Genomic DNA, 55898 nt, shown 5'->3' with positions numbered 1-55898 from the left:
AGGGGTGCGGCCAGGGGCCGGACGCCATCGTCGGCGGTGGGCTGGTCGAAGCCCTGACCGTGGCTGGCCATGATGTCGCCGTCGAAGATATCGGCAAGGTCGGAGACGAGCAGGGGCGCGAAATTGCAACCGGCTTCGCCGTCTGCAACGCCGTCGCGACCAAGGTTAACCTCGCCCGCGATGGAGGACGCTTCCCCATTATCCTTGCTGGAAATTGCCTGACCGCCGCCGGTGCGGTTGCCGGTGAAGCGGCGGATTCGATCATCTGGATCGACCAGCATGGCGATCTCAACACGCCGGAGACGTCGGCCTACGGCTTTCTCGACGGCATGGCGCTGGCGGCGACGCTCGGGCTCTGCTGGCATCCGATGGCGGCAGCAATTCCGGGGTTCCGGCCGATAGACCCGGCGCGCTGCATGCTGGTCGATGCCCGCGACCTCGATCCCGACGAAAAGCGACTGCTGGAAACTTTGCCGATCGTGCGCACCGAATGTGCCGGTGCACTCGATATGATCGGAAAGCTCACGGCGGCAGGGACTGTGCGGGCGCATCTGCATCTCGACCTGGATGTTCTCGATCCGGATGTGCTGCAGGTGAACCGCTACGCGCACCCGGGCGGCCCGAGTCCGGAACAGCTGCGGCAGCTTGCCTGCGGACTGGCCAGGTCAATCCCGATTGTCGGCGTGACGCTCTCGGCCTACGACCCGGCCTTTGATTCCCAGTCCGAAGTTCCGCCCGTCGTCGGCCAGCTGCTTGTCGACTTTCTTGCGGCGATCGAGAGGATCTGATGCTGAAAGCCCGCGTCATCCCCTGTCTCGACGTCAAGAACGGCCGTGTCGTCAAGGGCGTCAATTTCGTCGACCTGGTCGATGCCGGCGATCCCGTCGAAGCGGCAAAAGCCTATGACGCGGCCGGCGCCGACGAGCTCTGCTTTCTCGACATCACCGCCTCGTCGGAAAACCGCGAGACCATTTTCGATGTCATCGCCCGCACCGCCGAACAATGTTTCATGCCGCTGACCGTTGGCGGTGGCGTCCGTCAGGTCGCCGACATCAGGAAGCTGCTACTGGCCGGCGCCGACAAGGTGTCGATCAACACGGCGGCGGTGAAGACCCCAAATTTTGTCGCCGAGGCTGCCGACAAATTCGGCAACCAGTGCATCGTCGTCGCCATCGATGCCAAGAAAGTGTCCGCTGCGAGCGAGGCTGATCGCTGGGAGATATTCACCCATGGCGGCCGCGAGAAGACCGGCATCGACGCCGTCGAGTTCGCTCGGCGAGTGGTCGACCTCGGCGCCGGCGAGATCCTGCTGACATCGATGGACCGCGACGGCACCAAGGCCGGCTATGATATAGCCCTTACCCGCGCGGTCGCCGATGCCGTACGCGTGGCGGTCATCGCTTCCGGTGGCGTCGGCACGCTCGACCACCTTGTCGAAGGCATTCGCGACGGCCATGCCGGCGCGGTGCTGGCGGCGTCGATCTTCCATTTCGGCACCTACAGCATCGCCGAAGCCAAGCTGCACATGGCTCAGGCCGGACTGCCGATGCGGCTGGACTCGCCGGGTAATCGGTCCTAGAGCCTTTCCGGCTAAGAAGAGGCTGTAAACGCCGTCATGACCGAGTTCTCGCTCTCCGATCTGGAGAAGATTATTGGCGAACGCGCACGTTCCGGCGATCCGGATTCGTGGACGGCCAAGCTCTTTCAGCGTGGCATGAGCAAGGCAGCGCAGAAACTCGGCGAAGAGGCAGTCGAAACGGTGATCGCAGCCGTCAGCGCCGACCGGGACGCGCTTGTTTCGGAAAGCGCCGATCTCATCTATCATTGGCTTGTCGTTCTTGGCGTAGCGGGCATTCCGCTGAGCGATGTGCTCAACGAGCTTGAACGCCGCACCGGTCGTTCGGGCATCGCCGAAAAGGCGTCTCGGCTGGACCGGGGCTGATCGCTGCGGAGGAACTCGATGGACCAGCTCGCTCCTACCGAGAAGTATTCACCCTATCGTTTCTTCTCGGCCGAGCAATGGTCGCGGTTCCGCGCCGATACGCCGATGACGCTCACCGAGGACGAGGTCCGTCGTCTGCGGTCGCTGAACGATCCGGTCGATCTCCACGAGGTCGAGCGCATCTATCTTTCGATGTCGCGGCTGTTGTCGGCTCATGTCGAAGCCAGTCAACTCCTGTTCAGGCAGCGCCAGGCCTTCTTCAACGCGCTGGACGCGGCCAAGACACCGTTCATCATCGGCATTGCCGGTTCCGTCGCGGTCGGCAAATCGACCACGGCGCGCGTGCTGAAGGAGCTGCTGGCGCGCTGGCCGTCGAGTCCCAAGGTCGACCTGGTCACCACCGACGGTTTCCTGCTGCCGAACGAAGTCCTGCGCCGCAACAACCTGATGGAGCGCAAGGGCTTTCCGGACAGCTACGACGTCGGCGCGCTGCTGCGCTTCCTGTCCGGCATCAAATCGGCGCAGCGCAACGTCCGCGCGCCGGTCTATTCGCACCTGACCTATGACGTCATCCCGGGCGAGTTCCAGACCATCGACCGGCCGGACATCCTGATCTTCGAGGGCATCAACGTCCTGCAGCCGGGCAAGCTGCCGAAGGATGGCAAGATCGTGCCTTTCCTGTCGGATTTCTTCGACTTTGCCATCTACATCGATGCCGAGGAGGCGCTGATCCATCACTGGTATATCGCCCGCTTCATGCGGTTGCGCGAAACCGCCTTCCGCGACCCGGCCTCCTTCTTTCACCGCTATTCGCAACTTTCCGAGGATGCGGCCCGCGCCATCGCCGAGGGCCTGTGGACCAACATCAACCTGAAGAATCTGCGCGAGAATATATTGCCGACCCGCGCCCGAGCCGATCTCATCCTGCGCAAGGGCGCCAACCATCTGGTCGAGGAAGTGGCGCTCAGGAAACTGTGAAATCCCGGGACATTCCTTAAAGTCATCTTAACCCAGTCTTTCTATTGTCGGGCCTGATCTGCGGGCTCGGCAAACAAATGAATGCGCCATTCCTAAACATCGATCGGCCGGCAGCTGACCGCATCGCACGTCCAGGCAGCGGCGGCGCAACGATTGCCCTGATCGTGCCTGTCCACAATGAGGAAGGCGCAATTGCTCCATTCCTGAAGGCGGTATGCGAAAGCACCGCGCCGCTGAAGGACAAAGGCGTTGCCCTCGAGTTCATCTTCGTCAACGACGGCAGCAGCGATACGACGCTCGAAAAGCTGATCGAAGCCCAACAAACCGATCCACGCATCCACGTAATCGACCTTTCACGCAATTTCGGCAAGGAAGCCGCGATGACCGCGGGGCTCGACAGCTGCGATGCCGATGCAGCGATCCCGATGGATGTCGATATGCAGGATCCGCCGCATGTCATTCCGCTGCTTGTAGAAAAGTGGCGCGAGGGTTTTGAGGTTGTTCTGGCCAAGCGAGCCAATCGGTCGAGCGACAGCTTTCTCAAGCAGCGCTCCGCCTCGATGTTCTACCGCGTTCACAACTGGATCGCGCAGCAGAAGATCCCGCACGATGTCGGCGACTTCCGTTTGATCGACCGCCAGGTCATCCAGGCGCTGCGGTCTTTGCCCGAACGCCGTCGTTTCATGAAGGGCCTGTTCGCCTGGGTCGGGTTCCGTACCGCAAGCGTCGAATATGTCCGCGATCAGCGCATCGCCGGCCAGTCGAAATTCTCCGGCTGGAAGCTGTGGAACTTCGCGCTCGAAGGCATCACCAGCTTCTCCACCGCTCCGCTTGAAATCTGGACCTATGTCGGCGCGACGATTTCCGCGCTGTCGTTCCTCTACGGCCTGCTGATCGTCGCCAAGACAATGATCTTTGGCGTTGATGTGCCCGGCTACGCCTCCCTGCTGGTCAGTGTTCTTTTCCTTGGCGGCATCCAGTTACTCGGCATCGGCATCATCGGACAATACCTCGGCAGGGTCTACGCCGAGATCAAGCAGCGTCCGATCTACATCGTGCGCCGCAAATATGAGGGAATGAGCTGATGGAGATCGACGCCTACCGACAGATGGCCGCCACCGAAGACGAGCATTGGTGGTTCTGCGGGCGTCGCGCCATCGCCGAGGCGGTCATTCGCAGCATCGGCCTGCCTGAAAACGCGCGCATCGTCGAGATCGGCGCCGGCACCGGCGGCAACATCCGGATGCTGGAGCAGTTCGGCGCAGTGACGGCAGTCGAGATGAGCGATCTCGCGCGCAGGATTGCCTGGGAAAAGACCGGCCGCGACTTCCTCGCCGGACATCTGCCGGACAACATTCCTGTCGCGCCGCAAAGCTGCGACCTCGTCTGCCTGTTCGACGTGCTGGAACATGTCGTCGAAGACGAGGCGTCGCTTGCCGCGATCCGCCAGATGCTGAAGCCGGGCGGCGGCGTCGTCCTCACGGTGCCAGCACACCAATGGTTGTGGAGCACGCATGATGTTGGGCTGCATCACATGCGGCGCTATTCACGCAATCTGCTGCGTGAACGAATTGAAAAGGCTGGTTTCGCGATCGACCGGCTGAGCTACACAAATGCCGCGCTCTTCCCGGTAGCGGCGCTGGCACGACTGGTGGACAGGTTGCGCAGGCCGGCCTTGCCAGCCGGTCATGCCACGCCGCCGAAACCACTGAATGCAGCGATGAAGGCAGTGTTTTCGGCGGAAGGCCGCATCATACCAAATGCAAGCTTGCCCTTCGGGGTTTCGCTGCTGGCGGTATTCCGCAAGAACAGCGCCGTCGAAACCGCTCGCCCCGACGAGAAATTGGCAGCTTGACCGCGTCATGGGCACCGGCTCGTATCGTCGACTATCGCGCTTTGCGCTGATTGGCATCGCGTCGACGCTGATCTACGCCGTTTGCGCTTTTCTGCTGTCGCGTGGACAGGCAACGGCAGCCTTGCCGGGGGCGCTCACATCGTTTGCGGCCTACGCCGTCGCCGCGTTGTTCTCCTACACCGGGCATAAATATTTCACGTTCACCTCGGGCGGCAGTCACGCTATGGAATTGCCCCGCTTCCTCCTGCTCACCGCTTCCGGCCTCGCCGTCGCGATCGCCCTGCCGGGGCTTTTGACCCAGATGCTCGGCGTCCCTGCCGCAATCCCGATCCTGCTCACCTGCATTGCCGTGCCGGTCATCAACTATGTCGTCCTCGGGCGGTGGGTGTTTCGTGGTCTCTAGCGCGCGATCCCTCAGTGAACTGCTGCCCGGCGCCAACCGCTTCTCGCCCTTTGCGGGCGTAGCGGGTGCTCCGTTGCTGCTGGCCTGCCTGATCGTCACATACGCCGTCTGGCTATCCACCGTTGCAATCCCGACCAATGTCGACGTGTCATGGCTTCTGGTCGTCTGCGACCGCCTGCTTGGCGGAGAGCGGCTCAACACGGACATCGTGGAGACCAACCCACCTTTCTCGATCTGGCTCTACATGCCGTTCATGCTCCTGGAAAAGCTCACTGGCATGCGTGCGGAATTCTGGCTGACGCTTGGCGTCGTTTGCCTGAGCCTGGCCAGTCTTTCCGTTTCCGTCCGCATTCTCGCGCGCGATGAACCGGTCTACCGGCAGCCCCATGCGCTGTGGGCGGCAGCGGCGGCCCTGTTTTTGATCCTGTGTTTCATGCCGGATCAATTCGGCCAACGCGAGCACTTCGCATTGATTGCCATTCTGCCTTGGGTGGCGTTGCAATGCACACGTCAGCGGAACCTGGATTTCAGCGCGGGCTCGCGCCTGGAGCACATGGTCGCGGGTTTCGGCGCGGCGGTCGTGGTCATGGTCAAGCCGCCCTATTTTGTGCTGGCCTTCATGTTGCCGTCGCTCTGTCTTGCGCTTGAAAGGCGGTCGCTGAGACCGCTCTTCGTCGCAGAGAACCTGGTGGGCGCTGCGATCGTGGCCGCCTATATAGCGTCCATCGCGCTCTTCGACCGCGCTTACGTCAGCGACGTCCTGCCCTTGGTCAGGGAGGTCTATCTTCCGTTGAGGGCCTCTGCCGCCGATATGCTGGCAAACTGGCCGAAAGTGGTGCTGCTTCTGGCCGCCGCCACCGTGCTTGCGGCCGGCGGCCTGAGAAAGACGAACTGGGACGTCAGGATTCCGCTCCTGACCGCCCTGGGGTTCATTCCGGCCTTCATTGTCATGGGCAAGGGTTGGCCCAATCACGCGCTGCCGATGGTCGTTGTTGCGACACTTGCATTTGGCATCCAGCTTGTGCGGTTCGGCACATTCGGCAGTGCAGGCTTCGTTCGCAAGGCCGCCCTGATCTTCGGCTGCGTGCTGGTGCTGCAAATAGCGGTCAGGGCACAGTACGCGGCGCTGACGACGGATAACGGCCCGATCGCCCGGTCTGTCGCCGCGATCCGCGCAACGGTCGAAACCCCGGCCATCATGTCGATTGCCGACCAGATGCAGGTTGCCCATCCCCTCGCCAGGCTGGTCGGCGGCAGGTTCATATCACGCCATCCGAGCGCCTGGGCGGTCTCCAACGCGGACACGCTCGCCCGCGTCACCGGCGATCTCGAACGGAGACCGGAACTTGAAAGCATCCGCGATCGGGTGATCGGCGAAAACGCCGCCGAGATATCAGCGAAGAAGCCCGATATCGTGCTGTCAGGCTCGCCGGCGTGGACTGCCCTGATGCTGCAGGACAAGCGGATCCAGGTCGCCTTGGCCGGCTATCGTCTGCTGCACGCCGAGCCGGAAATCACTGTCTATCTGCGTTACACGGCGCCTGCGCCGCTCCAAACCGATTGAGCAGGAGCCCCCGGAAACCCATGACACGGCTGGATCCAATCGCTCCACTGGACGACATATGGCTCGATCTCGAGAGCCTCGGTGCAACAGCATGAGCGTCTCGAACGACATTGGCGGCTTGAGCCGCTGGCGCGACCGGGATATTGCGGCGTCGCTGCTTCCTAGCCGCAATGTCCTGGCCATTGCCGCAGTCACCGTCTTCTCGATCTTCTGGCAGCGACGTTGGGGGACTGTTCCCGACACTAGCTGGCTGATCACGGTCTGCGAGCGTATGCTGTCCGGTGAGCGGCTTTACTCGCAAATCTACGAGACCAATCCCCCATTCAGCGTCTGGCTCTATCTGCCGCCAGTGGCTGCAGCCAGATTGCTGGGCACCGCCCCGGAAATCCTGGTTGAGGCCTGGACATACCTTGCCGTGCTTATCGGACTTTCGCTCTCGGGCGTGATCGTCAAGCGTGCGGGTTTCACCGAAACTGCATCATTGTTTGCACTGGGGCCAGCGTTTTGCGCAATGTTGGTGGTCTTCCCCGGAAATGCCTTCAGCGAGCGGGAGCATATCGGCATGGCACTTTTCATGCCGCTGCTTGCGCTTCATGCCTGGCGCGCGCGCAGAGATGCAGCTGCCCAACCAGACCCCGGGCTCGCCGTACTCGCCGGCCTGTCGGGCAGCATTCTGCTGCTGGTCAAGCCCTACTATGCGATCATGGTGTTGGCGCCGGCGCTGGTCGTTGCAGTGCGCCGGCGCAGTCTGAAATCGATCTTCGCCCTGGAACACTGGGTCATTGGCGGCATCTGCGTTGTCTATCTCAGCACGGTCACGCTGATCCATCCGGAATTTGTGCGCGACATCTATCCCCTCTTGGCGGACGTTTATGCAAAGATCGGCATCTTTTGGCCGATTGTGATCGGCTACGGTTTCTCGTGGTGTTTCCTTGTCTTCCTGATCTGGTGGCTGTGGCCGGCCAGGCGGTTTCCAGAGCTGGCGGCGGTAGCGTTGGCGGCATCGATCGCCGGCATGTTTCCCCTGTTCTACCAAGCCAAAGGCTGGTCTTATCATGCCTATCCCGCGATCTTTTGCGCTGTGGCAGCCATTTTCTGCCTGTTGGCACTGCCCAGGATCGTGCAGCGGCCGTCGAAGCTGTTGACGTTCGTGACGGCTCCTTCGCGAGCTTGGGCATTGGCGGCGGTGGCAATCGCTTTCTTGCCGTACTGGAGCACCCAGAAACCAGGGCCGGCGCTGGTTGCTGCAATTCGCGCCGCCACCGATCGGCCGACCGTAGCGTTGGTCAGTTCGGATATTTCCTCGGGACATCCGTTGAACCGTATGATCGATGGGCAGTTCGTTTCGACCCACGTCAGCGATTGGCTTGGAGCGTTCGCACTTTCCCTGTCCCGGCAGGCATCTCTCTCGGGTGACACCGCCGAAGCCATGCGTTACCAAGCCATCATGGCGCGCTACGTCGAAAGCAAACGCGAAGAGTTCGTGCGTCTGCGCCCGGATATCGTCGTCTTCAAGAAAAACAACACGATGTGGACAAGCCAATTGATGGAGCGTTTTGGCTTTGACGCCATCCTGGCGCACTACCGCATTCTTATCGAGGACGAGACCGAGCGCATCTATCTGCGCGACGATTATGTCCGCCCGGGCCACCGGCCACCCGAACAGCCTATTTCGGCATCGTCACCCGTCGCAGCGTCAGATTGATGCGGCCGCCACTCCTGAGCAATGCCGAGGTCGACGGGTAGATACGGTCGACGCCGTGAAAGCAGAGCCGCCCTTCGCCGCCAAGCACGACGACGTCGCCGCTCCTCAGCCTGAACGATTTGGTGGCGCCGTCGCGCGTCGTCTGGCCGACCCGGAACAGGCAATCGTCGCCGAGCGACACCGAGACGACAGGCGCGGAGAAATCGCTCTCGTCGCGGTCCTGGTGAAGACCCATCTTGGCATCCTGCGAATAGAAATTGACCAGGCAGGCTTCCGGCAGGTGCGCATAGGCAGATACATCCCGCCACAGTTCGAGCAGCATCTCCGGGATCGGCGGCCAAGGCCTTCCGGTCACCGGGTGGGTCGGCTGGTAGCGATAGCCGTGCTCCTTGTCGGTGACCCAGCCCAGCGGACCGCAATTGGTCATGCGCACGCTCATCTCCTTGCCGGTACGCGGCATCGCCGGCACGAACAGCGGCGCCTTCTGCACGACCTGCCTGATATCTTCCACCAGCACTTCCTGCATGGCGCGCGACAGGTAGCCGGGCATATGGCGGACGCCTTTGGGCAGTACGAGCATCGCGTCGGTTAATCCGTTGGTCTGGAGAAATCAGAATGCCACCGTCAAATGAAAACGGCGACCCGAAAGCCGCCTCCGACGGTGGCTGCGCGCTTTAACCGGCGATCTGAGATCCGAAGCCGCTTCGGCTGTCACTCATCCCCGACCCGGCCGCGCAGTTTCTTGATCGAGCCGCGCCCGGCCTTGCTCTTGAGCCGTCTTTCGACCGCGCCTTTGGACGGCCTGGTCTTCTTGCGCGGCGGTGGTGGTGGTTCGGCGGCCTTGGCGACCAGTGCCGTCAGCCGCGCCCGGGCGTCCGCCCGGTTCTGCTCCTGGGTGCGGAAGCGTCCGGCTTCGATGACGATGACGCCGTCCTTGGTGGCGCGCTGGCCGGCAAGCTTGATGGTCCGTTCGCGCACCCGCTCCGACAGGCCAGCCGCATTGGCGGCATCGAAGCGCAATTGCACTGCCGTCGCCACCTTGTTGACGTTCTGGCCGCCCGGGCCGGACGAACGGATGAAGTCCTCGTGCAGGTCGCCCGGATTAATCACCGCATCGTCGGTAATGATGATCTTGTCGTCGGCGTTCATGCCGCACTCATGGCGCGGCAGGCGAAAAAAGAAAAGGCCCGATTGAAGCCGGGCCTTGAAGCATCACCAGGGGCGACGGCTATTCAGCCGCTACCTGCATGCGTGGTGCGGCGCCGAGCACGGTGGCGTCGACATGGGCTTCGAACTTTTCGAAATTGTCGACGAACATGCCGACCAGCCTTGCCGCCTGCCGGTCGTAGGCGGGCTTGTCGATCCAGGTCGATCTAGGGTCGAGAATGGCGCGGTCGACGCCGGCAACCGTCACCGGTACGTCGAAACCGAAATTGGCGTCGGTGCGGAAGTCGGCCGCTTTCAGCGAGCCGTCGAGCGCCGCCGCAAGCAGCGCCCGCGTTGCTTTGATCGGCATTCGCTTGCCGGTGCCGTAGGCGCCGCCGGTCCAGCCGGTGTTGACCAGCCAGCAATCGACGCCGTGGCGGGCGATGAGCTCGCGCAGCAGATTGCCGTATTCCGACGGATGCCGCGGCATGAACGGTGCGCCGAAGCATGTCGAAAATGTCGCTTCGGGTTCCGTAACGCCCTTCTCGGTCCCCGCCACCTTGGCGGTATAGCCGGAGAGGAAATGGTACATGGCCTGCGCCGGGGTCAACCGCGCGATCGGCGGCATCACACCGAATGCGTCGGCGGTCAGCATGATGATGTTCTTCGGGTGGCTGGCGCGCCCCGTCTTGCTGGCATTGGGGATGAAGTGGAGCGGGTAGGCGCAGCGTGTGTTTTCGGTCAGCCCGCCATCGTCGAAATCCGGCACGCGGCCTGCGTCGAGCGCCACATTCTCCAGCACCGTGCCGAAGCGCTGGGTGGTGGCGAAGATCTCCGGCTCGGCTTCGGCCGAAAGCTTGATCGTCTTGGCATAGCAGCCGCCCTCGAAATTGAAGATGCCGTGCGGTCCCCAGCCATGCTCGTCGTCGCCGACCAGCGTGCGCGACGGGTCGGCCGACAACGTCGTCTTGCCGGTCCCGGAAAGGCCGAAGAAAACGGCCGCGTCGCCGACGGGCCCTTCATTGGCCGAGCAGTGCATCGGCATCACACCCTTTGCCGGGAGCAGATAGTTGAGCACGGTGAACACCGACTTCTTCATCTCGCCGGCATACGAGGTACCGCCGATCAACACGATCATGTGCGAAAGATCGACGGCAATCACCGTTTCGCCGCGCGTGCCGTGGCGGGCGGGATCGGCGCGGAACGACGGCAGGTCGATGATCGTCAAATCGGGCAGGAAATGCTCGAGTTCGGCGGCGGCCGGTCGGATGAGCAGATTGCGGATGAACAAGGAGTGCCAGGCAAGCTCCGTGATCACCCTGGTCGGCAGCTTCAGTTCCTCGTCGGCGCCGCCGACCAGGTCCTGCACATAAAGGTCCTTTCCAGCCGCGTGGGCGCGAAAATCGGCAAGCAGCGTATCGAACTGGATCGGCGAAATCGCTTTGTTGTTGTCCCACCATATATGCGGCGCGGTGCTTTCGTCGCGCACCACGAATTTGTCCCTGGGCGAGCGGCCGGTGTGCTGCCCGGTCTCGGCGGCAAGCGCGCCATGCGCGGTGAGTCGGGCCTCGCCACGGCGGATTGCCTCCTCGTAGAGCGCGGCCGCGCTGAAATTATAGCGTACCACGCCCGTGGTTCTCAGGCCGATGCGATCGATTGCACATGCAGGATTGCGTTTGCCGGCTTCCGACATGGGTGTCCCTTCTTCGATTTACCGCGTCTTTACCGGCGAATTCCGGAACCCCCATTGCAGGAGCTAAAAACGTCAAAACCAGAAAAGGCGAATGATATCAAATCATTAATCGATTTAAATATTTTGAAAGTTGTTTAAATCGTTTATATGTGCAAAAACACTGATGGTTGCCCAAAGGATTGGCGATGTTCATTCGTCCCATCCATATCGAGGTACAATTGTAGCCGTCGACATGCCGCGCGTGACAGCGGATACAGCCTGTGCCACATTTTGTACCTAATTTGTCCTGCAAAAGCCCCTTCTCGACGAAAGAAGGGACAGCTCATGAGGGAGCCGCTTGAAATGGCAACAATCGCGCTTGTCGACGACGATCGCAACATTCTGACTTCGGTTTCGATCGCCCTCGAATCCGAGGGTTATCGGGTCGAAACCTACACGGATGGGGCATCGGCGCTGGAGGGACTGGCGGCGCGCCCGCCGAACCTCGCCATCCTTGACATCAAGATGCCGCGCATGGACGGCATGGAGTTGCTGCGCCGGATGCGTCAGAAATCCGACCTGCCAGTAATCTTCCTGACCTCCAAGGACGATGAGATCGATGAACTGTTCGGCCTCAAGATGGGCGCCGACGACTTCATCCGCAAACCCTTCTCGCAGCGTCTTCTGGTGGAGCGCGTCCGCGCCGTGCTGCGCCGCGCCAGCACCCGCGAGGCGGCGGCCAAGGCGCCCAACCAGCAGGCCCGGTCGCTTGAGCGCGGCCAGCTTGTCATGGACCAGGAGCGCCACACCTGCACCTGGAAGGGCGAGCCGGTGACGCTGACCGTCACCGAGTTCCTCATCCTGCATTCGCTGGCCCAGCGTCCGGGCGTTGTAAAAAGCCGTGATGCGCTGATGGATTCGGCTTATGATGAGCAGGTTTATGTCGATGACCGCACCATCGACAGTCACATCAAGCGGCTGCGCAAAAAGTTCAAGGCCGTTGATGATGACTTCGAAATGATCGAAACCCTTTACGGAGTCGGATATCGGTTCCGCGAAGCTTGAGTCGAGCGGGAGCTGCTATTCGATGGCAGTGCAAGTAGAGCGAGTGAGACGGTCGGGCGCCGCCAGGCGCCCGCCGCGGATTCTGCCCGCCTTCGTGTCGAAAATTACGGTGCCGATGCGCCGGTTTCTCGGCCATCACATCTTTTCCAGCCTGACGCGGCGTATCCTCTTTCTCAACCTTGCCGGCCTTGCCGTCCTGGTCACCGGCATTCTCTATCTCAATACCTTTCGCGACGGGCTGATCGACGCCCGTGTCGAGAGCCTGATGACTCAAGGCGAGATCATCGCCGGCGCGATTGCCGCCTCGGCGACGGTCGAGACCGATTCGATCAGCATCGATCCGGAGAAGCTGCTCGAGTTGCAGGCCGGCGAAAGCCTCGGCCCGGGCTCCGATCAGCTCGATAACCTCGATTTCCCGATCAATCCGGAGCGCGTGGCGCCGGTGCTCAGGCGGTTGATCTCGCCGACGCGGACCCGAGCCCGCATTTACGACCGCGACGCCAACCTGCTGCTCGATTCCCGCCATCTCTATTCGCGCGGCCAGATCCTTCGCTACGACCTGCCGCCGGTCGAAGAGGAACAGCCAGACCTTCTGGAGCGCATCCAGAAATTCGTCTTTGATTTCTTTCGCAACAAGCAGCTGCCTGTCTATCGCGAGCAGCCAGGTGGCAACGGCGCCGCGTTTCCGGAAGTGGTCAAGGCGCTTACCGGCAGTCCGTCGACGATCGTGCGGATCTCGGAGCAGGGCGAGCAGATCGTTTCAGTGGCGGTACCGATCCAGCGCTTCCGTGCCGTTCTCGGCGTGCTGATGCTGTCGACCGAAGGCGGCGACATCGACAAGATCGTCGCGGCCGAGCGCAAGGCGATCCTGCGCGTGTTCGGCATTGCCGCCCTGGTTACCGCCATCCTGTCGATGCTGCTGGCCTCCACCATCGCCAACCCGCTGCGCCGGCTTTCCGCGGCGGCGGTCAGGGTTCGCCGCGGCGTCAAGAACCGCGAGGAAATCCCCGACTTCTCCGACCGCCAGGACGAGATCGGCAATCTGTCGATCGCCGTGCGCGACATGACCAACGCGCTCTACGCCCGCATCGAGGCGATCGAAAGTTTTGCCGCGGATGTCTCGCACGAGTTGAAGAACCCGCTTACCTCGCTGCGCAGCGCGGTGGAGACATTGCCGCTGGCCAGGAACGACAATTCGCGCAGCCGGCTGATGGATATCATCCAGCACGATGTGAGGCGGCTTGACCGTCTCATCACCGATATTTCCGATGCCTCCCGTCTCGATGCCGAGCTGGCGCGGGAAGATGCAGGAACCGTCGACCTCAAGAAGTTCATCACCGATCTGGTCGCCGTCTCGCGCGAGGCCACGCGCAACAAGAAGGCGGTCGAGATCGAATTCAAGGTCGCCAAACTGCCGCAGGGCGTGAAAGGCTACTTCGTCGTCGGTCATGATCTGAGGATCGGCCAGGTGATCACCAACCTGATCGAGAATGCCCGCTCGTTCGTTCCCGAGGAACGTGGCCACATCACCATATCGCTGGCGCGCGCCGGCAAGTTCAACATCGTCACCATCGACGACAATGGACCCGGTATCCGGGCCGATAACATCGACCGCATTTTCGAGCGGTTCTATACCGATCGGCCGGCCGGCGAGGCGTTCGGTCAGAACTCGGGCCTTGGCCTGTCGATATCCAGGCAGATCGTTGAAGCTCATGGCGGCACGCTGAGCGCCGAGAACATCCCGGGCACCAAGCCTGGCGAGATCAAGGGCGCGCGCTTCGTGGTGACGCTGCCGGCGGAAGGCTGACGGATGAATTCCAATCACGCCTGGTCCTATTGTGCAGCCTGAAAATATTCACGGCACCGCGATCCTGATAGGTGATCGCGGCATTCTCATCACCGGACCGTCCGGCTTGGGCAAGACGACGCTGGGGCTCGCCTTGATCGATCATTGCAGCCAGCGTGGGCTGTTTTCCCGGCTGATCGGCGATGACCAGCTCTATGCTGCAGATTGCGACGGGCGGCTGGTCTGCCGCGCACCAGCCAGCATAGCCGGCCTCGTCGAGGTCCCGGGATTCGGCCCCAAACCGATACGGTTCGAGCCAAGCTGCGTGATCGACCTCATTATCCGGCTGGTGCCAGCCGGCAAAATGGCCCGCTTCCAGGAAGACTGCTGCGAACTCGTTGTCGGCGTACCAGTGCCGCGCATCGATCTTGCCGGGCGCAATGTAGCGGCGGCCTTGCCGGCAGTGATGTCGCGCCTGTCGATTGCGCCTTTCCTGTGATCCGATTTCGATTTTTTGCTGCAATGCGTCAAATTGGCTTGGGCCGGCGCAATTTTGGGCTTGTCAACGGGCCTTGCGTCGACAAGATAGCGCTCCCGCCACCTGGAACGGTCGGCGAGCATAAAATGCGCCTGTGAAGCGGCGATGACGGGAGCCACCAAAGAATGATCGGACTCGTGCTTGTAACGCACGGTCAACTGGCCGCCGAGTTCCGCAATGCCGTGGAACATGTCGTTGGGCCACAAGACAATTTCGAGACCGTGGCGATCGGTGCCGACGACGATATGGAACAGCGCCGCCGCGACATTATCGAGGCAGTCGGTCGCGTCGATACGGGATCAGGCGTCATCGTTTTGACCGACATGTTCGGCGGCACGCCCTCTAACCTCGCCATTTCCGTGATGGAATCCGGGCGTATCGAGGTCATTGCCGGCATGAACCTGCCGATGCTGATCAAGCTGTCCAGCGTTCGCAAGGGCGACAACATGACGGCCGCGCTGGATGAGGCGCAGGCTGCCGGCCGCAAATACATCAATGTCGCCAGTCAACTCCTGAGCAGCAAATGAGCGCGCTGTTGCCGGAAAAGGACAAGATCGTTCGCGACTTTCCAATCGTCAACCAGCGCGGCCTGCATGCGCGCGCCTCGGCCAAGTTCGTTCAAATCGCCAGCGGCTTCAACGCCACGGTCCAGGTCGAGAAGGACGGCGTCAAGGTCGGCGGCACCTCGATCATGGGCCTGATGATGCTGGCGGCGAGCCCCGGTTATTCGATACGCGTCACCGCCACCGGCCCGGAGGCCGAAGAGGTCATCGATGCGCTGGAGCAACTGGTTGCTTCCCGTTTCGGCGAGGAGTGCTGACGGCTTCGCCGACGGCACCTGCTACGGCATGTTCGGTGCAACCTTGCGGCGGTGAAGGAAATCGCATTTTTGCGCGACCGTCGCGTATTTTGTTCTTGCTTTGTGCCGGCAGCTATGCTACTAATTTCGCTATGGTGCCAATTGGCCCCGAAGACCCGCCCGCCGAGGCGGGTTTTTGTTTCCGGCTTTGAAAGTGTTGCCGATCTGAGGTCTGAGGGACGGCCACCTTGGACAGCACCCCTTCTGCGCGCTCTCATGGCCGCCGCCGCTGAAGACATGCACGGATAAAGATTTCTTTATATCCCATTGTCGTCCGACTCCCGATCTGCTAGTCAGGCCGGCACCTCGCGCCCTCCGACACGCTTTCGGGGCGGGCGCGTCCCGCAATCAATTCGCATCGGAGCACTGCCATGACGGGTAGCAAGGACTATGTGGTCGCAGACATCGCGCTTGCCGGCTGGGGCCGCAAGGAGATCGAGATCGCCGAAACCGAAATGCCGGGCCTGATGGCCTGCCGCGAAGAATTCGGCGACAAGAAGCCGCTCAAGGGCGCGCGCATCACCGGCTCGCTGCACATGACCATCCAGACGGCGGTGCTGATCGAAACGCTTAAGGCGCTCGGCGCCGATATCCGCTGGGCTTCCTGCAATATCTTCTCGACCCAGGACCACGCTGCCGCGGCCATTGCCGAGGCCGGAATTCCGGTGTTTGCCGTCAAGGGCGAGACGCTGGAGGATTATTGGGTCTACACCGACAAGATCTTCCAGTGGGCCGATGGCGGCACCTCCAACATGATCCTCGACGACGGTGGCGATGCCACCATGTACATCCTGATCGGCGCCCGCGCCGAGGCCGGCGAGGATGTGCTGTCCAATCCGGGCAGCGAAGAGGAAGAGATCCTGTTTGCCCAGATCAAGAAGCGCATGCAGGCATCGCCCGGCTTCTTCACCAAGCAGAAGGAAGCGATCCGCGGCGTTACCGAAGAGACGACGACCGGCGTCAACCGGCTCTATCAGTTGCAGAAAAAAGGCCTGCTGCCGTTCCCGGCGATCAACGTCAATGATTCCGTCACCAAGTCGAAATTCGACAACAAATATGGCTGCAAGGAATCGCTTGTCGACGGCATTCGCCGCGGCACCGACACGATGATGGCCGGCAAGGTCGCGGTTGTCTGCGGCTATGGCGACGTCGGCAAAGGCTCGTCGGCTTCGCTCAAGGGCGCCGGCGCCCGCGTCAAGGTCACCGAGGTCGATCCGATCTGCGCGCTGCAGGCGGCGATGGACGGTTTCGAGGTGGTCACGCTCGAAGACGCAGCGCCGACGGCCGACATCGTCATCACCACCACCGGCAACAAGGACGTCGTTACCCTCGACCACATGCGCCTGATGAAGGACATGGTGATCGTCGGCAACATCGGTCACTTCGACAACGAGATCCAGGTGGCGTCGCTGCGCAACCTGAAATGGACCAACATCAAGCCTCAGGTGGATATGATCACCTTCCCGGATGGCAAGCGGATGATCCTTTTGTCGGAAGGCCGCCTGCTCAACCTCGGCAACGCTACCGGCCACCCGAGCTTCGTCATGTCGGCGTCCTTCACCAACCAGGTGTTGGCCCAGATCGAGCTGTACACCAAGCCCGGCCAGTACGAGAACCAGGTCTACGTCCTGCCGAAGCATCTCGACGAAAAGGTCGCGCGCCTGCATCTCGACAAGCTCGGTGCCCGCTTGACCGAACTGTCCGGCGAACAGGCCGCCTATATCGGCGTCACTCCGCACGGACCGTTCAAGCCGGAACACTACCGCTATTAGCCACGGCGAAACTTGCCACTAGATATTGAAGCCGGGCGATTGACTTTTCGCCCGGCTTTATTTTTGCGCTGATTGATTCTTCACGCCGATTCGCGCAAGCGCTATGGTGCTGATTCGCGGTCCGGGGACGAGGCCCGGGCGCACGCATCAGGGCGGTCTTGCATTCAGGCGGCGAAGAGGACCAAGACATGCCGGGGGATAACCCGCCTTGCGCGGGACAGGCCGTTTCCGGCGGCCATAGCGATTCGATCACGGGCTCCGCTGCCAGAGGCGGCAGCCTTCTATGGCGCGCCGGCAGCCGTGTCGGGGTGCTGCTTGCTTCTTCCGCGCTGGTTGGTCCGCTGCTTGGCTTTACTGCACATGCCCAAACCCGCGTGGCGCAAAAGGCCGGGCTGTCGGTCAGCACGGTCGAGGTCATGCAACTCGCCATGTTCGTCGGCGTCATGGGGGCGGCATTGCTGTCGGCCATCTTTCTGATCCGCGAACGGGCGCGCACCGCGGCGGAAAATGCCGAGCTCAGGACCCGTATCGCCGACGTCAATGCCGCGCTGCAGCGCTCGGAGGCGCTGCTCCATTCCCGCGATCAGCGCGTGGTGGTATGGGCGGCCGAGAACAAGAAGCCCGAGCTTGTCGGGACATTGCCGATCGAGAGCGGCGCGCCGGAGGACCGGGCGGCCTTCCTGGCTTTCGGCCGCTGGCTGATGCCGCGTTCGGCGGCCGCACTCGAACATGCCGTCGCGGCACTGCGGGACAAGGCAAAGCCGTTCGATCTGGTCATCGAATCGCAGGCCGGCCAGCCGCTCGAGGTTCACGGCCGCAAGAGTGCGGCGCATGTGCTGGTTCGCTTCGTCTCGCTTTCGGAGACACAGCGAAGCCAGGCCAGGCTGAAGATCGAGAACCAGCGCTTAGCTGCCGACCATGAGACGCTGATCGGTCTTCTGGATGCGCTCAAGATGCCGTCATGGCTGCGTACTGTCGACGGGCGGCTGAAATGGGTCAACCGCGCGTATGCCGAAGCGGTCGAGGCCGAGAATGCCGAAGCGGCGGTCCGCGATGGCAAGGAATTCCTCGGCGGCCAGGCGCGCGACACGATCGCTGCGCAGCACAAGTCGCGCGCGGTCTTTGAACAGACGCTCTCCACGGTCATCGAAGGCGATCGCCGTATGTTTGCCGTGACCGATTTTGCCGGGGCGGATGGTTCGGCTGGTCTTGCCTGCGACATCAGCGCTATCGAGGCCATTCGCGCCGAATATGAGCGGACCATGCAGAGCCACGCCGACACGCTCGATCAGCTCAACACCGCCGTGGCGATTTTCGACACCGACGAGAAATTGCGGTTTTTCAATCAGGCGTTCCAGAAACTATGGGGCCTCGACAGCGGCTTCCTGCACAGCGCGCCGGACAACGCCTTGCTGCTCGATCGCCTGCGCAGCGAAGGCAAGATCGCCGAGCAGCCCGAATGGCGGCGCTGGAAAGAGAGCCTGCTCGGCGCTTACCGCGCGGTTGAATCGCAGGAGCATTGGTGGCATCTGCCGGACGGCAAGACCATTCGCGTCGTCGCCAATCCGCAGCCCAAGGGCGGCGTCACCTGGGTGTTCGAGAACCTGACCGAGAAGATGGACCTTGAAAGCCGCTACCAGACCGCCGTCCGGGTCCAGGGCGAGACGCTCGACAACCTCGCCGAAGGCGTCGCTGTGTTCGGCCCCGACGGCAGGCTGAGACTGTCGAACCCGGCGTTCGCGGCATTGTGGGGGCTGGATGCCGATGCCTCAAAACCCAACGTCCATGTCTCGACGATCCGCGACCTTTGCGACCGCCGTGCCGTCGACAGTCCGTGGGGCGGGTTCGTTGCCGCCATCACCGGCTTCGACGACGAGCGCCGCGACCGCCACGGCCAAACCGAATTGAACAACGGCACCGTTTTGCGCTACGCCGTCATCCCTTTGCCCAACGGCCAGGTGATGATGACCTTCGTCGACGTTACCGACAGCGTTAATGTCGAGCGGGCGCTGAAGGACAAGAATGAGGCGCTGCAAAAGTCCGACCAGATCAAGAACGAATTCGTGCAGCACGTCTCCTATGAGCTGCGCTCGCCACTCACCAACATCATCGGCTTTACCGAGCTTCTTTCACTGCCGTCGACTGGTCCGCTGAACCAGAAGCAACGCGAATATATCGGGCATGTCGGCTCGTCCTCCTCGGTCCTGCTCACCATCGTCAACGACATCCTCGACCTGGCGACGGTGGATGCCGGCATCATGGAACTCGACATTTCCGAAGTTCACATCGATCGAACCATTACGGCTGCCGCCGAACTGGTCGCCGACCGGCTGGAGGAACATGCAATCAAGCTCAGGATCGACGCGGCGGCCGCGCCGAAAACCTTCCACGGCGACGAGATCCGCGTCCGCCAGATCCTCTTCAATCTGCTCAGCAATGCCGCCAATTACGCGCCGGAGGCGAGCACCATAACGCTCGCCTGCCGCCAACTTGCCGACGGCGTGGAATTTTCCGTTCACGATGACGGCCCCGGCATGCCGCCGGACCTGCTTGACTCAGTGTTCCGGCGCTTCGAGCCGCGCACCAATGGCGGCCGCCGCCGTGGCGCCGGGCTCGGCCTGTCGATCGTCAAGAGCTTTGTCGAACTGCATGGCGGCAGCGTCCGCATCGAGACCGGCAGGGATAAGGGCACCACGGTTGTTTGCGCCTTTCCCGACACGCCGTCCGGCATCCGCGCGGCGGCCGAGTAGCGCGTTCGATGGCGGTATTGGTGCTGGAGCGTTTTCTCGCCGACGAGGCTGCGACGGCAAGGTTCGGCGAGGATCTCGCCATGTCGCTGCGCGTTGGCGACGTGCTCGCCCTCAAGGGCGATCTCGGCGCCGGCAAATCGACCTTGGCACGGGCGCTGATCAGGGCACTGGCCGACGATGCCGGGCTCGACGTGCCGAGCCCGACCTTCACGCTGGTCCAGAGCTACGACACGCGTGTGCCGGTTCATCATTTCGATCTCTACCGCTTGGGCACGGCATCCGAGCTGGACGAGCTGGGCTTCTACGAGGCGCTGACGCAAGGCGCCGCGCTGGTCGAATGGCCGGAGCGGGCAGAGGCATATCTGCCGAAAACCTCGGTGCTGGTCGAACTTCTCCAGCAGGGCGACGGCCGACTGGCGAGACTATCGGGAGAGGGCGCCGCCTTCGAGCGCGCGGCGCGATCGCTGGCAATGCGCGATTTTCTCGGGCAGGCCGGTTGGGGCGAAGCGCAGCGACGGTATTTCATCGGTGATGCCTCGGCTCGCTCCTACGAGATCGTCACGCTCGCCGGATTTCCGCCGCGCGTGCTGATGAACTCGCCAAGGCTGGTGCTCGGACCGCCAGTCCGCGACGGCAAACCCTATGCCGAGATCGCTCACACCGCGCAATCTGTTTCGGCGTTCGTCGCCATCGACCGGGCCTTGCGGGCCGGCGGCGTCAGCGTCCCGGAAATCCATGCCCAGGATCTCGAGCAGGGTTTTCTCCTGCTGGAGCATCTCGGTTCCCAAGGCTTCCTCGACAAGCGCGGCCAGCCGGTGGCTGCGCGTTATGCGGCGGCGGCCGAACTGCTTGCCATGATGCACGGCAAAACATGGCCGGCCTGCATGCAGGCCGGCCCCGGCGTCTTCCACGAGGTGCCGCCTTTCGACCGCGACGCCATGATGATCGAGGCCGAATTGCTGGTCGACTGGTATGCCCCGGCGATATCAGGCGCTCCGCCTAGCGAGGCGCTGCGCGCCGGTTACCGCGGCGAATGGAGTGCGGTGCTCGATCGGCTGGAGGGGCGCGAATACACGCTGATGCTGCGCGATTTCCATTCACCCAACCTGATCTGGCGCGCTGACCGTTCCGGTCACGATCGCCTCGGCGTCGTCGATGTCCAGGATGCGCTGATCGGTCCGTCAGCCTACGACGTCGCCTCGCTCGCCATGGACGCGCGCGTCACCATCTCACCTGAAATCGAAAAGCACACGCTCGCCGCCTACATCGCCGCGCGACGTGCTGCCGGTGCCTTCGATGAGAACGAATTCCGCGAAACCTATGCAATCATGGCCGCACAGCGCAATTCCAAGATCCTCGGCATCTTCGTGCGGCTCGAAAAACGCGACGGCAAGCCTTATTATCTGAAGCATCTGCCGCGCATCCGCGACTATCTTCGCCGGGCACTGGCGCATCCGGCGCTGGCCGGGCTGCAGGATTTCTACATCGCCCACGGCTTCCTGGAGGAACGCTCGATTTGACGGCTAAGGATTTGGGCCTGAAGGCGGCGGATGAGCAGCCGATGCCGACGACCGCCATGGTGCTCGCCGCCGGGCTCGGCAAGCGCATGCGGCCGATCACCGACACCATGCCGAAGCCGCTGGTCAAGGTCGCCGGCAAGACATTGCTCGACTGGGGGCTGGACTGCCTAGCCGGAGCCGGCGTCGCCAAGGCCGTCGTCAACGTCCATTACCTCCCGCAACAGATCGTGGACCATGTAGCCCGCCGCAGTGCGCCGAGAATCGTCATCTCGGATGAGAGTAGGGGCTTGCTTGACTCCGCCGGTGGTATCGTCAAGGCATTGCCCAGGTTAGGGGCGCCCTTCTATGTGCTCAACGCCGACACCTTCTGGATCGACAGCGGCGTTTCCAGTCTCAGGCGACTTGCCCTTGCATGGGAGGGCGCGACAATGGACATTCTGCTGATGCTTGCGGATCTCCAGTCGGCAACCGGACATAGCGGCGGCACCGATTTCCTGATGGCGCCGGACGGCGCCTTGCGGCGTGCGAACAACGATCCGGCCGGCCTGATCTATGCCGGCGCCGCAATCGTCCATCCGCGCATCTTCAAGGATGCGCCGGCCGGTCCACACTCTCTCAACGCCTATTTCGATGCGGCAATCGCCGCCGGCCGCCTGTTCGGCATGAAAATGCAGGGCCACTGGATTACTGTCGGCACACCTGACGCGATCCCGCGGGCGGAAGCAGCGGTCGCCGCCGCGCTTGCCGGCACGCCCAATGCTGTCGGTGAGGCACCCGGCGCTCTTACCGAGTCGAAATGAGCGGCTCCCGCCGCGTTTTCTCGATCCCGCCCGGAGCGCCGTTCCTGCCGACGCTGGCCGAGGCGCTGCTTGCGGGGCGCTTGGTTCCCGGCTTCGCCTATGACGGCGATCCGCTGGCGCTGGCCGATCTCACCATCTATGTGCCGACGCGCCGTGCGGCGCGGGCGCTTCGCGGCGTCTTCGTCGATGCTCTCTCGCGCTCGGGAAGCCGCTCGGCGATCCTGCCGGTCATCCGCCCGCTTGGTGAGTTCGATGAGGATGAAGCCGCCTTCGAGGCAGGAGGTTCGGTCGCCATCGACCTTGCGCCGCCGATCGCCGTGGTCGAGCGTCTTCTGCTGCTTGCGCCGCTGGTGCGGGCGTGGAAACGCCGCCTGCCGGCACATGTCGCGGCATTGTTCGACGAGGAGATCGTCATACCGGCCTCCGCCGCCGACGCCATCTGGCTGGCGCGCGACCTTGCACGCCTGATGGATGAGATCGACACCGAAGGCACGGATTGGGCAAGGCTCGCCGACCTTGTAACCGGCAATCTTGCAGGCTGGTGGCAGGTGACACTCGACTTCCTGACCATCGTGACGGAGAACTGGCCGAACCTGCTCGAGGAACGCCATCGTTCCAATCCGGCCGCGCATCGTAATGCCCTGATAAGGCTGGAGGCGGCGCGGCTGAAGCGTAATCCGCCAGCCGGACCGGTGATCGCCGCCGGGTCCACCGGCTCCATTCCCGCCACGGCCGAGCTGCTTGCCGTGATCGCCGGTCTGCCCAATGGCGCCGTTGTGCTGCCCGGGCTCGACCGGGCATTGGACGAGCCATCCTTTGCCGCGATCACCACACCGGGCGCGCGGCCAGCCGTGCTTGGCCACCCGCAATACGGCCTGGCAAAGTTGATCGGCAAGATCGGCGTGCCGCGCGCCGATGTCGAGGAGATTGCTGTTGCGCCGCGACCGCTTGCGCTGCGCGCCGCACTTGTCGGCGAAGCGCTGCGCCCGGCGGAGACCACCGAGCTCTGGGCCGAGACGCGCGCCCGCTTTAGGGCCGGCGATATTGCCGAGGCCTTCGCCGAGGTGACGCTTCTCGAAGCCGCCAGCGAACGCGACGAAGCCGTGGCGATCGCCGTCGCGCTCAAACAGGCTGTCGAACGGCCCGGCCAGCGCGCCGCACTCGTCACCGGCGACCGCGCTCTGGCGCGGCGCGTCTCAGTCGAGCTGCTGCGCTTCGGCGTTGCCGCCGACGATTCCGGCGGCACGCCGCTGATCAACACACCAGCCGCCAGCCTGCTCAGGCTGGCGCTTCAGGCAGCCTTCCGCCCGGGCGACCCCGTTGCCCTGCTGTCGCTGCTCAAGCATCCCCTGCTTGGCCTCGGCCTGGAGCGGGCAAGCGTGCGCCATGCGGCCGAAATCGTCGAACTTGTGGCGCTGCGCGGTGGCACAGGGCGTCCGGACGTGGCGTCGCTGCCGCAGCTCTTCGACACCCGGCTCCTCGAATTCGACGGCAGCGGCAATCGCCGCCCACCCTTCTGGTGGCCGCGGCTTTCGGTCAGGCGCATCGAACAGGCGCGCGACCTGCTGATCCGGCTAACGGCCGCGCTGGCGCCGCTGGTTGCTTTTCGCGGCGACGAGAATGCCGATCTTGCCACCCTTGTGCGCGCCAGCGTCGTTGCGCTCGAAAGTCTCGGCCGCGCCGCTGACGGCAGCCCGAGCGAACTCTATGCGGGCGATGCCGGCGAAAAGCTCGCCGAGCTCTTGCGCGAGCTGGTCGCGGCCTCGGTGTCGTTCTCCTTCGCCGCTGACGAATGGCCTGACGTGATGGAGGCGCTGATCGCGCCCGAGACGGTCAAGCCGGCGCAGGGCACCGACAGGAACATCGCCATCTGGGGTGTGCTGGAAGCGCGGCTTCAGGATGTCGACACGCTGGTCGTCGGCGGGCTCAACGAAGGCGTGTGGCCGCGCAAGCCGGAGAGCGACCGCTTCATGTCGCGGCTGATGAAGACCGGCATCGATCTTGAACCGCCCGAGCGGCGCATCGGCCTTGCCGCCCATGATTTCCAGATGGCCATGGGCGCCAAAAAAGTGGTGCTGGCTCGCTCCGGCCGCTCCGGCGATGCACCGTCGGTACCTTCGCGCTGGCTGCAGCGCATCCTTACATTCGTCGGCGAGGACCACGCTGCTGCACTTCGCCGGCGCGGCGACGAACTGCTTGCCTGGGCGCGTGTGCTCGATGCCGGCGAAAAGCAGGACTTTGCGCCGCGGCCGCAGCCGAAACCGCCGCTCGCCGCGCGGCCGCACCACTTCTCGGTCACCGAGATCGAAACGCTGCGCCGCGATCCCTATGCGGTCTATGCCAGAAGGATACTCGGCCTGATGCCGCTCGATCCGGTCATTCGCGATCCGGGCGCTGCCGAGCGTGGCACGCTGTTTCACGCAATTCTGCACCTCTTCTCGGCGAGGGTGGCCGACCCGCGCGCGCCGGAGGCGCTGGACGGGCTCATCGCCGCAGGCCGCTCCTGCTTTGCCGAGGCGGCGCTGCCGGCCGATGTCGAGGCGGTGTGGTGGCCACGCTTCGAAAAGCTTGCCGTCGGCATCATCGAATGGGAGCGCGGCCGGGCCGCAGCCGTGGCACGGCGGTACGCCGAGGAACGCGCCGAAAAGACCGGTGTGGGCCGATCCGGTGTGACCCTGTCCGGCTATGCCGATCGCATCGATCTGCTGGCCGGCGGCATGGCCGACATCCTCGATTACAAGACCGGCTCCTCGCCATCCAAAGCACAGGCGCACACGCTGCTCGCGCCGCAACTGGCACTCGAGGGCGCGCTGCTCAGGCGCGGCGCTTTCAAGGAGCTTGGCGCATGCGAGCCGTCGCAACTGGCCTTCGTGCGGCTGAGGCCGAATGGCGAAGTGTTCGAGGAATCCATCCTCGAATACAACCGCAAGCCGCGAACCGCCGCCGATCTCGCCGAAGAAGCGTGGGCGCGGCTGGAAAAACTGCTGATCCACTACGCCGACCCGGCGACCGGCTATCTGTCGCGGGCGCTGCCGTTCCGCGAGGGCGAGACCGACGGCGACTACGACCATCTCGCCCGCGTGCTCGAATGGTCCGCCGGCGGCGACGCCGATGACGAGGGAGGGGAGGCATGAAAAAGGCCTACCCCATTCCAAGCGACACTGCCGCGAGCCAGGCAAGCGCGTCCGACCCGCGCAATTCCGCCTGGGTGTCGGCCAATGCCGGATCGGGCAAGACCCATGTACTCGCCCAGCGCGTTATCCGGCTGTTGCTGCGCGGCACCGATCCGTCCAAGATCCTGTGCCTGACCTATACGCGTGCCGCCGCCGCCAACATGTCGAACCGGGTGTTTTCGACGCTGTCGCAATGGACGGCCCTGGGCGATGCCGAGCTCTCGACACGGATAGAGGCGCTGGACGGCCGCCAGCCCGACCGCGAAACCATGCGCCGGGCGCGGCGGTTGTTTGCCGAGGCGCTGGAAACACCGGGCGGGCTGAAGATCCAGACCATCCACGCCTTCTGCGAATCGGTGCTGCATCAGTTCCCGCTGGAAGCCAATATCCCTGCGCATTTCGAAATGCTCGATCCGCAAATGGAGGCTTCGCTGTTTGCCGCCGCCCGCCGCGACATGATTTCGGGCGGCGTTGCAGGCGATGCGGCATTGTCCGAGGCCTTCGCCACCGTGCTGGAGCGCGGCGGCGAGCATGGGCTCGACGCACTGCTGGCCGAGATCGTGCGCAAGCGCGATGGTTTGCGTGCGTTCATCGCCGCGGCCGGCGGCGATGGTTTTCAGGCGCTGTTCGACGAGTTCCATTTCCGCGCCGGCCAGACGGCCGAAGGTATAGCCGCCTCGGTCTGGCCGCTGCCCGGCTTCCTGCCGGATTATCTCGTCACCTTTTCACGGGCAGCCGAGGCCGCCGATGCGCGCATCGTGCTGAACAATCTGCTGCCATACGCCCGCCTTGCCTTTGCCGAGGAGGATCCGGTACGTCGCCTGAATTTGCTCTCCAAGGCTTTCCTGAGGGCCGACGGCGAGCCTTACGATCCGGCAAAGACGTTTAAGAGGGCATTGCTGGACCGGTTGCCCGATCTTGCTGAACGATATCTGGCGGCGGTCGACGCCATTCTCGAAATCTCCGACCGGCTGGCCTTGTTCAGGATGCTGGAAGGCACGCGTGCGGCGCTGACCATCGCCGACTGGCTGATCGCCCGCTACGAGCAATTGAAGCGCGCGCGCGGCTTCCTCGACTTCAACGACCTGATCACCCGCACGGTCCATCTACTGGCGCGGCCCGACGCCGGCCCATGGGTGCAGTACAAGCTCGACCAGGGCATCGACCACATCCTCCTCGACGAGGCGCAGGACACCAGTCCCGACCAGTGGGAGGTAGTCAAGCGGCTGGCGGAGGAGTTCTTTGCCGGGCTCGGCGCACGCGACGCCGTCCACCGCACCATCTTTGCGGTCGGCGACGAAAAGCAGTCGATCTATTCCTTCCAGGGAGCCGCCCCGGACTCCTTTGCCGACAGCCGGCTTTTGTTTGCCGGCAAAGTCAGATCCGCCGCCGCCGCCTTCGCCGATCTCAAGCTAACCTGGTCGTTTCGCTCGACCGACGACGTGCTTGCGGCGGTGGATCGTGTCTTTGCTGACCCGAACGTGCGGCGCGGCATCAGCCACGATCCCGATCCGCTCGACCACAAGGCGATCCGCAACGATGCGCCGGGCTATGTCGACGTCTGGCCCTCGCTCGGCGCCGACATCGTCGACGAACCGGACGACTGGACGCAAGCGGTGGATCACGCCCACGCACCGGCGGTGCGCGTTGCCGAAAACGTTGCAGCGACCATTGCCGGCTGGATCGGCGGCGGCGAGGTCATCGAAGGGCGTGGCAAGAAACTCCGGCCCGGCGACGTGCTGGTGCTGGTGCGCAAGCGCGACCGCTTCGTCCATGCGCTGACACGGGCGTTGAAGCGCCGCCACATCCCGGTGGCCGGCGCCGACCGGCTCAGCCTGCCTGGCCATATCGCGGTGAAGGACCTGATCGCACTCGGTCACTTTCTCATCCAGCCCGAGGACGATCTGTCGCTGGCCGCCGTGCTGCGCAGCCCGATCTTCGATGTCTCGGAAGAGCAGCTTTTCGCGCTTGCTGCGGAGAGGCCATCGAGCGTCTCGCTGATCGCCTCGCTGCGCCGGCATGCCGGCGAAAGCGAGGCGTTGGCCGCCGTCGTCAGCCGGCTCGGCACATGGTCGAACGAGGCCGCATTCAAGCCGGTGTTCGAATTCTATGCTGCAGCTCTCGCCCGCGACGGCCTGCGCAAGAAGATGATCGCGCGGCTCGGGCCGGAGGCCGGCGACGTCCTCGACGAATTCCTGAATTTCTGCCTGGCCGAGGAGCGGACCGGCCTGCCGGGACTGGAATCCTTCCTGTCGACTTTGGAAAACGCCGGCCCCGAGATCAAGCGCGAAATGGACCAGACCCGCGACGAGGTTCGCGTCATGACCGTGCATGCCGCCAAAGGCCTGGAGGCGCCGGTGGTATTCCTTGTTGATGGCGGCTCCGCGCCGTTCAGCGACCAGCATCTGCCGAGATTGATGCCGTTCGAAGGCTCGGGCGACTGCTGGGAGGGCAAGGGCTATCTCTGGCGTTCGGCCAGCGATGTCGCAAATGGGTTTTCACGCGCCGCATCGGCCCGCGCCCGCGAGCTCGCCGACGACGAATACCGCCGGCTGCTCTATGTCGGCATGACCCGCGCCGAGGATCGGCTGATCGTCTGCGGCTACCATGGCAAACGGGCGCCGAATACCGGTACCTGGCATTCGATCGTCAGCCGCGCACTGGTCGGTGCCGCGGAGAGCGAAGAACGCCGGCATCCCGCCACTGGCGAGACCGTGCATCGTTTCCAGGTGACGAAACTGCCGCCCATGCCACTGGCGGCAGTGAATGAGGCACGACAGGCGGAACGCTTTGCGCCATTGCCGGAAACCCTGTTCCGGCCTCTGCCGCCCTTCGAGGAATTGCCGCGGCCGCTCTCGCCGTCCGGCGCCTCGGTGCTGATCGACGAGGCGCGGCAAGCGGTGGCCGACACGCGTTCGCCGGTGCTGGATGCCGACGCCGAGCCCGGTTTTGCCGTCATGCGCGGGCTGGCGCTGCACAAATTGCTGCAGATGCTGCCCGGCATCGCCGAGGGAAAACGCCGGGATGCCGCCGAACGCTATCTGGCAAGAGCCGGCGCGGCATGGCCCGACGACAAGCACGACAAGGCCTTGGCTGGCGTTTTCAGAATTCTTGCCGACAGCCGCTTCGCGCCGCTGTTTGCGCCAAACTCGCGCGCCGAAGTCGCCATCATGGGCAGCCTGGAGGTAAGGGGCAAACTGCGCTCGATTTCCGGCAAGATCGACCGGTTGGCAGTAACGCCGGACAAGGTTTCGATCGTCGACTACAAGACCAATCGGCCAGCGCCAGCTACGCTCGCCGAAGTGCCGCAAGCCTATGTTCTGCAGCTCGCACTCTATCGCGCGCTGCTTCAGCCGCTCTATCCGGGACGCGAGGTCTCGGCGGCGCTGCTGTTCACCGAGGTGCCGCGGCTGATCGAGCTGCCGGCAGCGGCCATGGACGACGCGCTTGCTAGACTCACGGGAGCGTGACACAACACTTGCTTGAAGACGGACACGATCACCACCACATTTGGTGGGACGAATAAATCGAAAGGATCTCAGCATGGCCACCGTCAAGGTCGACAAGAGCAATTTCCAGGCCGACGTGCTCAACGCCAAGGAGCCGGTCGTGGTCGATTTCTGGGCGGAATGGTGCGGCCCGTGCAAGATGATCGCCCCGGCGCTCGAGGACATCGCCATCGAACTCGGCAGCAAGATAAAGATCGCCAAGCTCAACATAGACGAGAATCCTGAGCTGGCCGCGCAGTTCGGCGTGCGCTCGATCCCGACGCTGATGATCTTCAAGGGCGGCGAAGTCGCCGACATGAAGGTCGGTGCTGCGCCGAAAACGGCATTGTCGCACTGGATCAACGGCAGCCTCGCCTGATCCGATCAAAATTTTGCAGAAAAGCCCGGCCTCGCGCCGGGCTTTCTTGTGGCGTCACCGATCCGCAGATCTGGCACTCGCCACTTGCAGTCTCATGCTCTTGTCTGGCTTAAAGCAGGAGAAGCGATATGACCGGATCCGCCAAGGCCACCGTCTTCATCGACAATGAGCGCGTCATCGTCACCGAATACCGCTTCGCCCCGGGAGACAACACCGGCTGGCATCGCCATGGCCACGACTATGTGATCGTGCCGTTGACCGACGGCAAGGTGAAGCTCCTGACCAAGGATGGCGAATCCTTTGCCGAGATGAAGCAGGGCGCGCCGTATTTCCGCAATGAGGGCGTCGAACATGACGTCATCAGCGCAAACGATGGCGAATTCGCCTTCATCGAGGTCGAGCTGAAGTAGTCCACCAACCATCGGCTGCGCCGCTACAATTGTCCGGCGAGGCGCGATCACCAATCCGCGATACGATCGCCGCCGACGAATTGTGCGCTTTTCTCAGTATATTCGAACAGTTCTATCTTCACGCCGTTGGGGTCGCGGATCCAAGCCTGGTAGGTGTCATCGCACGCGCGTTTCTTGGAAGTGACATCAACCCCCTTTGACCTCAGATGGGCGATCGCGGCGTCGATGTTTTCCACTTCGAGGCAGAAGTGGTTGATCTGGTTCAAGTCGCCATAGCTGGCGCCGTCTTTCTGGAACACCTCGACATGGCTACGGCTGCCGCAATTGAGGTAGAAGCCGAAAATCTTCCCGTCGCGCAGGAAATTGAACTGGGTGTCCATGCCGAGGACGTCCCGATAGAAGCTTCGCGTCATCTCCAGGTCATTCGCGAAAATGCAAACGTGTGCGAGCTGCTTTACCTTGATCATGATTGGCTCCTCGCGGTGGTATGACAAGTTTGGCGTCACCGTGGCCCGGCTGAAGCACGCCTCAAACCGGCGGCGTGCCGTTTTCGGCCAACACCGCGCCGGCCAGGTAAAGTGACCCGCCGATCAGGATGCGCGGCGGCGGTCCGTCCCACGTGTCGCGCAGCAGCATCAGCGCATTGGCGACGGAACTGACCGGTTCGGCCGACAGGCCGGCCTCGATGGCGCGGGTCGCCAGCTCGTCGTTCGGCACGCCCGCGTCGCTCAGGCTCACCGGCACGGTGTAGACATGCCGGACCAGCCCTTTGAAGGCGCGGAAATAGCCGCTCTGGTCCTTGGTGTTGATCATGCCCGAGATCAGGAACAGCGGACGCGGGTTCTTTTCCTCCTGCTCGGCCAGCGCCTCGGCGACGACCACGCCAGCGCCGGGATTGTGGCCGCCGTCGAGCCAGATGTCGGCGCCCTTCGGCGCCAGTTCGCTCAGCCGTCCTTGCGGCAGCTTTTGCATGCGGCCCGGCCAGGCAACATTCGCCATCGCCTTCTCGGCAGCGCGGTGGCTGATCTCGAAGCCCGCCGCCTTGACCGCCGCGATCGCCGCCGCCGCATTGGCGAATTGATGGCGCCCCGGCAGGCGCGGCGGCGGCAGGTCCATCAATCCGTCTTCGTCCTGATAGACCATGCGGCCGTTTTCCTCATAGGCAAGGAAATCCTGGCCATAGACGAAGGCGGGGCAGTCGAGCCGCTCGGCGGTTTCGATGAGCACCTGCTGCGCCGTCTCGCTTTCCTGCGCGCCGATGACGACCGGGCATCCGCGCTTGATGATGCCGGCCTTTTCGGCGGCGATCAGCTCGACGCGGTCGCCGAGATAGGCTTCGTGGTCGAGCGACACCGGCATGATCACCGACACGGCCGGCTCGGCGATGACATTGGTGGCGTCGAAGCGGCCGCCAAGGCCAACCTCGAGGATGACGGCATCGGCCGGATGTTCGGAAAACAGCAGGAAGGTGACGGCGGTGAGGATTTCGAAGACGGTGATCTTCTGGCCTTGATTGGCTTTGGCGACGCAGGCGATGGCTTCGGCGAAGACCTTGTCGTCCACCAGCCTGCCGCCGCCATCTGCGGCCAGCCGGTAGCGCTCGTGCCAGTTCACAAGATGTGGCGAGGTGTGGACGTGGACGCGGTAGCCGGCGGCTTCGAGCAGCGCCCGTGAAAAAGCAGCACAGGAGCCCTTGCCGTTGGTGCCGGCGATGTGGATGACCGGCGGCAGCTGGTCCTGCGGATTGCCGAGCCGCTCGAGCAGCCGCGAAATGCGGTCGAGCGAAAGGTCGAAGCCCTTCGGGTGAAGCGCCATCAGGCTTTCGATTTCGCGGTCGGCGGCAAGCGTGGTCATGGCGAATCCTAGGCGCGCCACGGACGACGCGCAATCGCAGTTCGTGGCGAATGCGTCAGGCGTGCGGCCGGGCTTCGGCCGGAATCACCGACGGCGGCAAGATTTCCGGTTCCTGAGATTTTTGCTCCTCCGGCAGCTTGAGCAGCATTCTCAGCAGCCGTGCAATGGTCTGGCGCATCTCCAGCCGTGACACCACCATGTCGACCATGCCGTGTTCCATCAGATATTCGGCGCGCTGGAAGCCGTCAGGCAGCTTTTCGCGGATGGTCTGCTCGATGACGCGCGGGCCGGCAAAGCCGATCAGGGCGCCGGGCTCGGCAATATGCACGTCGCCCAGCATGGCATAGGAGGCGGTGACGCCGCCGGTCGTCGGGTTGGTCAGGACGACGATGTAGGGCAGGCCGGCCTCCTTCAGCCTGTCGACGCCGACCGTGGTCCGTGGCAACTGCATCAGCGACAGGATGCCTTCCTGCATACGGGCGCCGCCGGAGGCCGCAAACAGGATCAGCGGCCGCTTGCGCTGCAAGGCGACCTCGAAACCATGCACGATGGCGTCACCTGCCGCCATGCCGAGCGAGCCGCCCATGAAGGCAAAATCCTGCACCGTCACCACCACCGGCACGCCCTCGACCGTGCCCAGCGCATTGATGATGGCGTCTTCCATGCCGGTCTTGGCCTTGGCATCCCTAAGCCGGTCTACGTAGCGCTTCTCGTCGCGGAACTTGAGCGGATCCTGAACGACCTTGGGGTTTTCCAGCGTCTCGTATTTGCCGTCGTCGAGGAAGAATTTCAGCCGTTCCTTGGCTGATATCTTCATATGGTGGCCGGAGGACGGGATGACGAACTGGTTCTGCTCCAGATCCTTATGGAACACCATTTCGCCGGTCTCGGGATCCTTGATCCACAGGTTTTCCGGCATGTCGGTGCGGCGGCCGAGCATCGAATTGATCTTCGGGCGGACGTAATTGGTGATCCAGTTCATCGCTTCGGCTCCTGTCCTTACGAAGAGTTAGACCATGATCCCGAAAAGTGGAAACCGGTTTTCGCTGGAGATCATGGCCAACCAGAAGATCAAGATTATTCGGCGGCAGCAAGGCGAGCCGCGCGAACCCCTTGCGAAAGCCCGCTGACCAGCGTGGCGACGGCCTCGGCCGGATCGGCGGTCTTTTCGCCCTTCGGCCCCAGCACGTTGGCGACTGCATTGACAATCGCGGTGCCGACAACGACGCCGTCGGCCGACGCGCCGATGGTGCGCGCCTGCTCTGCGGTCTTGACGCCGAAGCCGACACAGACCGGCAGGTCGGTATGGCTCTTGATGCGCTTGACCGCTGCCGCCACCTTGCCGGTGTCGGCCAGCGCCGAACCGGTGATGCCGGTCATCGAGACGTAGTAGACGAAACCCGACGTGTTCTGCAGCACCTTGGGCAGGCGCTTGTCGTCGGTGGTCGGCGTCGCCAGCCGGATGAAATTGATGCCGGCCTTGAGTGCCGGGATGCAAAGCTCCTCGTCCATCTCAGGCGGCAGGTCGACGACGATCAGCCCGTCGATGCCGCTGGCCAGCGCGTCGCTCAGGAAGCGCTCGACGCCGTAGATGTAGATCGGATTGTAATAGCCCATCAAGACGATCGGCGTTTCACTGTCGCCGGCGCGGAATTCCGAGGCCATCTTCAGCGTCTTGACCAAAGTCTGGCCGCCCTTCAGCGCCCGCAGGCCGGCCGCCTGGATCGCCGGGCCGTCGGCCATTGGATCGGAAAACGGCATGCCTAACTCGATGATGTCGCTGCCGGCGCCGGGCAGCGCCTTCATGATCGACAGGGACGTGTCGTAGTCCGGATCGCCGCCCATGAAATAGGTGACGAGTGCCGGTCGCCCCTCGGCCTTCAGCTTTGCCATGCGGCGGTCGATACGGGTGGCCATGATCAGATCTCCATGCCCAGCATATTGGCCACCGTATGCACGTCCTTGTCGCCGCGGCCGGACAGGTTGACGATGACGATCTGGTCCTTGTCCATGTCAGGCACGATCTTCACCGCCTGTGCGATGGCATGGGCCGATTCCAGCGCCGGAATGATGCCCTCGACGCGTGTCGTCAGCTGAAACGCCTCCAGCGCCTCGTCGTCGAGGATCGGCACATAGTCGACGCGGCCGGAATCGCGCAGCCATGAGTGCTCGGGACCGACGCCCGGATAGTCGAGCCCGGCCGAGATCGAGTGGCCGTCCATGATCTGGCCGTCGGCGTTCTGCAAGAGGTAGGTGCGGTTGCCATGCAGCACGCCGGGCGCGCCGGCACTCATCGAGGCGCAATGCTCGATGCCGTCGAGGCCGCGGCCGCCGGCTTCGACGCCGATGATGCGCACCTCACTGTCATCCAGGAAGGGATGGAACAGGCCGATAGCGTTGGAACCGCCGCCGACACAAGCGATGATGGTGTCCGGCAGCCGGCCTTCCTGCTCGAGGATCTGGGCGCGCGCCTCGGTGCCGATCACCGACTGGAAGTCGCGCACCAGCTCCGGATAGGGGTGCGGGCCGGCGGCGGTGCCGATCAGGTAATAGGTATCCTCGACGTTGGTCACCCAGTCACGCAGGGCCTCGTTCATGGCGTCCTTCAGCGTGCCGTGGCCGGCCGTCACCGGCCGCACCTCGGCGCCCAGAAGCTTCATGCGAAAGACGTTGGGGCTTTGCCGGGCGACGTCGGTTGCACCCATATAGACGATACAAGGAAGCCCGAAGCGCGCCGCCACTGTAGCGGACGCGACGCCATGCTGGCCGGCACCGGTCTCTGCGATGATCCTCGTCTTGCCCATGCGCTTGGCGAGCAGGATCTGGCCGAGGCAGTTGTTGATCTTGTGCGAGCCGGTGTGGTTCAGGTCCTCGCGCTTGAAATAGACCTTTGCGCCGCCCCCGAGGCCCTTCGCCGAGGACACCTCACGAAGATGCCTGGTCAGGCCTTCGGCGAAATAGAGCTTCGACGGCCGCCCGGCGTAATGCGTCGAGAGATCGGTCAGTTCGGCCTTGAAATCCGGGTCGTTCTTGACCTCGTTCCAGTGCCGCTCCAGCTCGAGGATCAGCGGCATCAGCGTTTCGGCAACGAAACGACCGCCAAAAATGCCGAACATGCCCTGCTCGTCGGGGCCGGTGCGGAAGGAATTCGGTATCGCCGGCTTGTCCATCGCCGATCTCCTGGTCTGTGGTTTGAAGCGTGGTCAGGCGGCGCGGTTGTCGCGTGCTGCCCCGACGGCGCGGAAAAATTGTTCGATCAGCGCCGGTTCCTTGACGCCCGGCGCGCTCTCCACGCCCGAGGAAACATCTATTCCGGGCGGGTTCGCCAGCCGAAAGGCGTCGCCGATATTGCCGGCATTGAGCCCTCCGGAAAGCATGTAATCGACGCCGGCGTCAAGGCCAGCCAGAATGCGCCAGTCGAAGGCAAGACCGTTGCCGCCCGGCAATTCCGAACCCTTAGGCGGCTTGGCATCGAACAGGAAGCGGTCGGCAATGCCGATGAAGGGCTTGACTTGCCCGAGATCGGCGGCCTCGCTGACCGGCAGCGCCTTCATCACCGGCAAGCCGTAGCGGGCCTTCACCTCGGCCACCCGCTCGGGAGGCTCGGCGCCGTGAAGCTGCAGCATATCGGGCTGCATCTTTTCGACGATGTCATCCAGGAACGCATCGCTGGCGTCGACCGTCACGGCAACCGCCTTGGCCTTGCCGCGCGCCGCTTCGCGCAGGCGGCCGGCTTCCGCCGGCTCGACATAGCGCGGGCTTTTGGCAAAGAAAATGAAGCCGACATGGCTGGCGCCGCCGGCCAATGCCGCAGCCAGTGCCTTGTCGGTCTTCAACCCGCATATCTTGATGTCCATCGCCATGGCGCGGGATTGGCATGAAACGGCCAAAGAGTCGAGAAAAAGCATCCTGTTTGCCGCCAGCGCGGAACGCGCTACCTTGCTAATGTAAGAGCGGAACGCGCTACCTTGCTAATATAAGCGCAACGCTACTTGCTCAGGCACAGAGGCGGGAGAACAAAGATCATGCCGGAAAAGACCGTCGCGGAACTCAGGCAAAAGCTGGCGCAGGCCCATGAGGTCATCGCTCATTTGATGGACAAGGCAGCCTTCAACGGCGCCGAGGCGCACCGGGCGCTGGCTTATTTCAGCAACGAGACCTTCGAGAAGGATTTCCTGCCCTGGCCGCGCCATGTCGATGAGGGGTTGCGGCCGGAGGAGTTGAACGCGGCCAATGACGATTGATCGGCAGTGCAGAATCTATTGAGGCCGGCGCGAAGGATCGCTACAGTTTCCATTTCGTGCCCCTACAAGCATCCTACTCGAACGCGATCGCCTGCAGCGCGCCGCCATTGCGCTTGAGCCAGTCCTTGCAGCGCTCGGTATCCGGGCAAAGCTGCTCGCATAATTTCCAGAATTTCGGGCCGTGGTTCATCTCCTTGAGATGCGCCACCTCATGCGCGACGAGGTAGTTTATCACCGGCCGCGGCGCCATCATGATGCGCCAGGAAAACGACAGATTGCCGTCCGACGTGCACGATCCCCAGCGGCTCGACGTATCCTTGAAGCGGATCGCCTTGGCGCGCTTGCCGACCGCAGCACTGTGCTTGGTCACCAGCGCTTCGATCTCGCGCTTGGCTTCGCGCTTGAGGAAATCGGCGATGCGGCGCGGCAGATGCACGCGTTCGCCATGCACGATCATCAGCGGCCCGCGCTCGTCGCGCGACAGCGTGACGGTGCCGCGTTTCGACGGTTCATGGACGATGCGATGCGGCACGCCGCGCACCGGCACCTTGATGCCGGGCCGCACCTGCGGCCGATTGGGCACTTTGGCCAGCCTTTGCTCCAGCCAGTCCTGATGGCGGTCGAGAAATTTTTCCACCTCGCCGCGGCGCAGCCCCGGCGGCACGGTGATGCGCAGACCACGGCCGCCGGAATCGATGCGCAGCGTCAGGCGCCGCGCCCGGTCGTTCTCGACGATCTTGAGCGGCAGCGTGCGGCCGGCAACGCAATGCTCGCGCTCCACGACGGGCGTGGGCTTGGGTTTCGTCGGGGTGCGGAAGAAGCCGAAGGACATTCCGGGACGATACGTGATTCGAGGGAAACGACTAGAACAAAAAAGAAACGGCGCCGCTGACGCGACGCCGTTGGATTATCTATCTGGGCACGGGACCTTACTCGTCGAGCAGGCCTGGCGTGGAGTTGCCGCCGCGTTTGTTGTTCGTCGTCGAGCCAGTTGACCCACCCGTCGTGGGCGACGTCGACTTGTTGCGGTTGGCCATGAAGCGATCGAACTCTTCCTGGTCCTTGGCGCGGCGCAATTCACGGGCATATTCATCGAACTCGCTCAGCATCTCGTCGAGCTTGCGGCGTTCCTCGGCAAGCCGCTCGAGTTCCTTTTCGCGCCAGTCGTCGAAAGCGACGTTGCCGGTGCGTGCAGAGCCATGGCCCCAGCGCGCGGCCCTGTCGGAACCGCGGCGGCAACCGGCGAAGATGCCGTCGGTGGCGCGGTTGACGTCGCGCTTGAAGCCCTCGAGCCGATCGCCCCAGATGATGTAGGCGAGCATGGCGAAGCCGAGCGGCCAGAACACCATGAACCCGATCACCATCAACGCGATGGTCGCCGGCGTCCAGGCCGGACGGATCAATGCAGATGTGTTCATTTCTTCCAATCCTTCAGTTGGAGACAGCCAAATCCGGCTGCGTGGAATCGAAATGGGATGAAGAAAACGGCGATTCAAGACAGCAGCCGCCAAAACCGGACAAGCGGCTGAAATGATTATCGCTTTTTGAGCATTTCAAGGAAAAGAGCAGCCAGGCCCCGTAAGGGGGCAATGTCGTCGACGGTTCTGCAGTGAAAATCCAGCGCCGATCGCGTCTGCTGGCTGAGTGCCATGGTTTGACGCTTCGAAGCCGTCCGTTCAAAAATCCAGAGGCGCATTGTCGACGACCTCTTTCATCACGAAGAAGGTTCTCGTCTGGCGAACGCCGGGCAGTGCGATCAATTGGTCCCCGTGGATTCGGTTGAAATCCGCCATGTCACCAACCCTGATCTTCAGAAAATAATCGAAGTCGCCTGCCACCAGATGGCAGTCGAGGATGAATTTCAGTTTGGCGACGGCCTTTTCGAATTCCGCGAAACTCTCCGGGGTCGAACGGTCGAGTACGACGCCAACCATCACCAACGCGCCTCTGTCGACCTTCTGCGGGCTCACCATCGCCCTGACATGGCTGATGTAGCCTTCATCGAACAGGCGTTGCGTCCGGCGGTGGCACGTCGCCGGGCTAATAGCGACCGACTGCGCCAGCTCCGCGTTGGTCAGTCGCCCATTGCCTTGGAGCAGGCGCAACATTTTCAGGTCGATCCGGTCGAGCGCTGCGCGCATGAAAGATTCTTCCATTATTCGGATTAAGAATCGAATATATATGACATTTCAATGCTATGAAGCGATATTTTGGATATTGTGGGCTCGATCTTTGAGAGCACATTTCAAGGCAGAGCTGATAGTGTTCATCGCACCACACCGCAATGAATGGAACAAGCGAGGGCACTCTCATGCTCGAGAAATTCGAACGTTATCCGCTCACATTCGGGCCGACCCATATCGAGAAACTGGAGCGGCTTGGTGGTCATCTCGGCGGGAAGGTCGATCTCTATGCCAAGCGGGAGGATTGCAATTCCGGCCTTGCCTTCGGTGGCAATAAACTGCGCAAGCTCGAATACATCGTCCCGGACGCGATCGCCTCAAACGCCGATACGCTGGTGTCGATCGGTGGCGTCCAATCCAACCATACGCGCATGGTGGCGGCCGTCGCGGCGAAGATCGGCATGAAGTGCCGCCTCGTGCAGGAAAGCTGGGTGCCCCACGAGGACGCCGTCTACGATCGCGTCGGCAATATCCTTTTGAGCCGGATCATGGGCGCTGATGTCCAGATGGTCGATGAGGGTTTCGACATCGGGATTAGGGAAAGCTGGGAACAGGCAATCGCGGATGTGAAGGCCAAGGGTGGCAGACCCTATCCAATTCCGGCCGGGGCTTCGGTACACAAATATGGCGGCCTGGGCTATGTCGGCTTCGCCGAGGAGGTCCGCGCGCAGGAGAAGGAGCTCGGCTTTGCCTTCGACTACATCGTCGTTTGTACCGTCACCGGTTCGACTCACGCCGGCATGCTGGTCGGCTTCGCCAAGGACGGCCGCGAGCGCAAGGTGATCGGCATCGACGCATCCTGCACTCCGGCGCAGACCAAGGCGCAAGTGCTCAAGATCGCGCAGAGCACCGCGACGCTGGTCGAACTCGGCAAGGAGCTCGATGAGAACGATGTCGTCCTGATCGAAGATTATGCCTATCCGGTCTACGGCGTCCCCTCGCAGGAGACGAAGGAAGCAATCCGTCTCTGCGCGCGTCTTGAAGGCATGATCACGGATCCGGTCTATGAGGGAAAATCCATGCAGGGCATGATCGATCTCGTGAGCAAGGGTTATTTTCCCAAGGGATCGAAAGTGCTCTACGCCCACCTTGGCGGCGCTCCGGCCATCAACGGATATGCTTATACGTTCCGCAACGGCTGAATCTATCCCGCCTGCCGCACCATCGCGTCCACTGCCCGCACCAGCATGTCGAGATCTTGAGGCCGCGACAGGCGGTGGTCGCCGTCGGGGATGAGCGACAGCGTGACGTCGTCGGCCGGCAGCAGGCTGACCAGCTTCAACGCATGGTTCGACGGCACGTCGGGATCGGCAAGGCCTTGCAGGATGTGGACCGGACAGTGCGTGTCGATCGGCCCGGTCATCACCCGGTTGTTGCGGCCGTCCTCGATCAGTGCGTGCGTGTAGATGTACGGCTCGGCGGAATAGTCCGACGGCTCTTCGAAAAAGCCCTTTTTCCTGAGGTTGCGCTTCTGCGCTCGGGTCAGCACCGGCTCCACCAGTTCGAATGTGAAATCGGGCGCCGGCGCCAGCAACACAAGGCCGGCGACGCTGTTCTCGCCCGCCTTGCGCAACTCCTGCACCATGCGCAGCGCGATCCAGGCGCCCATCGACGAACCGACCAGGATTTGCCTGCCCTGGGTGAAACGGCGGAAAACCGCCAGGCTCTCGCCCAGCCATTTCGAGATGGTGCCGTCGGCAAAGGCGCCGCCCGATTCGCCGTGGCCGGAATAATCGTGGCGCAGGAAGGCGCGGCCTTCCCCGAGCGCCCATTCCGACAACGTTTCGGCCTTGGTGCCCAGCATGTCGGATTTGTAGCCGCCAAGCCAGACGATGCCGGGCTCGGCACCTGTCGCATGCCTGACGGCGATGCTCGTCCCGTCGACGTCCAGAAAGATCGGGGTGGTGGTCATGGTGTATTCCCTCACGCCGGTCTTTTGGCACAGCAAGGCATTCAACGAAAAGTGCTCCGCCACTTTCTTCGCTTGGTGCAGAGGAGCATTCCATCGAGCAGGTGATTTCCTGAGAATGCTGTGCTATTGACTCCGACCGCGCGCTCACCACATTGCGCGTTCGCAATTCTGAACTGAAGAACCCCTTAACGAAACGGCTCAAGGAGACCACGACCATTCGCAGACCTTTCAAAGCAGCGGCGCCCACCAAGGAAGGCCCGCGCTCCAACCGTGACATCCGGGTTCCCCGGGTCCAGCTAATCGACGCCGAAGGCCAGAACCGCGGCGATGTCTCCATCAACGACGCATTGCTGCTCGCCGAAGAGGCTGGGCTCGATCTGGTCGAGATATCGCCCAATGCAGTGCCGCCCGTCGTAAAGATCCTCGATCTCGGCAAGCTGAAATACGCCAACCAGAAGAAGGCGGCCGAGGCGCGCAAGAACCAGAAGGTCATCGAGATCAAGGAGATCAAGATGCGCCCGAACATCGACAGCCACGACTACGAGACCAAGATGAAGGCCGTCCGGCGCTTTTTCGAGGAAGGCGACAAGGTCAAGCTGACATTGCGCTTCCGCGGTCGCGAGATGGCGCATATGGAACTCGGCATGCAGCTTCTGAACAAGGTTCGCGAGGAAGTGGCGCCCATCGCCAAGGTCGAAGCCGAACCGAAGCTCGAAGGCCGCCAGATGATGATGGTGCTGGCGCCCCGCTAAAGCGCGTTGCGCTTTAGTTCTGTTTGTGCATGTCGTTGTCGCAAAACCGCAGCGCACTTTTGGGCGACGTGCATTAAATCCGCCTGAATCATGTTGCAAGGCGTCCCGGCGATCGGCGGGGCGCCTGTTCTTGGCCAGACGCTGCGATCGCCGGCGAGAGCAAAGACGCTCTGGTTCCCTCGACGATCGGATTCCCGACATGGTCAATGACGTCAAGCATTCGGAAGCCAAATATGGGCTGGGCAGCTACCAGCACACGCGCAGGATGGTGCTTGCCGTCGTCGTCGTCGTCCTTTTCGCGATGCTTTTGTTCGGGCAGTCGGTTTTTCCGCCCGATACGCCTGTGCATGAAACGATCGAAATGGTCGGCGTCCTGCTGATCTTTCTCGGCGTTGTCGGACGCTTGTGGTCGACGCTCTATATTGGTGGACGCAAATCCTCCGAAGTGGTGACCGGCGGACCCTATTCGATCACCCGCAACCCGCTCTATGTCTTCTCTACTTTAGCTGCCGCCGGTGTCGGCGCACAGATCGGCTCCATCACCGCCACGATCGGCTTTGGAGCGCTCTGCGCGGGTGCATTTTACATCGTTATCCTGCGCGAGGAGAAATTCCTCAGGCAGGTTCTTGGCGCGCCATACCAGGCCTACCTGTTGAAAGTGCCGCGCTTCTTCCCGAAACTGTCGCTGTATCAGGAAGGCGACACCGGCGGCTTCAAGCCGCGCCTGCTGCGAACCACGCTGCTCGACGGTCTGGTCTTCCTGGTTGCCTTGCCGGCTTTCGAACTGATCGACGGCGCCCAGCAGTCCGGCATATTGCCGGTGCTGTTCCGTTTCCCCTGAGTACGGTGTTGCTGAGTACAGTGTTGCTGGGCACGGGGTGTTGCGCGCGCCCCCGCTTTGACGTATAGGACCGCCGTTCCCAAAAAACCGCCCGGCAGGGCATGCCGTGGCGGTTTCATTTGCTTTTCGGGCTTTGGTCGGCCTGAAGCGAACATCGCATTGGTGCGCATATAAACGGAGTAGCAAAATGCCCAAGATGAAGACCAAATCGGCCGCCAAGAAGCGGTTCAAGATCACAGGTACGGGTAAAGTTCTGTCGGCTGCAGCCGGCAAGCGTCACGGCATGATCAAGCGGTCCAACAAGTTCATTCGAAATGCCCGCGGCACGATGGTTCTGGCTGAACCGGATGGCAAGAAGGTCATCAAGAATTTTCTGCCGAACGGCCTCTGAGCATTCGGTCTGGACAGCGTTAAGGAGATCATGACATGGCACGCGTAAAGAGAGGCGTCACCTCGCACGCCAAGCACAAGAAGGTCCTGAAAGCCGCCAAGGGTTTTTACGGCCGTCGCAAGAACACCATCCGCATCGCCAAGCAGGCGGTGGAAAAGTCGCTGCAGTACGCCTATCGCGACCGCAAGAACCGCAAGCGCTCGTTCCGCGCGCTGTGGATCCAGCGCATCAATGCGGCGACGCATGAGCATGGCCTGACCTATGGCCGTTTCATCGACGGTCTCAACAAGGCCGGAATCGAGATCGATCGCAAGATCCTGTCGGACATGGCCATCCACGAGCCGCAGGCCTTCGCCGCACTCGTGGCCAAGGCCAAAGTCGCGCTCGAATACCTGAAGAATACCACGCCGAATGCTTTTGAAAGCGCTGTCGCTTAAGACCAGCGCTTCCCAAGCTATTCGACACTTGATTTGGGAAACCCGCGCTGGCAGGGCTGGCGCGGGTTTTTCTTTGCTTCCAATCGGATCTGGAACATGAGTGACATGGAAACTCTCGAAAATTCCCTGATGGCCGAGATCGCCTCGGCCGCCGACGAGCAGGCGATCGAGGCGGTGCGTGTCTCTGCCCTTGGCAAGAAGGGCTCGGTTTCCGAGATGCTGAAGACACTCGGCTCGATGAGCGCCGAGGAGCGACAGGTCAAAGGCCCGGCAATCAACGGCCTCAAGAACCGCGTCACCGAGGCACTTTCGGCGCGCCGCGCCGAGCTGAAAGATGTGGCGATCACAGCACGGCTTGCCGCAGAGAAGGTCGACGTCAGCTTGCCGGTCAGGCAATCGCCGGCCGAGCGCGGCCGCATCCATCCGATCAGCCAGGTTATCGACGAGATCGCGGCGATTTTCGGCGATCTCGGCTTTGCCATCGCCGAAGGTCCGGACATCGAGACCGACTATTACAATTTCACCTCGCTGAACTTCCCGGAAGGCCACCCGGCGCGCGAGATGCACGACACGTTCTTCTTCCAGCCGGACGAGCAGGGGGAGCGCAAGCTTTTGCGCACCCACACCTCGCCGGTGCAGATCCGCACCATGGAGATGCAGAAGCCGCCGATCCGCATCGTCATCCCCGGCAAGACCTACCGGCAGGATTCCGATGCCACCCACTCGCCGATGTTCCATCAGGTCGAGGGGCTGGTGATCGACAAATCGGCCAACGTCGCCAATATGAAATGGGTGCTGGAGGAGTTCTGCAAGGCCTTCTTCGAGGTGCCGAGCGTCAAGATGCGCTTCCGGCCGTCTTTCTTCCCGTTTACCGAGCCCAGCCTCGAGGTAGACATCCAGTGCGACCGTTCGCGGCCCGGCGAGGTGCGCTTCGGCGAAGGCTCCGACTGGATGGAGATTCTCGGCTGCGGCATGGTGCACCCCAATGTGCTCCGTTACGGCGGGCTCGATCCCGACGAATACCAGGGCTTCGCCTGGGGCATGGGCATCGACCGTATCGCCATGCTGAAATACGGCATGCCGGATCTGCGCGCCTTCTTCGACGCCGATGTGCGCTGGCTGTCGCATTACGGTTTTAGGCCGCTCGACATGCCGACGCTGTTCGGGGGCTTGAGCGCGTGACGACCGGGCCGCAGCAAATCCGCGGGCAGCTCGCCTTCCTGCACATGTCCGACGCGCGGCCGCATAGCTTCAAGTGCAGCGTGCCCAGACCAGACGGAACACAGTCATGAAACTCACCCTCTCCTGGCTCAAGGATCATCTCGAGACCGACGCCTCGCTGGCGGAAATCGTCGAGCGTCTCACCTCGATCGGCCTCGAGGTCGAGCATGTCGACGACCGGGCGAGCCTGGCCCCCTTCGTCATCGCCAAGGTGCTGACGGCGGTCCAGCATCCCGACGCCGACCGGCTTCGCGTGCTGACCGTCGACACCGGCGACGGCAAGCCGCCGGTGCAGGTCGTGTGTGGAGCGCCGAACGCCCGCGCGGGCCTGATCGGCGCCTTTGCAGCACCGGGCACCTATATTCCCGGCATCGACGTGACGCTGACCGTCGGCAAGATCCGCGGCGTTGAAAGCCATGGCATGATGTGCTCCGAGCGCGAGCTCGAATTGTCCGAGGAGCATGACGGCATCATCGACCTTCCGGCCGATGCGCCGGTCGGTACCAGCTTCGCCGCCTATGCCCATCTCGACGACCCGCTGATCGAGATCAATCTGACGCCGAACCGGCCGGATGCGACCAGTGTCCATGGCATCGCCCGCGATCTGGCGGCGAGCGGGCTCGGCACGCTGAAGAGCGCCCCGATAGAGCCGATCCCCGGCAAGGGCGAGACGCCGGTCAAGGTGACGATCGAAGCGCCGGAGCTCTGTCCCGGCTTTGCGCTGCGCCTGGTGCGCGGCGTCAAGAACGGATCGTCGCCGAAATGGCTGCAGCAAAGGCTTCTCGCCATCGGCTTGAGGCCGATCAGCGCGCTCGTCGATATCACCAATTACGTCACCTTCGACCGCGGCCGGCCGCTGCATGTCTTCGACGCTGCGAAGGTCACCGGCAATCTCGCCGTGCGCCGGGCGCGTGATGGCGAAAAGGTGCTGTCGCTCGACGGCCGCGAATACACGCTGACGCCGGAGATGTGCGTCATCGCCGACCAGGACGGCATCGAATCGATTGCCGGCATCATGGGCGGCGAGCATTCCGGCTGCGACGAGAACACCACCGACGTGCTGATCGAGTCGGCGCTTTGGGACCCGATCACCACCGCCCGCACCGGCCGCACGCTCGGCATCATCACCGACGCACGCTACCGCTTCGAGCGTGGCGTCGACCCGGAAATGATGATTCCCGGTGTGGAGCTGGCGACGAAGCTGGTGCTCGATTTCTGCGGCGGTACGCCGGCGCGAACCGAAGTCGTCGGCTATGCCGGCCATCAGCCGAAGATCGTCTCGTTCCCATTGTCGGAAGTGAAGCGGCTGACCGGCATCGAAGTGCCGCGCTCGACAAGCCTCGACATTCTTGCCCGCCTCGGCTTCAGGCCGGAGGGCACGGGCGATGTCGTCAATGTGGCGGTCCCGTCCTGGCGGCCGGATGTCGACGGCAAGGCCGACCTGGTCGAGGAGGTCATGCGCATCCACGGCGTCGACAACATCGCGCCGCAGCCGCTCGGTTCGCACGATGCGGTCAACGCCAAGATCCTGACTGTGCTGCAGATCCGCACCCGCGCTGCCAAGCGGGCACTTGCCGTGCGCGGCATGATGGAGGCCGTCACCTGGTCGTTCATTCCGGCAAAACACGCCGAATTGTTCGGCGGCGGCCAGCAGGCGCTGAAGCTTGCCAACCCGATCGCCGCCGATATGTCGGACATGCGGCCGTCGCTGCTGCCGGGGCTGATCGCGGCAGCACAGCGCAATGCCGACAGGGGCATCGGCGATGTCGCGCTGTTCGAAGTGTCGGGCACTTACGAGGGCGACGGCGCCGACCAGCAGCGGCGCGTTGCCGCCGGCGTGCGGCGCGGCACCGCCAGGCTCGAGGGCTCCGGCCGCCATTGGGCCGGCAATGCCGGCGCCGTCGGCGTCTTCGATGCCAAGGCCGATGCGATCGCCGCACTCGAAGCCTGCGGCGCGCCGGTCGAGCGGCTGCAGATTGAGGCCGGCGGTCCGGCCTGGTATCATCCCGGCCGCTCCGGCACGATCAAGCTCGGGCCGAAGGTAATCCTTGGCACGTTCGGCGAGTTCCACCCGAAGACGCTGGAGGGGCTTGACGTCTCCGGCCCGCTTTGCGGCTTCGAAGTGTTCATCGATACCGTGCCCGAGCCGAAGGCCAAGCCGACGCGAACAAAGCCGAGGCTTGATCTGTCCGCCTTCCAGGCGGTCAAGCGCGATTTCGCCTTCGTCGTCGACAAGGCGGTCGAAGCCGGCACACTCGTTCGCGCCGCCCTTGCCGCCGACCGAAAGCTGATTTCCGGCGTCTCGGTGTTCGATGTTTTCGAGGGTGCAGCGCTCGGCGCGGCGAAGAAATCGATCGCCATCGAAGTGTCGATCCAGCCGGTCGAAAAGACGCTGACCGACGAGGATTTCGAGGCGCTGGCCAAGCGCATCGTCGAGAATGTCGGCAAGCAGACCGGCGGCGTGCTGCGCGGCTGAGGGGTTGCGAGCGCCTGGCGAATCGCCGTCCAAAGGGCGATGGACCATTTGCGCTATTCAGGGCTGCCCTTCGAGGAACAGCGTGCAGTCTTTCTCGATATCGTCTCAGCCGATCCGCTGGTCAGTGAGACGCTGTCGCGGGTACGGGTGCTAGGCCTGCCGGACTGGCTGGTCGTCTCCGGCGCGCTTTACAACAGCGTCTGGAATCATCTGACCGGAAAGCCATCGGGGTACGGCATCCGGGATGTCGACCTGTTTTATTTCGATGAGAGCGATCTGTCCTATGAAGCCGAGGACACGGTCATCCGCCGTGCGGCGAGGCATTTCGAAGGGCTGAAGCTGCCGGTCGAGGTTCGCAATCAGGCACGGGTGCATCTGTGGTTTGAGGCGCGCTTTGGCGGTTCCTATCCCAGACTGTCGTCGTCCGCCGAGGCGCTGTCCTATTTCGCTTCGAAAACCCATGCGGTCGGCGTTAGATTCGGCACCGATGGGCAACTCGCGCTCGTGGCGCCGTTCGGGCTCGACGACATCTTCTCGTTTCGCGTTACCCCGAACCGTGCACTGGATAATCGGCAGACGCACGAGATGAAGGGCGCGCGTGCCAGGGAGAACTGGCCGGAGATCAGTGTCATGCCTTGGTAGGAAATGTCGGCGCGAGGCACCCCCCCTCTGCCCTGCCGGGCATCTCCCCCTCAAGGGGGGAGATCGGATGTCGCCTCGGCTTTCGCCAATCACCGGCGCCGGAAGGGCGGGCAGGGCGCGGGAACTGCCAATCTCCCCCCTTGAGGGGGAGATGTCCGGCAGGACAGAGGGGGGTGCCTCGCGCCGAGGTCTCACAACGCTTTGCATCGCACCGTATTAGTCAAAAGGGGTGCCCAAACGCCCCGTTTCGATTACGCCGTCGATTGCCGTTCACCCGTTAACCAGCGCCAGCAGCTCCTCGGTATAGCGCTTGCCGACCACCTTTTCCGGCGACAGGGCGTCGCCGATGGATGCCACCTCGGCCTGGCTCAGCACGATATCGGCTGCCGCCGTATTCTGCTCCAGATGGCGCATTTTTCGCGCACCAGGGATCGGGACAATGAAGTCGCCCTGATGCAGCACCCAGGCGAGCGCCAGCTGCGCCGGCGTCACGCCCTTCCCGGCGGCCATCTTTTCCAGCACGGCGACGACCGCCGCATTGGCCGCCATGGCGTCGGCCTGGAAGCGCGGCAACCCACGGCGCCAGTCGTCGGCGCCGAGAACATCGGGCTTGGCGATCGTGCCGGTGAGCAGGCCGCGGCCGAGCGGGCTATACGGGACAAAGCCGATGCCGAGCTCACGGCAGACAGCAAACACCTCCTCCTCCGGATCGCGGCTCCACAGTGAATACTCGCTCTGCACGGCGGCGATCGGGTGCACGGCATGCGCCCGACGAATGGTCGCCGCACTCGCCTCCGACAGGCCGAGCGCCCGCACCTTGCCCTCGCGCACCAACTCGGCCATGGCGCCGACCGTATCCTCGATCGGCACGTTGGGGTCGACGCGGTGCTGGTAATAGAGATCGATCACCTCCGTATCCAACCGCTTCAATGACGCTTCGGCCACGGCCTTGACATGCTCCGGGCGGCTATCGACACCGGCCATGCGCTCCATGCCGCTGCCTTCTTCGAGGATTTTGAAGCCGAATTTGGTTGCGATCGTCACCTTGTCACGCACCGGCTTCAGCGCCTTGCCGACCAGGATCTCGTTCTCGTAAGGGCCATAGACCTCGGCCGTGTCGAAGAAATTGACCCCGATCTCGACGGCATGGCGCAGCGTGGCAATCGCCTCCGCCTCCGGCTGGCCACCATAGGCAAAGCTCATCCCCATGCAGCCGAGGCCGACCGGGTAGACGTCAAGTTCATTGCCAAGCTTTCGGGTTTGCATCACGTGTCTCCTTGTTGTGATGGTTGTGATGCCGCAGAGATAGCGTCTTGCGCCGAGTTCGATAATCGGCTCTCAATTGCACGGGCTGTTCCAAGAAATAGATCAATGAAGCGAACCCATCTTTCACAGCTCGCGGTACTGGCAATGGTCGCCCAATGCGGCAGTTTTCGCGGCGCCGCCAAGGAACTGGCAATCGCGCCGTCGGCGGTCAGCCACGCGGTGTCCAGCCTCGAAGCGCGCCTCGGCGTGCGCCTTCTGGCGCGCAGCACGCGCAGCGTCGCTCCGACCGAGGAGGGCGCGCAACTGCTCGAGCGCCTCAGGCCGGCGCTGTCGGAAATCGACCTTGCGCTTGAATCGGCAATCGAGGCGCGCCACCGGCCGGCGGGCAATCTCAGGCTGACCGTGCCGCGCACCGCCGCCCACCTGACGCTGACGCCAAGGCTCGGCGCCTTTGCTGCTGCCTATCCCGACATCGTGCTGGAGATCGTCATCGAGGACCGCTTCACCGACGTGGTCAAGGGCGGCTTCGATGCCGGTGTGCGGCTGGGCGAGAGCCTGCAGCGCGACATGATCGCAGTGCGCATCGGACCAGACCTTCGCGGCGCGGTGGTCGGCACGCCATCCTACTTCGAGACCAGGTCCAAGCCGCAGCATCCGCGCGATCTCGCCGCTCACCGCTGCATCCGCTTCCGCTTCTCCAGCGGCATCATCTATCGCTGGGAATTCGAGAAAAACGGCGAGGAGATCGAAATCCCGGTGGAAGGGCCGCTGATCCTCGACGAGGACCATCTGATTGCCAATGCCGCGGTCGACGGCGCCGGGCTCGCCTTCGTGTTCGAGGACTATGTCCGCGACCCGCTCGCCGGGGGCAAGCTCGTTCGCGTGCTGGAGGACTGGTGCCCGCGCTTCGATGGTTTCTTCGTCTATTACCCCAGCCGCCGCCAGATGCGGCCGGCGCTCAGGGCCTTTGTCGATTTTTTCAAGGTCGGCGAGTAAGCCAACCCTCCCCACAAGGGAGAGGTGGAAGAAAGTCGACCTGGCATTCGTTCACCGACCATGTCAGCACTGCCCAAAAACCAGACGGCCGGCTACGGCTGGACGGCGATCATCCTTCACTGGCTGATCGCGGCGCTCTTTATTGGCCAGTTCGTGCTCGGCTTCGTCATGGTGCGGCTGTCCAGCCAGCGCACCGCCTTCGAGCTGATCCAGCTGCATAAATCCTTCGGCTTCCTGCTGCTTGGACTGGTCATCCTGCGCATCGCCTGGCGCCTGGGCAGACCGGCCCCGCCGCTGCCGCGCTCGGTCGGCCCTTTCGAGCGCCGGATGGCGCCGCTGGTCCATCTCGCGCTTTATGCGTTTCAGCTCGCTCTGCCGCTGTCCGGCTGGGCGCTGGTCTCGGTCTCGGTGCTGGAGATCCCGAGCGTGCCGTTCAATCTGTTCGTCATGCCCAATCTGCCGCTCGGTGAATCGGACACGGCAGAAAGCTTCTGGGCAGCGACGCACTGGTATCTCGCCTATGCCGGCATCGGACTTGTCGCTTTGCATCTCGCCGCAGCGCTGCGCCATCATTTCTGGCTGAGGGATACCGTGCTGACGCGCATGATCACGGCTTCGTCACATCACGACAGGGAATAGAGCGGACGGCTCATTCGTTGATGGGGCGAGGACGCAAGAAAGCGTTGCCTGCCAAGAGGACCATTTCCATGTACGCGCGCATCTTCGGATTTGCGGCAGCTGCCGCTTGTTTTGCCATGCCTGTTTTCGCCGCCGTTGCCCTTGGCGAGGCGGCCGGCAGCTACACGATCAGCCCGGGGAGTTCCAGCATCCATTTCTCCATCGCCAAGCTCGGCGGCGGCGGGCTCGACGGTGCCTTCTCCCGCTTCAAGGGCAGTATCCTCATCGACAACAGCGATGTCGGCCGGTCCCGGGTCAATTTCACCATCTTTCCCGAAAGCGTCGGTACCGGCCAAAGCCGCATCGATGCCTTTCTCCGCTCGGACGCTGTTTTCGACGCGGCCAACAATCCGGAGATCCAGTTCCGTTCGACCAGCGTCAAACGCACCGGCGACACGTCGGCCCTTGTCACCGGCCGGCTGACGGCGCGCGGCAAGACCTTTCAGGAAAAATTCACGGCCGAGCTCGGCGGGCTCAGGGCGGGCACGATAAAATTCCACGTCACCGGCAAGGTGCTGCGGTCGCGCTACGGCATGGATGTCGGCACGCCGATTTATTCCAACGTCGTCGATTTCGACATGACGCTGATGGGTAGAAGGGGATAGCCTTTGCAGGTTCCGCAGGGGGCAGCGCCGGCATCCGGACAAGCCGCAGATGATCGCCGTGTTCGCCGCCATGCTCCCGCATTGGCTTTTCTCCTGAATTAGGGCAAACCTCCAGGCCTGCAATCGAGAGGAGAAATCTGATGTTCCGATGGGGTGTTTTGTCGACGGCCAAGATCGGCCGCGAGCAGCTTTTGCCGGCAATCGTCGAGGCGGAGAACGGCGTGCTGTCCGCGATTGCCAGCCGCGATCTGTCGAAAGCGCGGGCGCTGGGCGAACGCTTCGGTGCGCGCCACGCGTTCGGCTCCTATGAGGAGCTGCTCGCCTCCAGCGACATCGACGGCGTCTACATTCCGCTGCCGACCTCGCAGCATGTCGAATGGACGGCCAAGGCGATCGAGGCCGGCAAGCATGTTCTGGTCGAAAAACCGCTGGCGCTCGATGCCAGGGACATTCCGCCGCTGATCAAGCTGCGCGATGCCAGGAAGGTGCTGGTGTGCGAAGCCTTCATGGTCGTCTACCATCCGCAATGGATCAAGGTGCGCGAGCTGATCGCCAACGGCGCCATCGGCCGGCTGCGCCATGTCCAGGGCGCGTTCTCCTATTACAATGTCGACCCCAACAACATGCGCAACAAGCTCGATCTCGGCGGCGGCGCGCTGCCCGACATCGGTGTCTACCCGACAGTGTCGACACGCTTTTCGACCGGCAAGGAGCCGCTGCGCGTCCAGGCGACGATCGAGCGCGACAAGACGTTCGGCACCGACATCTATTCCTCGATCCGCGCCGATTTCGGCGACTTCGAGCTGTCGTTTTACCTGTCGACGCAGATGGCGGCACGCCAGGTGATGATCTTCCACGGCGAGAAGGGCTTCATCGAGGTGTCCTCACCGTTCAACGCCGGGCTCTACGACCATCACCGCGTCGAGCTGCACAACCAGAACCACAGCGAGGCGCAGGTGTTCCGCTTTCCCGGCACGCAGCAATACCGGCTGGAAGTCGAGGCCTTCGCGCGGGCTGCGCAGGGCGGCAAGGACCGCGTCTTCACCCTGGAAGAATCGGTGCTCAACCAGAAGGTCATCGATGCCATCTTCCGCGCCGGCGAAAAGGAAGGCTGGGAAACAGTCTAGGCCGGCCGTGATCCCACAACGGGACCGGTTTTTGTACAAGATCATGGCCAAATAGATGTCCGACGATGCGGATGTGATCATTGTCGGCGCCGGCCTTGCCGGCCTTGTCGCGGCGGCCGAACTGACTGCGGCCGGCAAGAAGACCATCATCGTCGAGCAGGAGCCGGAACAGTCGCTTGGCGGCCAGGCATTCTGGTCGCTCGGCGGCATCTTCCTTGTCGATTCGCCCGAACAGCGGCGCATGCGCATCCGCGATTCGTATGAGCTGGCGCTCGAGGATTGGCTGGGCACCGCAGCCTTCGACCGCACGGAAGATCTCTGGCCGCGCCGCTGGGCCGAGGCCTATCTCGGCTTCGCCGCCGGCGAGAAGCGCTCCTGGCTCATGCAGCGCGGCCTGAAATTCTTTCCGGTGGTCGGCTGGGCCGAGCGCGGCGGCGGCAATGCCGTCGGCCACGGCAATTCGGTGCCGCGCTTCCACATCACCTGGGGCACCGGCCCTGGCGTGCTCGAACCGTTCGTGCAGCGCGTGCGCGAGGCCGAGAAACGCGGGCTGATCCGCTTCAAATTCCGTCACCGTGTAAACGAATTGACGCGGACGGGCGGCGTCGTCGACGGCGTGCGCGGCGACCTATTGGCGGCGAGCGATGCCGAGCGCGGCCGCAAGAGCTCGCGCGAGATCACCGGTGATTTCGAGCTGAAGGCGCAGGCCGTCATCGTCGCCTCCGGCGGCATCGGCGCCAATCACCGGCTGGTCCGGGAGAATTGGCCGAAGCGGATGGGCGCGCCGCCGAAACGCATGATCACTGGCGTTCCCGATCATGTCGACGGCCGCATGCTGGCGATCGCCGAAGCCGCCGGCGGCCGGCTGATCAACCGCGACCGCATGTGGCACTATGTCGAGGGCGTCAGGAACTGGGCACCGATCTGGACCGATCATGCGATCCGCATCCTGCCCGGCCCGTCATCGCTGTGGCTCGATGCGCGCGGCAAGCGCCTGCCGGTCCCGCTCTATCCCGGCTTCGACACGTTGGCCACGCTCAGCCACATCATGAGCACCGGCTTCGATCATTCCTGGTTCATCCTGACCAAAAAGATCATCCAGAAGGAGTTCGCGCTGTCGGGCTCCGAGCAGAACCCCGATCTGACGGGGAAGAGCTGGCGCCAGGTGCTCGGCCGCGCCACCAGCGGCGTGCCCGCGCCGGTCAAGGCGTTCATGGAGAAGGGCGAGGATTTCATCGTCGAGCCTGATTTGCCGGCGCTGGTCGCCCGCATGAACGCAGTGGCCGGCTGCGAGCCGCTGCTCGAACTGGCGCAGGTTGAGCGCGAAATCCGCGCCCGCGACCGGCAGCTCGACAATCCGTTCTCCAAGGACATGCAGATTACTGCGTTGCGCGGCGCGCGAGCCTATCTCGGCGACCGGCTGATCCGCACCGCAAGACCGCACAAGCTGCTCGATCCCGCCAATGGCCCGCTGATTGCCGTCAGGCTCAGCATCCTGACCCGCAAGACGCTCGGTGGGCTGGAGACTGACCTCGACAGCCGCGTGCTGGGCGCCGGCGGCCAACCAGTCGAGGGGCTGTACGCGGCGGGCGAGGCCGCCGGTTTCGGCGGCGGCGGCATGCACGGCTATGCAGCGCTCGAAGGCACGTTTCTCGGCGGCTGCATCTTTTCCGGCCGCAGTGCCGGACGGGCGGCGGCACACGCGGTGGGGTGAAACAAGGCCCGCCGGCGGCCGTTGCGCCAAGGTGGCGGGTCGCACCGAATGGCCAACTTCCCTTAGAGCATTTTGCAGCCGAATGGAATCATTTGGCGTCCGCATAAATGCGGCAAAACAGATAGTTAGAGCGGGTTACCGGTTCCAGGAGAACCGGAACCGGCTCTAGGTGAAGGGCTGCAAATTGACGTCTTGAAGCTTGGAACCGGCAAGCAAAGCCTCGAGCACCTGCTTCTTGAGAGACAGGCACTGCGAACGGGCAAGTTTGACGATGGCGGAAATCTCGCCTGCCTCACAGGCAAGGACCAGCTCCTTTTGCTGGGCGATGATCAACTGGGTGAAGTCGCGGGACTTGAAGCCGAGGTGGAGAACCCGCGCCGACTGGTCGAGTATCTGGTCCAGCAGATGCGCCAGTCGTAAATTTCCCGAGAGCTCCGCAAGGGCCAGACGAAACGCACGGTCGGCCGCAAGGAAGGCGACGTGGCTGCGTAGCGTCTCCGGCTTCAGCACTTTTTGCGCTGCCAGCCTGACATCCTCGAGCCCGCGCTCAGTCATGTTCGATGCCGCCACCCTGAACACTTCCGGCTCGATCAAGCTGCGGACATCGAAGATCTCGTTGACATCCCGCAGGCTGAGCGTAGCAACGACGTAGCCGCGGCGCGGCTCGCTCCTGACCAGTCCTTCCTGCATCAGTCGGGCCAGCGCCGCGCGGATGGTCGCCTTTTTGATCTGGTATCGATCACCGATCTGTTTCTCCGTCAGCGCCTCGCCGGGGCGCAGCACGCAGGCGATGATGTCGTTCCTCAGCTGCTCATATGCCTGTTCCCTGCGAAGGACGTCGGCGGCTGACAGTGCTGTCGCCTCGACCGTAGCCGGTCTTGCCGGTTCGGCGGTCAACTTCGTCGTTTTCATATTTTGTCCGTCTGGCTGTCCGATTGACGCTGGCCTCAGCATTCGCTAGCGTGATCATCTCAAATTGATAATCTGAGCATCTCAGGGAGGATAACTGATATGCCTTTAGCCGCCAACTCGCCCCTCTACGCTGTTGCTGATGATATCGTCAATGCCGCGAAGGGGCCAGATCCCCTCGAAGCGGTAAGGACGGTCCTGGGCGACTACACCAACCGCTTTCACGCATCGGGAACACTCGCTCACGAAGAAGACGACGACGAGGTGCTTCTGCATGCGAGTCCGAACCTGACGATCTATCACATCACTCTGTCGCCCGGCCTGCAGTACCCGCCTCACAACCACCTGATGGATGCCTTGATCGGCATCTACAAGGGCAGCGAGACGAACTTCATCTATCCCGTTGCCGGCAGCGAACTCGATGTTCCCGAAAGGCAGGACATCGCAGCGCCTGCCGTGGTGCACATGGCGTCAAATACCGTTCATGCGGTTGCGAATACGGGCGGTGCGCGATCGGGTGCGCTGCATGTCTACCTCGGCGATCTCACACGAACCCACCGGCAGCTGTGGAGTCCGGATAGCAACCAGGCCGAGCCGTTTGACAATGACCGCTATCTGGCCGGCGCTCGGCCCATTCAGCAGTCCGGGCACGAATGAGCGCAGGGGCGTCGCGGGCGGCGAAATTGGCCGTGATCAGCGGACCCGTCGGAATCGCGTCACACTTGTCACTCTCGCCAACCCGCTATCGCCCCTATCCTATCTGACGACCCAACACGTCGCGCCTGCGGCGACAAACCAGCAAGGAGATGCACAATGACGGCACATCAGAATGGCACAGGCGAGCAGACGAAGCGGCTCGCGATGAAGACACCACCGGTCGTTTCGTCTGACGCGTGGGAGGCCGCGCGCCAGCAACTGCTCGTGAAAGAGAAGACCGTGACCCGGGCTCGCGACGCACTGGCCGCCGAGCGCCGGCGGATGCCGTGGATGGCGGTGGAGAAGACCTATACGTTCGAAGGGCCTGATGGAAAGGTGAGCCTGCTCGACCTGTTCGAGGGCCGCCGTCAGCTGATCGTCTACCGCGCCTTCTTCGAGCCCGGCGTATTCGGCTGGCCCGACCACGCTTGCCGCGGCTGTTCGCTGGGGGCGGACCAGGTCGGCAATCTTGCCCATCTGAACGCCCGCGACACCACGCTTGCCTACGCCTCGCGCGCACCGCAGGCCGACATTGCGCGGCTGAAGGCGCGGATGGACTGGAAGATGCCCTGGTACACCATCACCGACAGCTTCGATGCCGATTTCGGCGTTGACGAATGGCACGGCCACAACGTGTTCATCCGCGACGGTGATCGCGTGTTCCGTACCTACTTCATCAACAACCGCGGCGACGAGGCGATGGGGACCGTATGGAGCTATCTCGACCTGTCGCCGCTCGGCCGCCAGGAGGTTTGGGAGGATTCGCCCGAGGGCTATCCGCAGACGCCGACGTACAAGTGGTGGAACTGGCACGACAATTACGGCGCCGAAGCCGTTCCCGACAAAAAGTGGGTCGAGGTGTCGGACGCCGGAGAGGCCGCGTTCCGGAACCGCACCGAATAGAACGTCTTTGGCGTCGCGCAAATGCGGCCAGGACAATTGGAGGAGCGGGATGCACGGTTCGACCGCATCCCGCTCGCTATGTGGGACTACGGACATGAGCGAGATTCATGCAGGCGGATCCACCGGCGATGCGAGCCCGGCCGGCCATAGTGCAGCCGATTAGTTGTGTGCGTCAAGTTCTGCAAAATGGCGTGGCATTGCGTTGACGTCGGCGTGTCCGCCGCGCAGCCCCCGTGTTTAGCGGAG

Annotated in this window: 53 protein-coding genes (1 of these 53 running past the window's edge); 38 read left to right on the top strand and 15 right to left on the bottom strand. The window is 63.1% G+C overall.

Annotated features, from left to right (window positions below):
• The 9 genes from NKI39_RS14995 to NKI39_RS14955 form a co-directional block, all read left to right on the top strand.
• Positions 1–788: the 3' portion of an arginase family protein gene (locus tag NKI39_RS14995; protein ID WP_352813970.1), read on the top strand. The gene continues 49 nt to the left of window position 1, outside the view; only the last 788 of its 837 coding nucleotides appear in the window; the start codon falls outside the window, past its left edge; its stop codon occupies positions 786–788.
• Positions 785–1579 carry an imidazole glycerol phosphate synthase subunit HisF gene (gene hisF / locus NKI39_RS14990; RefSeq protein ID WP_352814122.1) on the top strand — a complete coding sequence of 265 codons (795 nt, stop codon included), beginning with the start codon at positions 785–787 and terminating at the stop codon, positions 1577–1579. Before NKI39_RS14995 ends, hisF begins: the two co-directional genes overlap by 4 nt.
• A gap of 36 nt (positions 1580–1615) precedes the next feature.
• Positions 1616–1942 (top strand): phosphoribosyl-ATP diphosphatase, encoded by a 327-nt coding sequence (locus tag NKI39_RS14985; protein ID WP_352451663.1) that lies wholly within the window; start codon positions 1616–1618, stop codon positions 1940–1942.
• 18 nt (positions 1943–1960) lie between these two features.
• The gene (gene coaA / locus NKI39_RS14980; RefSeq protein WP_352451662.1) at positions 1961–2920 is read left to right on the top strand and encodes a type I pantothenate kinase; all 960 of its coding nucleotides are present in this window, start codon (positions 1961–1963) and stop codon (positions 2918–2920) included.
• Positions 2921–2997: 77 nt separating this feature from the next.
• Positions 2998–4005: a glycosyltransferase family 2 protein gene (locus NKI39_RS14975; protein ID WP_352454814.1), complete on the top strand. Its 1008-nt coding sequence runs from the start codon at positions 2998–3000 to the stop codon at positions 4003–4005.
• Entirely contained in the window at positions 4005–4775 is a 771-nt protein-coding gene (locus tag NKI39_RS14970) for a class I SAM-dependent methyltransferase (RefSeq protein WP_352832590.1), read from the top strand. The genes NKI39_RS14975 and NKI39_RS14970 overlap by 1 nt, the downstream gene beginning before the upstream one ends.
• 7 nt (positions 4776–4782) lie before the next feature.
• Positions 4783–5178 (top strand): GtrA family protein, encoded by a 396-nt coding sequence (locus NKI39_RS14965; protein WP_352832587.1) that lies wholly within the window; start codon positions 4783–4785, stop codon positions 5176–5178.
• Positions 5168–6742 carry a hypothetical protein gene (locus NKI39_RS14960; RefSeq protein WP_352832584.1) on the top strand — a complete coding sequence of 525 codons (1575 nt, stop codon included), beginning with the start codon at positions 5168–5170 and terminating at the stop codon, positions 6740–6742. The genes NKI39_RS14965 and NKI39_RS14960 overlap by 11 nt, the downstream gene beginning before the upstream one ends.
• Positions 6743–7013: 271 nt before the next feature.
• Positions 7014–8447 carry a hypothetical protein gene (locus NKI39_RS14955; RefSeq protein WP_352832581.1) on the top strand — a complete coding sequence of 478 codons (1434 nt, stop codon included), beginning with the start codon at positions 7014–7016 and terminating at the stop codon, positions 8445–8447.
• On the opposite strand, the gene NKI39_RS14950 is transcribed toward NKI39_RS14955, so the two are convergent.
• The 3 genes from NKI39_RS14950 to NKI39_RS14940 all read right to left on the bottom strand — a co-directional run bounded on the left by NKI39_RS14950 (position 8410) and on the right by NKI39_RS14940 (position 11286).
• Complete coding sequence (locus NKI39_RS14950) at positions 8410–9027, bottom strand: alpha-ketoglutarate-dependent dioxygenase AlkB family protein (RefSeq protein WP_352472574.1); 618 nt, start codon at positions 9025–9027, stop codon at positions 8410–8412. The genes NKI39_RS14955 and NKI39_RS14950 overlap by 38 nt on opposite strands.
• Positions 9028–9158: 131 nt before the next feature.
• Positions 9159–9596, bottom strand: coding sequence for an alternative ribosome rescue aminoacyl-tRNA hydrolase ArfB (gene arfB / locus NKI39_RS14945; protein ID WP_023677545.1), 438 nt, complete (start codon positions 9594–9596; stop codon positions 9159–9161).
• Positions 9597–9675: 79 nt separating this feature from the next.
• The gene (locus tag NKI39_RS14940; protein ID WP_352832579.1) at positions 9676–11286 is read right to left on the bottom strand and encodes a phosphoenolpyruvate carboxykinase; all 1611 of its coding nucleotides are present in this window, start codon (positions 11284–11286) and stop codon (positions 9676–9678) included.
• 342 nt (positions 11287–11628) lie between these two features.
• Here NKI39_RS14940 and NKI39_RS14935 point away from each other — a divergent pair, with 342 nt between their 5' ends.
• From NKI39_RS14935 to NKI39_RS14875, 13 genes are all read left to right on the top strand, one after another.
• Positions 11629–12330: a response regulator transcription factor gene (locus NKI39_RS14935; protein ID WP_023677547.1), complete on the top strand. Its 702-nt coding sequence runs from the start codon at positions 11629–11631 to the stop codon at positions 12328–12330.
• Between the two features lie 22 nt (positions 12331–12352).
• Positions 12353–14137: a sensor histidine kinase gene (locus NKI39_RS14930; RefSeq protein ID WP_023677548.1), complete on the top strand. Its 1785-nt coding sequence runs from the start codon at positions 12353–12355 to the stop codon at positions 14135–14137.
• Positions 14138–14168: 31 nt separating this feature from the next.
• Positions 14169–14615 carry an HPr kinase/phosphorylase gene (locus NKI39_RS14925; protein ID WP_352832576.1) on the top strand — a complete coding sequence of 149 codons (447 nt, stop codon included), beginning with the start codon at positions 14169–14171 and terminating at the stop codon, positions 14613–14615.
• Between the two features lie 164 nt (positions 14616–14779).
• The gene (locus tag NKI39_RS14920) at positions 14780–15181 is read left to right on the top strand and encodes a PTS sugar transporter subunit IIA (protein ID WP_023677550.1); all 402 of its coding nucleotides are present in this window, start codon (positions 14780–14782) and stop codon (positions 15179–15181) included.
• Positions 15178–15474 (top strand): HPr family phosphocarrier protein, encoded by a 297-nt coding sequence (locus tag NKI39_RS14915; RefSeq protein ID WP_023677551.1) that lies wholly within the window; start codon positions 15178–15180, stop codon positions 15472–15474. The genes NKI39_RS14920 and NKI39_RS14915 overlap by 4 nt, the downstream gene beginning before the upstream one ends.
• 410 nt (positions 15475–15884) lie before the next feature.
• Positions 15885–17285, top strand: coding sequence for an adenosylhomocysteinase (gene ahcY, locus NKI39_RS14910; protein WP_352832573.1), 1401 nt, complete (start codon positions 15885–15887; stop codon positions 17283–17285).
• A gap of 188 nt (positions 17286–17473) precedes the next feature.
• Positions 17474–20035, top strand: a complete 2562-nt coding sequence (locus tag NKI39_RS14905; protein ID WP_352832570.1) for a sensor histidine kinase — start codon at positions 17474–17476, stop codon at positions 20033–20035.
• Between the two features lie 8 nt (positions 20036–20043).
• Entirely contained in the window at positions 20044–21555 is a 1512-nt protein-coding gene (gene tsaE / locus NKI39_RS14900; protein ID WP_352832568.1) for a tRNA (adenosine(37)-N6)-threonylcarbamoyltransferase complex ATPase subunit type 1 TsaE, read from the top strand.
• Positions 21556–21611: 56 nt separating this feature from the next.
• Positions 21612–22355 carry a nucleotidyltransferase family protein gene (locus NKI39_RS14895; protein ID WP_352832664.1) on the top strand — a complete coding sequence of 248 codons (744 nt, stop codon included), beginning with the start codon at positions 21612–21614 and terminating at the stop codon, positions 22353–22355.
• Positions 22352–25489 (top strand): double-strand break repair protein AddB, encoded by a 3138-nt coding sequence (gene addB / locus NKI39_RS14890; protein WP_352832565.1) that lies wholly within the window; start codon positions 22352–22354, stop codon positions 25487–25489. The genes NKI39_RS14895 and addB overlap by 4 nt, the downstream gene beginning before the upstream one ends.
• Positions 25486–28998 (top strand): double-strand break repair helicase AddA, encoded by a 3513-nt coding sequence (gene addA, locus NKI39_RS14885; RefSeq protein WP_352832563.1) that lies wholly within the window; start codon positions 25486–25488, stop codon positions 28996–28998. The genes addB and addA overlap by 4 nt, the downstream gene beginning before the upstream one ends.
• Before the next feature lie 73 nt (positions 28999–29071).
• Complete coding sequence (gene trxA, locus NKI39_RS14880) at positions 29072–29395, top strand: thioredoxin (RefSeq protein WP_023677558.1); 324 nt, start codon at positions 29072–29074, stop codon at positions 29393–29395.
• Between the two features lie 128 nt (positions 29396–29523).
• Positions 29524–29805, top strand: a complete 282-nt coding sequence (locus NKI39_RS14875; RefSeq protein ID WP_352832560.1) for a cupin domain-containing protein — start codon at positions 29524–29526, stop codon at positions 29803–29805.
• Between the two features lie 47 nt (positions 29806–29852).
• On the opposite strand, the gene NKI39_RS14870 is transcribed toward NKI39_RS14875, so the two are convergent.
• The 6 genes from NKI39_RS14870 to NKI39_RS14845 form a co-directional block, all read right to left on the bottom strand.
• The gene (locus NKI39_RS14870; RefSeq protein WP_352454801.1) at positions 29853–30272 is read right to left on the bottom strand and encodes a VOC family protein; all 420 of its coding nucleotides are present in this window, start codon (positions 30270–30272) and stop codon (positions 29853–29855) included.
• A 61-nt stretch (positions 30273–30333) separates the two neighbouring features.
• Positions 30334–31659 (bottom strand): bifunctional folylpolyglutamate synthase/dihydrofolate synthase, encoded by a 1326-nt coding sequence (locus tag NKI39_RS14865; RefSeq protein ID WP_352832557.1) that lies wholly within the window; start codon positions 31657–31659, stop codon positions 30334–30336.
• Positions 31660–31714: 55 nt separating this feature from the next.
• Positions 31715–32641 (bottom strand): acetyl-CoA carboxylase, carboxyltransferase subunit beta, encoded by a 927-nt coding sequence (gene accD / locus NKI39_RS14860; protein WP_352682217.1) that lies wholly within the window; start codon positions 32639–32641, stop codon positions 31715–31717.
• A gap of 95 nt (positions 32642–32736) precedes the next feature.
• The gene (gene trpA, locus NKI39_RS14855) at positions 32737–33576 is read right to left on the bottom strand and encodes a tryptophan synthase subunit alpha (protein WP_023677563.1); all 840 of its coding nucleotides are present in this window, start codon (positions 33574–33576) and stop codon (positions 32737–32739) included.
• Positions 33577–33578: 2 nt separating this feature from the next.
• Positions 33579–34829: a tryptophan synthase subunit beta gene (gene trpB / locus NKI39_RS14850; RefSeq protein ID WP_352813956.1), complete on the bottom strand. Its 1251-nt coding sequence runs from the start codon at positions 34827–34829 to the stop codon at positions 33579–33581.
• Positions 34830–34862: 33 nt separating this feature from the next.
• Positions 34863–35522: a phosphoribosylanthranilate isomerase gene (locus tag NKI39_RS14845; RefSeq protein ID WP_352451641.1), complete on the bottom strand. Its 660-nt coding sequence runs from the start codon at positions 35520–35522 to the stop codon at positions 34863–34865.
• 162 nt (positions 35523–35684) lie between these two features.
• Here NKI39_RS14845 and NKI39_RS14840 point away from each other — a divergent pair, with 162 nt between their 5' ends.
• On the top strand, positions 35685–35903 hold the full coding sequence (locus NKI39_RS14840) for a hypothetical protein (RefSeq protein ID WP_254815955.1): 219 nt from the start codon (positions 35685–35687) through the stop codon (positions 35901–35903).
• 73 nt (positions 35904–35976) lie between these two features.
• Here NKI39_RS14840 and NKI39_RS14835 read toward each other — a convergent pair whose 3' ends face one another.
• The 3 genes from NKI39_RS14835 to NKI39_RS14825 all read right to left on the bottom strand — a co-directional run bounded on the left by NKI39_RS14835 (position 35977) and on the right by NKI39_RS14825 (position 38044).
• Positions 35977–36735, bottom strand: coding sequence for a M48 family metallopeptidase (locus NKI39_RS14835; RefSeq protein WP_352451640.1), 759 nt, complete (start codon positions 36733–36735; stop codon positions 35977–35979).
• Between the two features lie 97 nt (positions 36736–36832).
• The gene (locus NKI39_RS14830) at positions 36833–37321 is read right to left on the bottom strand and encodes a DUF2852 domain-containing protein (protein ID WP_352616779.1); all 489 of its coding nucleotides are present in this window, start codon (positions 37319–37321) and stop codon (positions 36833–36835) included.
• A gap of 258 nt (positions 37322–37579) precedes the next feature.
• Positions 37580–38044: an Lrp/AsnC ligand binding domain-containing protein gene (locus NKI39_RS14825; RefSeq protein ID WP_352832555.1), complete on the bottom strand. Its 465-nt coding sequence runs from the start codon at positions 38042–38044 to the stop codon at positions 37580–37582.
• A 170-nt stretch (positions 38045–38214) separates the two neighbouring features.
• Here NKI39_RS14825 and NKI39_RS14820 point away from each other — a divergent pair, with 170 nt between their 5' ends.
• Entirely contained in the window at positions 38215–39228 is a 1014-nt protein-coding gene (locus tag NKI39_RS14820; RefSeq protein WP_352769726.1) for a 1-aminocyclopropane-1-carboxylate deaminase, read from the top strand.
• 2 nt (positions 39229–39230) lie between these two features.
• Here the strand turns inward: NKI39_RS14820 and NKI39_RS14815 are convergent, their stop codons facing one another.
• Entirely contained in the window at positions 39231–39998 is a 768-nt protein-coding gene (locus tag NKI39_RS14815) for an alpha/beta hydrolase (protein ID WP_352832553.1), read from the bottom strand.
• A gap of 215 nt (positions 39999–40213) precedes the next feature.
• Here NKI39_RS14815 and infC point away from each other — a divergent pair, with 215 nt between their 5' ends.
• From infC to NKI39_RS14780, 7 genes are all read left to right on the top strand, one after another.
• Positions 40214–40750 carry a translation initiation factor IF-3 gene (gene infC / locus NKI39_RS14810; RefSeq protein WP_023677573.1) on the top strand — a complete coding sequence of 179 codons (537 nt, stop codon included), beginning with the start codon at positions 40214–40216 and terminating at the stop codon, positions 40748–40750.
• A 199-nt stretch (positions 40751–40949) separates the two neighbouring features.
• Positions 40950–41591: a methyltransferase family protein gene (locus NKI39_RS14805; protein ID WP_352451636.1), complete on the top strand. Its 642-nt coding sequence runs from the start codon at positions 40950–40952 to the stop codon at positions 41589–41591.
• A gap of 187 nt (positions 41592–41778) precedes the next feature.
• Entirely contained in the window at positions 41779–41982 is a 204-nt protein-coding gene (gene rpmI, locus NKI39_RS14800) for a 50S ribosomal protein L35 (protein ID WP_006201248.1), read from the top strand.
• Positions 41983–42017: 35 nt separating this feature from the next.
• On the top strand, positions 42018–42419 hold the full coding sequence (gene rplT, locus NKI39_RS14795) for a 50S ribosomal protein L20 (RefSeq protein ID WP_006201247.1): 402 nt from the start codon (positions 42018–42020) through the stop codon (positions 42417–42419).
• 96 nt (positions 42420–42515) lie between these two features.
• Entirely contained in the window at positions 42516–43601 is a 1086-nt protein-coding gene (gene pheS / locus NKI39_RS14790) for a phenylalanine--tRNA ligase subunit alpha (protein ID WP_352451635.1), read from the top strand.
• A gap of 106 nt (positions 43602–43707) precedes the next feature.
• A complete protein-coding gene (pheT, locus tag NKI39_RS14785) occupies positions 43708–46116 on the top strand; it encodes a phenylalanine--tRNA ligase subunit beta (RefSeq protein ID WP_352832551.1) in 2409 nt (802 codons plus the stop codon).
• Positions 46117–46155: 39 nt separating this feature from the next.
• On the top strand, positions 46156–46758 hold the full coding sequence (locus tag NKI39_RS14780; RefSeq protein ID WP_352832549.1) for a nucleotidyltransferase family protein: 603 nt from the start codon (positions 46156–46158) through the stop codon (positions 46756–46758).
• A 270-nt stretch (positions 46759–47028) separates the two neighbouring features.
• Here the strand turns inward: NKI39_RS14780 and NKI39_RS14775 are convergent, their stop codons facing one another.
• A complete protein-coding gene (locus NKI39_RS14775) occupies positions 47029–48024 on the bottom strand; it encodes an aldo/keto reductase (protein ID WP_352540001.1) in 996 nt (331 codons plus the stop codon).
• Positions 48025–48129: 105 nt separating this feature from the next.
• Between NKI39_RS14775 and NKI39_RS14770 the strand changes: the two genes are divergently transcribed.
• The 5 genes from NKI39_RS14770 to NKI39_RS14750 all read left to right on the top strand — a co-directional run bounded on the left by NKI39_RS14770 (position 48130) and on the right by NKI39_RS14750 (position 53144).
• The gene (locus tag NKI39_RS14770; protein WP_352832547.1) at positions 48130–49020 is read left to right on the top strand and encodes a LysR family transcriptional regulator; all 891 of its coding nucleotides are present in this window, start codon (positions 48130–48132) and stop codon (positions 49018–49020) included.
• 60 nt (positions 49021–49080) lie between these two features.
• Positions 49081–49659 (top strand): cytochrome b, encoded by a 579-nt coding sequence (locus NKI39_RS14765; protein WP_352472552.1) that lies wholly within the window; start codon positions 49081–49083, stop codon positions 49657–49659.
• Positions 49660–49727: 68 nt separating this feature from the next.
• Positions 49728–50303, top strand: coding sequence for a YceI family protein (locus tag NKI39_RS14760; protein ID WP_352767410.1), 576 nt, complete (start codon positions 49728–49730; stop codon positions 50301–50303).
• Positions 50304–50443: 140 nt separating this feature from the next.
• A complete protein-coding gene (locus tag NKI39_RS14755; RefSeq protein ID WP_352832545.1) occupies positions 50444–51430 on the top strand; it encodes a Gfo/Idh/MocA family protein in 987 nt (328 codons plus the stop codon).
• A gap of 55 nt (positions 51431–51485) precedes the next feature.
• A complete protein-coding gene (locus tag NKI39_RS14750) occupies positions 51486–53144 on the top strand; it encodes an FAD-binding dehydrogenase (RefSeq protein ID WP_352832542.1) in 1659 nt (552 codons plus the stop codon).
• Between the two features lie 165 nt (positions 53145–53309).
• Here NKI39_RS14750 and NKI39_RS14745 read toward each other — a convergent pair whose 3' ends face one another.
• Positions 53310–54056, bottom strand: a complete 747-nt coding sequence (locus tag NKI39_RS14745) for a GntR family transcriptional regulator (RefSeq protein WP_352540004.1) — start codon at positions 54054–54056, stop codon at positions 53310–53312.
• Positions 54057–54155: 99 nt separating this feature from the next.
• Here NKI39_RS14745 and NKI39_RS14740 point away from each other — a divergent pair, with 99 nt between their 5' ends.
• Entirely contained in the window at positions 54156–54710 is a 555-nt protein-coding gene (locus tag NKI39_RS14740; RefSeq protein WP_352540005.1) for an autotransporter, read from the top strand.
• Positions 54711–54866: 156 nt separating this feature from the next.
• Positions 54867–55652, top strand: coding sequence for a DUF899 domain-containing protein (locus tag NKI39_RS14735; protein ID WP_352832538.1), 786 nt, complete (start codon positions 54867–54869; stop codon positions 55650–55652).
• Positions 55653–55898 lie beyond the last annotated feature (246 nt).

This window comes from Mesorhizobium sp. M0664, assembly GCF_040320565.1.
GTDB lineage: Bacteria > Pseudomonadota > Alphaproteobacteria > Rhizobiales > Rhizobiaceae > Mesorhizobium.
The sequence above is the reverse complement of the archived record's forward strand: the minus strand, read 5'-3'. Positions and strand labels throughout refer to the sequence as shown.

What these genes read in the sequence shown, in the direction of transcription:
- NKI39_RS14985 (WP_352451663.1), top strand. Translation starts at nt 1,616, where the DNA reads ATGACCGAGTTCTCGCTCTCCGATCTGGAGAAGATTATTGGCGAACGC.
- coaA (WP_352451662.1), top strand. Translation starts at nt 1,961, where the DNA reads ATGGACCAGCTCGCTCCTACCGAGAAGTATTCACCCTATCGTTTCTTC.
- NKI39_RS14975 (WP_352454814.1), top strand. Translation starts at nt 2,998, where the DNA reads ATGAATGCGCCATTCCTAAACATCGATCGGCCGGCAGCTGACCGCATC.
- NKI39_RS14970 (WP_352832590.1), top strand. Translation starts at nt 4,005, where the DNA reads ATGGAGATCGACGCCTACCGACAGATGGCCGCCACCGAAGACGAGCAT.
- NKI39_RS14965 (WP_352832587.1), top strand. Translation starts at nt 4,783, where the DNA reads ATGGGCACCGGCTCGTATCGTCGACTATCGCGCTTTGCGCTGATTGGC.
- NKI39_RS14955 (WP_352832581.1), top strand. Translation starts at nt 7,014, where the DNA reads ATGCTGTCCGGTGAGCGGCTTTACTCGCAAATCTACGAGACCAATCCC.
- NKI39_RS14950 (WP_352472574.1), bottom strand. Translation starts at nt 9,027, where the DNA reads ATGCTCGTACTGCCCAAAGGCGTCCGCCATATGCCCGGCTACCTGTCG.
- arfB (WP_023677545.1), bottom strand. Translation starts at nt 9,596, where the DNA reads ATGAACGCCGACGACAAGATCATCATTACCGACGATGCGGTGATTAAT.
- NKI39_RS14940 (WP_352832579.1), bottom strand. Translation starts at nt 11,286, where the DNA reads ATGTCGGAAGCCGGCAAACGCAATCCTGCATGTGCAATCGATCGCATC.
- NKI39_RS14935 (WP_023677547.1), top strand. Translation starts at nt 11,629, where the DNA reads ATGGCAACAATCGCGCTTGTCGACGACGATCGCAACATTCTGACTTCG.
- NKI39_RS14930 (WP_023677548.1), top strand. Translation starts at nt 12,353, where the DNA reads ATGGCAGTGCAAGTAGAGCGAGTGAGACGGTCGGGCGCCGCCAGGCGC.
- NKI39_RS14920 (WP_023677550.1), top strand. Translation starts at nt 14,780, where the DNA reads ATGATCGGACTCGTGCTTGTAACGCACGGTCAACTGGCCGCCGAGTTC.
- NKI39_RS14915 (WP_023677551.1), top strand. Translation starts at nt 15,178, where the DNA reads ATGAGCGCGCTGTTGCCGGAAAAGGACAAGATCGTTCGCGACTTTCCA.
- ahcY (WP_352832573.1), top strand. Translation starts at nt 15,885, where the DNA reads ATGACGGGTAGCAAGGACTATGTGGTCGCAGACATCGCGCTTGCCGGC.
- NKI39_RS14905 (WP_352832570.1), top strand. Translation starts at nt 17,474, where the DNA reads ATGCCGGGGGATAACCCGCCTTGCGCGGGACAGGCCGTTTCCGGCGGC.
- tsaE (WP_352832568.1), top strand. Translation starts at nt 20,044, where the DNA reads ATGGCGGTATTGGTGCTGGAGCGTTTTCTCGCCGACGAGGCTGCGACG.
- NKI39_RS14895 (WP_352832664.1), top strand. Translation starts at nt 21,612, where the DNA reads ATGGTGCTCGCCGCCGGGCTCGGCAAGCGCATGCGGCCGATCACCGAC.
- addB (WP_352832565.1), top strand. Translation starts at nt 22,352, where the DNA reads ATGAGCGGCTCCCGCCGCGTTTTCTCGATCCCGCCCGGAGCGCCGTTC.
- addA (WP_352832563.1), top strand. Translation starts at nt 25,486, where the DNA reads ATGAAAAAGGCCTACCCCATTCCAAGCGACACTGCCGCGAGCCAGGCA.
- trxA (WP_023677558.1), top strand. Translation starts at nt 29,072, where the DNA reads ATGGCCACCGTCAAGGTCGACAAGAGCAATTTCCAGGCCGACGTGCTC.
- NKI39_RS14875 (WP_352832560.1), top strand. Translation starts at nt 29,524, where the DNA reads ATGACCGGATCCGCCAAGGCCACCGTCTTCATCGACAATGAGCGCGTC.
- NKI39_RS14870 (WP_352454801.1), bottom strand. Translation starts at nt 30,272, where the DNA reads ATGATCAAGGTAAAGCAGCTCGCACACGTTTGCATTTTCGCGAATGAC.
- NKI39_RS14865 (WP_352832557.1), bottom strand. Translation starts at nt 31,659, where the DNA reads ATGACCACGCTTGCCGCCGACCGCGAAATCGAAAGCCTGATGGCGCTT.
- accD (WP_352682217.1), bottom strand. Translation starts at nt 32,641, where the DNA reads ATGAACTGGATCACCAATTACGTCCGCCCGAAGATCAATTCGATGCTC.
- trpA (WP_023677563.1), bottom strand. Translation starts at nt 33,576, where the DNA reads ATGGCCACCCGTATCGACCGCCGCATGGCAAAGCTGAAGGCCGAGGGG.
- trpB (WP_352813956.1), bottom strand. Translation starts at nt 34,829, where the DNA reads ATGGACAAGCCGGCGATACCGAATTCCTTCCGCACCGGCCCCGACGAG.
- NKI39_RS14845 (WP_352451641.1), bottom strand. Translation starts at nt 35,522, where the DNA reads ATGGCGATGGACATCAAGATATGCGGGTTGAAGACCGACAAGGCACTG.
- NKI39_RS14840 (WP_254815955.1), top strand. Translation starts at nt 35,685, where the DNA reads ATGCCGGAAAAGACCGTCGCGGAACTCAGGCAAAAGCTGGCGCAGGCC.
- NKI39_RS14835 (WP_352451640.1), bottom strand. Translation starts at nt 36,735, where the DNA reads ATGTCCTTCGGCTTCTTCCGCACCCCGACGAAACCCAAGCCCACGCCC.
- NKI39_RS14830 (WP_352616779.1), bottom strand. Translation starts at nt 37,321, where the DNA reads ATGAACACATCTGCATTGATCCGTCCGGCCTGGACGCCGGCGACCATC.
- NKI39_RS14825 (WP_352832555.1), bottom strand. Translation starts at nt 38,044, where the DNA reads ATGCGCGCAGCGCTCGACCGGATCGACCTGAAAATGTTGCGCCTGCTC.
- NKI39_RS14820 (WP_352769726.1), top strand. Translation starts at nt 38,215, where the DNA reads ATGCTCGAGAAATTCGAACGTTATCCGCTCACATTCGGGCCGACCCAT.
- NKI39_RS14815 (WP_352832553.1), bottom strand. Translation starts at nt 39,998, where the DNA reads ATGACCACCACCCCGATCTTTCTGGACGTCGACGGGACGAGCATCGCC.
- NKI39_RS14805 (WP_352451636.1), top strand. Translation starts at nt 40,950, where the DNA reads ATGGTCAATGACGTCAAGCATTCGGAAGCCAAATATGGGCTGGGCAGC.
- rpmI (WP_006201248.1), top strand. Translation starts at nt 41,779, where the DNA reads ATGCCCAAGATGAAGACCAAATCGGCCGCCAAGAAGCGGTTCAAGATC.
- rplT (WP_006201247.1), top strand. Translation starts at nt 42,018, where the DNA reads ATGGCACGCGTAAAGAGAGGCGTCACCTCGCACGCCAAGCACAAGAAG.
- pheS (WP_352451635.1), top strand. Translation starts at nt 42,516, where the DNA reads ATGAGTGACATGGAAACTCTCGAAAATTCCCTGATGGCCGAGATCGCC.
- pheT (WP_352832551.1), top strand. Translation starts at nt 43,708, where the DNA reads ATGAAACTCACCCTCTCCTGGCTCAAGGATCATCTCGAGACCGACGCC.
- NKI39_RS14780 (WP_352832549.1), top strand. Translation starts at nt 46,156, where the DNA reads ATGGACCATTTGCGCTATTCAGGGCTGCCCTTCGAGGAACAGCGTGCA.
- NKI39_RS14775 (WP_352540001.1), bottom strand. Translation starts at nt 48,024, where the DNA reads ATGCAAACCCGAAAGCTTGGCAATGAACTTGACGTCTACCCGGTCGGC.
- NKI39_RS14770 (WP_352832547.1), top strand. Translation starts at nt 48,130, where the DNA reads ATGAAGCGAACCCATCTTTCACAGCTCGCGGTACTGGCAATGGTCGCC.
- NKI39_RS14765 (WP_352472552.1), top strand. Translation starts at nt 49,081, where the DNA reads ATGTCAGCACTGCCCAAAAACCAGACGGCCGGCTACGGCTGGACGGCG.
- NKI39_RS14760 (WP_352767410.1), top strand. Translation starts at nt 49,728, where the DNA reads ATGTACGCGCGCATCTTCGGATTTGCGGCAGCTGCCGCTTGTTTTGCC.
- NKI39_RS14755 (WP_352832545.1), top strand. Translation starts at nt 50,444, where the DNA reads ATGTTCCGATGGGGTGTTTTGTCGACGGCCAAGATCGGCCGCGAGCAG.
- NKI39_RS14750 (WP_352832542.1), top strand. Translation starts at nt 51,486, where the DNA reads ATGTCCGACGATGCGGATGTGATCATTGTCGGCGCCGGCCTTGCCGGC.
- NKI39_RS14745 (WP_352540004.1), bottom strand. Translation starts at nt 54,056, where the DNA reads ATGAAAACGACGAAGTTGACCGCCGAACCGGCAAGACCGGCTACGGTC.
- NKI39_RS14740 (WP_352540005.1), top strand. Translation starts at nt 54,156, where the DNA reads ATGCCTTTAGCCGCCAACTCGCCCCTCTACGCTGTTGCTGATGATATC.
- NKI39_RS14735 (WP_352832538.1), top strand. Translation starts at nt 54,867, where the DNA reads ATGACGGCACATCAGAATGGCACAGGCGAGCAGACGAAGCGGCTCGCG.